The sequence below is a fragment of the Glutamicibacter nicotianae genome (assembly GCF_002797775.1).
GTDB classification, from domain to species: domain Bacteria; phylum Actinomycetota; class Actinomycetes; order Actinomycetales; family Micrococcaceae; genus Glutamicibacter; species Glutamicibacter nicotianae.
Genome location: NZ_PGEY01000001.1, coordinates 518,874 through 575,665, shown reverse-complemented (window position 1 = coordinate 575,665; position 56,792 = coordinate 518,874). Strand labels below are relative to the sequence as shown.

General features: G+C 62.1%; 53 protein-coding genes (2 of these 53 cut by a window edge). 13 read left to right on the top strand and 40 right to left on the bottom strand.

All coding sequences use genetic code 11. The annotated features are described in order from the left end of the window. Both ATK23_RS02610 and ATK23_RS02605 read right to left on the bottom strand, forming a co-directional pair. Positions 1-1,040 carry the 5' portion of a histidinol-phosphate transaminase gene (locus ATK23_RS02610; protein WP_038992594.1) on the bottom strand. 67 nt of this gene lie to the left of the window's left edge, so only the first 1,040 of its 1,107 coding nucleotides appear in the window; its start codon is at positions 1,038-1,040; its stop codon lies beyond the left edge, outside the window. Between the two features lie 80 nt (positions 1,041-1,120). After that, entirely contained in the window at positions 1,121-1,474 is a 354-nt protein-coding gene (locus tag ATK23_RS02605; protein ID WP_052253918.1) for a LysM peptidoglycan-binding domain-containing protein, read from the bottom strand. 258 nt (positions 1,475-1,732) lie between these two features. On the opposite strand from ATK23_RS02605, the gene lexA reads away from it, so the two are divergent. Further along, on the top strand, positions 1,733-2,452 hold the full coding sequence (gene lexA, locus ATK23_RS02600; RefSeq protein ID WP_038992596.1) for a transcriptional repressor LexA: 720 nt from the start codon (positions 1,733-1,735) through the stop codon (positions 2,450-2,452). Positions 2,453-2,508: 56 nt separating this feature from the next. On the opposite strand, the gene ATK23_RS02595 is transcribed toward lexA, so the two are convergent. The 3 genes from ATK23_RS02595 to hflX form a co-directional block, all read right to left on the bottom strand. Continuing rightward, the gene (locus ATK23_RS02595) at positions 2,509-3,588 is read right to left on the bottom strand and encodes a glycoside hydrolase family 76 protein (protein ID WP_066139128.1); all 1,080 of its coding nucleotides are present in this window, start codon (positions 3,586-3,588) and stop codon (positions 2,509-2,511) included. Between the two features lie 110 nt (positions 3,589-3,698). Beyond that, positions 3,699-5,696, bottom strand: a complete 1,998-nt coding sequence (locus ATK23_RS02590) for an ATP-dependent DNA helicase (protein WP_066139131.1) — start codon at positions 5,694-5,696, stop codon at positions 3,699-3,701. Continuing rightward, positions 5,689-7,257 (bottom strand): GTPase HflX, encoded by a 1,569-nt coding sequence (gene hflX / locus ATK23_RS02585; RefSeq protein WP_066139134.1) that lies wholly within the window; start codon positions 7,255-7,257, stop codon positions 5,689-5,691. The genes ATK23_RS02590 and hflX overlap by 8 nt, the downstream gene beginning before the upstream one ends. A 420-nt stretch (positions 7,258-7,677) precedes the next feature. On the opposite strand from hflX, the gene ATK23_RS02580 reads away from it, so the two are divergent. Beyond that, positions 7,678-8,283 (top strand): class I SAM-dependent methyltransferase, encoded by a 606-nt coding sequence (locus tag ATK23_RS02580; RefSeq protein ID WP_038992599.1) that lies wholly within the window; start codon positions 7,678-7,680, stop codon positions 8,281-8,283. Positions 8,284-8,353: 70 nt separating this feature from the next. On the opposite strand, the gene dapF is transcribed toward ATK23_RS02580, so the two are convergent. The 3 genes from dapF to miaB are packed head-to-tail and all read right to left on the bottom strand — an operon-like array spanning position 8,354 to position 11,758. Further along, entirely contained in the window at positions 8,354-9,289 is a 936-nt protein-coding gene (gene dapF / locus ATK23_RS02575; RefSeq protein ID WP_066139136.1) for a diaminopimelate epimerase, read from the bottom strand. 32 nt (positions 9,290-9,321) lie between these two features. After that, positions 9,322-10,224, bottom strand: coding sequence for a tRNA (adenosine(37)-N6)-dimethylallyltransferase MiaA (miaA, locus tag ATK23_RS02570; RefSeq protein WP_038992604.1), 903 nt, complete (start codon positions 10,222-10,224; stop codon positions 9,322-9,324). Positions 10,225-10,228: 4 nt separating this feature from the next. Continuing rightward, entirely contained in the window at positions 10,229-11,758 is a 1,530-nt protein-coding gene (gene miaB / locus ATK23_RS02565; protein ID WP_083515471.1) for a tRNA (N6-isopentenyl adenosine(37)-C2)-methylthiotransferase MiaB, read from the bottom strand. A 172-nt stretch (positions 11,759-11,930) separates the two neighbouring features. On the opposite strand from miaB, the gene ATK23_RS02560 reads away from it, so the two are divergent. Beyond that, the gene (locus ATK23_RS02560; protein WP_157066337.1) at positions 11,931-12,239 is read left to right on the top strand and encodes a hypothetical protein; all 309 of its coding nucleotides are present in this window, start codon (positions 11,931-11,933) and stop codon (positions 12,237-12,239) included. Here the strand turns inward: ATK23_RS02560 and ATK23_RS02555 are convergent. The 20 genes from ATK23_RS02555 to ATK23_RS02460 form a co-directional block, all read right to left on the bottom strand. Further along, complete coding sequence (locus ATK23_RS02555; RefSeq protein WP_223308913.1) at positions 12,233-13,033, bottom strand: regulatory protein RecX; 801 nt, start codon at positions 13,031-13,033, stop codon at positions 12,233-12,235. The genes ATK23_RS02560 and ATK23_RS02555 overlap by 7 nt on opposite strands. 98 nt (positions 13,034-13,131) lie before the next feature. Further along, on the bottom strand, positions 13,132-14,184 hold the full coding sequence (gene recA, locus ATK23_RS02550; RefSeq protein ID WP_066139145.1) for a recombinase RecA: 1,053 nt from the start codon (positions 14,182-14,184) through the stop codon (positions 13,132-13,134). Between the two features lie 244 nt (positions 14,185-14,428). Next, positions 14,429-14,650 carry a DUF3046 domain-containing protein gene (locus ATK23_RS02545; protein ID WP_066140263.1) on the bottom strand — a complete coding sequence of 74 codons (222 nt, stop codon included), beginning with the start codon at positions 14,648-14,650 and terminating at the stop codon, positions 14,429-14,431. A gap of 110 nt (positions 14,651-14,760) precedes the next feature. Beyond that, complete coding sequence (locus ATK23_RS02540; protein WP_038992609.1) at positions 14,761-15,174, bottom strand: helix-turn-helix domain-containing protein; 414 nt, start codon at positions 15,172-15,174, stop codon at positions 14,761-14,763. 196 nt (positions 15,175-15,370) lie between these two features. Next, positions 15,371-15,853 carry a CinA family protein gene (locus tag ATK23_RS02535; RefSeq protein ID WP_066139148.1) on the bottom strand — a complete coding sequence of 161 codons (483 nt, stop codon included), beginning with the start codon at positions 15,851-15,853 and terminating at the stop codon, positions 15,371-15,373. 4 nt (positions 15,854-15,857) lie between these two features. Continuing rightward, positions 15,858-16,463, bottom strand: a complete 606-nt coding sequence (gene pgsA, locus ATK23_RS02530) for a CDP-diacylglycerol--glycerol-3-phosphate 3-phosphatidyltransferase (RefSeq protein ID WP_038992611.1) — start codon at positions 16,461-16,463, stop codon at positions 15,858-15,860. 5 nt (positions 16,464-16,468) lie between these two features. Next, entirely contained in the window at positions 16,469-19,465 is a 2,997-nt protein-coding gene (locus ATK23_RS02525) for an FtsK/SpoIIIE family DNA translocase (protein WP_083515472.1), read from the bottom strand. A 96-nt stretch (positions 19,466-19,561) separates the two neighbouring features. Further along, positions 19,562-19,813, bottom strand: a complete 252-nt coding sequence (locus ATK23_RS02520; RefSeq protein ID WP_066139151.1) for a hypothetical protein — start codon at positions 19,811-19,813, stop codon at positions 19,562-19,564. 143 nt (positions 19,814-19,956) lie between these two features. After that, positions 19,957-21,360, bottom strand: coding sequence for a mycothione reductase (mtr, locus tag ATK23_RS02515; protein ID WP_066139154.1), 1,404 nt, complete (start codon positions 21,358-21,360; stop codon positions 19,957-19,959). A gap of 79 nt (positions 21,361-21,439) precedes the next feature. Then, positions 21,440-22,237, bottom strand: coding sequence for an ABC transporter ATP-binding protein (locus ATK23_RS02510; RefSeq protein WP_066139158.1), 798 nt, complete (start codon positions 22,235-22,237; stop codon positions 21,440-21,442). A 30-nt stretch (positions 22,238-22,267) separates the two neighbouring features. After that, positions 22,268-23,353 (bottom strand): FecCD family ABC transporter permease, encoded by a 1,086-nt coding sequence (locus ATK23_RS02505; protein WP_245858286.1) that lies wholly within the window; start codon positions 23,351-23,353, stop codon positions 22,268-22,270. Positions 23,354-23,370: 17 nt separating this feature from the next. Beyond that, on the bottom strand, positions 23,371-24,618 hold the full coding sequence (locus tag ATK23_RS02500) for an MFS transporter (RefSeq protein WP_066139162.1): 1,248 nt from the start codon (positions 24,616-24,618) through the stop codon (positions 23,371-23,373). Further along, entirely contained in the window at positions 24,615-25,910 is a 1,296-nt protein-coding gene (locus ATK23_RS02495; protein ID WP_066139165.1) for an opine metallophore biosynthesis dehydrogenase, read from the bottom strand. The genes ATK23_RS02500 and ATK23_RS02495 overlap by 4 nt, the downstream gene beginning before the upstream one ends. Positions 25,911-25,913: 3 nt before the next feature. Beyond that, positions 25,914-26,750 (bottom strand): class I SAM-dependent methyltransferase, encoded by an 837-nt coding sequence (locus ATK23_RS02490; protein WP_066139169.1) that lies wholly within the window; start codon positions 26,748-26,750, stop codon positions 25,914-25,916. Continuing rightward, on the bottom strand, positions 26,743-27,546 hold the full coding sequence (locus ATK23_RS02485) for a histidine racemase CntK family protein (RefSeq protein WP_083515473.1): 804 nt from the start codon (positions 27,544-27,546) through the stop codon (positions 26,743-26,745). Before ATK23_RS02485 ends, ATK23_RS02490 begins: the two co-directional genes overlap by 8 nt. Before the next feature lie 107 nt (positions 27,547-27,653). After that, positions 27,654-28,673, bottom strand: coding sequence for an ABC transporter substrate-binding protein (locus ATK23_RS02480; RefSeq protein ID WP_066139171.1), 1,020 nt, complete (start codon positions 28,671-28,673; stop codon positions 27,654-27,656). Positions 28,674-28,901: 228 nt separating this feature from the next. Then, positions 28,902-29,804, bottom strand: coding sequence for an ABC transporter substrate-binding protein (locus ATK23_RS02475; RefSeq protein ID WP_066139174.1), 903 nt, complete (start codon positions 29,802-29,804; stop codon positions 28,902-28,904). Further along, complete coding sequence (locus ATK23_RS02470; protein ID WP_066139177.1) at positions 29,801-30,529, bottom strand: ABC transporter permease; 729 nt, start codon at positions 30,527-30,529, stop codon at positions 29,801-29,803. Before ATK23_RS02470 ends, ATK23_RS02475 begins: the two co-directional genes overlap by 4 nt. Next, entirely contained in the window at positions 30,526-31,212 is a 687-nt protein-coding gene (locus ATK23_RS02465) for an ABC transporter permease (RefSeq protein ID WP_066139180.1), read from the bottom strand. The genes ATK23_RS02470 and ATK23_RS02465 overlap by 4 nt, the downstream gene beginning before the upstream one ends. Next, complete coding sequence (locus ATK23_RS02460) at positions 31,209-32,036, bottom strand: ABC transporter ATP-binding protein (protein WP_066140268.1); 828 nt, start codon at positions 32,034-32,036, stop codon at positions 31,209-31,211. The genes ATK23_RS02465 and ATK23_RS02460 overlap by 4 nt, the downstream gene beginning before the upstream one ends. 207 nt (positions 32,037-32,243) lie before the next feature. On the opposite strand from ATK23_RS02460, the gene ATK23_RS02455 reads away from it, so the two are divergent. Beyond that, complete coding sequence (locus ATK23_RS02455; RefSeq protein WP_157801625.1) at positions 32,244-32,546, top strand: hypothetical protein; 303 nt, start codon at positions 32,244-32,246, stop codon at positions 32,544-32,546. Positions 32,547-32,634: 88 nt separating this feature from the next. Here the strand turns inward: ATK23_RS02455 and ATK23_RS02450 are convergent, their stop codons facing one another. Next, complete coding sequence (locus ATK23_RS02450; RefSeq protein ID WP_066139186.1) at positions 32,635-34,341, bottom strand: ribonuclease J; 1,707 nt, start codon at positions 34,339-34,341, stop codon at positions 32,635-32,637. Between the two features lie 19 nt (positions 34,342-34,360). Continuing rightward, complete coding sequence (gene dapA / locus ATK23_RS02445; protein WP_066139191.1) at positions 34,361-35,272, bottom strand: 4-hydroxy-tetrahydrodipicolinate synthase; 912 nt, start codon at positions 35,270-35,272, stop codon at positions 34,361-34,363. A 67-nt stretch (positions 35,273-35,339) separates the two neighbouring features. Here dapA and ATK23_RS02440 point away from each other — a divergent pair, with 67 nt between their 5' ends. After that, positions 35,340-36,512, top strand: a complete 1,173-nt coding sequence (locus ATK23_RS02440) for a heparan-alpha-glucosaminide N-acetyltransferase domain-containing protein (RefSeq protein WP_157801624.1) — start codon at positions 35,340-35,342, stop codon at positions 36,510-36,512. A gap of 63 nt (positions 36,513-36,575) precedes the next feature. On the opposite strand, the gene ATK23_RS02435 is transcribed toward ATK23_RS02440, so the two are convergent. Together ATK23_RS02435 and dapB are read right to left on the bottom strand one after the other, a co-directional pair. Next, positions 36,576-37,025, bottom strand: coding sequence for a tetratricopeptide repeat protein (locus ATK23_RS02435; protein ID WP_066139198.1), 450 nt, complete (start codon positions 37,023-37,025; stop codon positions 36,576-36,578). Beyond that, complete coding sequence (gene dapB / locus ATK23_RS02430) at positions 37,022-37,780, bottom strand: 4-hydroxy-tetrahydrodipicolinate reductase (protein ID WP_066139200.1); 759 nt, start codon at positions 37,778-37,780, stop codon at positions 37,022-37,024. The genes ATK23_RS02435 and dapB overlap by 4 nt, the downstream gene beginning before the upstream one ends. Before the next feature lie 194 nt (positions 37,781-37,974). On the opposite strand from dapB, the gene ATK23_RS02425 reads away from it, so the two are divergent. Together ATK23_RS02425 and ATK23_RS02420 are read left to right on the top strand one after the other, a co-directional pair. Then, positions 37,975-38,385: a hypothetical protein gene (locus ATK23_RS02425; protein WP_038989612.1), complete on the top strand. Its 411-nt coding sequence runs from the start codon at positions 37,975-37,977 to the stop codon at positions 38,383-38,385. A gap of 92 nt (positions 38,386-38,477) precedes the next feature. After that, positions 38,478-39,212 carry an alpha/beta fold hydrolase gene (locus tag ATK23_RS02420; protein WP_066139203.1) on the top strand — a complete coding sequence of 245 codons (735 nt, stop codon included), beginning with the start codon at positions 38,478-38,480 and terminating at the stop codon, positions 39,210-39,212. 70 nt (positions 39,213-39,282) lie between these two features. Here ATK23_RS02420 and ATK23_RS02415 read toward each other — a convergent pair whose 3' ends face one another. Further along, the gene (locus tag ATK23_RS02415) at positions 39,283-40,653 is read right to left on the bottom strand and encodes a M16 family metallopeptidase (RefSeq protein ID WP_407645288.1); all 1,371 of its coding nucleotides are present in this window, start codon (positions 40,651-40,653) and stop codon (positions 39,283-39,285) included. 712 nt (positions 40,654-41,365) lie between these two features. Next, on the bottom strand, positions 41,366-41,857 hold the full coding sequence (locus ATK23_RS02410) for an S-ribosylhomocysteine lyase (RefSeq protein ID WP_038989613.1): 492 nt from the start codon (positions 41,855-41,857) through the stop codon (positions 41,366-41,368). A gap of 121 nt (positions 41,858-41,978) precedes the next feature. Here ATK23_RS02410 and ATK23_RS02405 point away from each other — a divergent pair, with 121 nt between their 5' ends. Both ATK23_RS02405 and ATK23_RS02400 read left to right on the top strand, forming a co-directional pair. Further along, on the top strand, positions 41,979-42,539 hold the full coding sequence (locus ATK23_RS02405; RefSeq protein WP_066139206.1) for a phosphorylase family protein: 561 nt from the start codon (positions 41,979-41,981) through the stop codon (positions 42,537-42,539). Between the two features lie 261 nt (positions 42,540-42,800). Next, on the top strand, positions 42,801-44,072 hold the full coding sequence (locus ATK23_RS02400; protein ID WP_066139209.1) for a DUF2254 domain-containing protein: 1,272 nt from the start codon (positions 42,801-42,803) through the stop codon (positions 44,070-44,072). Positions 44,073-44,170: 98 nt separating this feature from the next. Here the strand turns inward: ATK23_RS02400 and ATK23_RS02395 are convergent, their stop codons facing one another. Together ATK23_RS02395 and ATK23_RS02390 are read right to left on the bottom strand one after the other, a co-directional pair. Next, positions 44,171-46,402 carry a polyribonucleotide nucleotidyltransferase gene (locus tag ATK23_RS02395; RefSeq protein WP_066139212.1) on the bottom strand — a complete coding sequence of 744 codons (2,232 nt, stop codon included), beginning with the start codon at positions 46,400-46,402 and terminating at the stop codon, positions 44,171-44,173. A 293-nt stretch (positions 46,403-46,695) separates the two neighbouring features. Further along, positions 46,696-47,892 carry an exodeoxyribonuclease VII large subunit gene (locus ATK23_RS02390; RefSeq protein ID WP_245858475.1) on the bottom strand — a complete coding sequence of 399 codons (1,197 nt, stop codon included), beginning with the start codon at positions 47,890-47,892 and terminating at the stop codon, positions 46,696-46,698. A 465-nt stretch (positions 47,893-48,357) separates the two neighbouring features. Between ATK23_RS02390 and ATK23_RS02385 the strand changes: the two genes are divergently transcribed. Further along, on the top strand, positions 48,358-49,401 hold the full coding sequence (locus ATK23_RS02385; RefSeq protein ID WP_066139218.1) for an NAD(P)-dependent alcohol dehydrogenase: 1,044 nt from the start codon (positions 48,358-48,360) through the stop codon (positions 49,399-49,401). Between the two features lie 100 nt (positions 49,402-49,501). On the opposite strand, the gene ATK23_RS02380 is transcribed toward ATK23_RS02385, so the two are convergent. Next, positions 49,502-50,104, bottom strand: coding sequence for a hypothetical protein (locus ATK23_RS02380; protein WP_066139221.1), 603 nt, complete (start codon positions 50,102-50,104; stop codon positions 49,502-49,504). Positions 50,105-50,304: 200 nt separating this feature from the next. On the opposite strand from ATK23_RS02380, the gene ATK23_RS16665 reads away from it, so the two are divergent. After that, positions 50,305-50,733, top strand: a complete 429-nt coding sequence (locus ATK23_RS16665; protein ID WP_255209559.1) for a DUF1883 domain-containing protein — start codon at positions 50,305-50,307, stop codon at positions 50,731-50,733. Between the two features lie 21 nt (positions 50,734-50,754). Here ATK23_RS16665 and ATK23_RS02370 read toward each other — a convergent pair whose 3' ends face one another. The 3 genes from ATK23_RS02370 to ATK23_RS02365 all read right to left on the bottom strand — a co-directional run bounded on the left by ATK23_RS02370 (position 50,755) and on the right by ATK23_RS02365 (position 53,596). Further along, a complete protein-coding gene (locus ATK23_RS02370; protein WP_066139224.1) occupies positions 50,755-51,729 on the bottom strand; it encodes an ADP-ribosylglycohydrolase family protein in 975 nt (324 codons plus the stop codon). Between the two features lie 171 nt (positions 51,730-51,900). Next, complete coding sequence (locus ATK23_RS16190; protein WP_157066339.1) at positions 51,901-52,152, bottom strand: hypothetical protein; 252 nt, start codon at positions 52,150-52,152, stop codon at positions 51,901-51,903. Between the two features lie 124 nt (positions 52,153-52,276). After that, positions 52,277-53,596, bottom strand: coding sequence for a YjiH family protein (locus ATK23_RS02365; RefSeq protein WP_066140273.1), 1,320 nt, complete (start codon positions 53,594-53,596; stop codon positions 52,277-52,279). Positions 53,597-53,990: 394 nt separating this feature from the next. Here ATK23_RS02365 and ATK23_RS02360 point away from each other — a divergent pair, with 394 nt between their 5' ends. Together ATK23_RS02360 and ATK23_RS02355 are read left to right on the top strand one after the other, a co-directional pair. Then, the gene (locus ATK23_RS02360) at positions 53,991-55,016 is read left to right on the top strand and encodes a 3-oxoacyl-ACP synthase III (protein WP_038989634.1); all 1,026 of its coding nucleotides are present in this window, start codon (positions 53,991-53,993) and stop codon (positions 55,014-55,016) included. Next, a protein-coding gene (locus ATK23_RS02355; protein ID WP_066139227.1) for an alpha/beta fold hydrolase crosses the window boundary here: on the top strand, positions 55,010-56,792 show its 5' portion. Its footprint extends 809 nt past the window's final position; only the first 1,783 of its 2,592 coding nucleotides appear in the window; the start codon lies at positions 55,010-55,012; its stop codon lies off the right edge, out of view. Before ATK23_RS02360 ends, ATK23_RS02355 begins: the two co-directional genes overlap by 7 nt.

Here is a 56,792-nt window from a genome sequence, read left to right as displayed (position 1 = left end):
GCCGTAACACGCAAGGTCCCCGGAATTCCATTGTCGCGGATGATGATGCCGGCTTCCAACAGGCCTTCCCAAATAGCGTGGGGGTCTTCGACGCCACCGAAGAAGACGAAGTTGGAGTCGGAGACCGATGGCTTCAGGCCCAGTTCCTTCAGGCGCGCGACGATGCGGTCACGTTGGGACTTGATGTCTTCGACCTGCGCCAGCAGCAACTCGATGTTCTTCAAGGCGGCGATGGCCGTTGCCTGGGTCACGGCCGACAGGTGGTACGGCAGCCGCACCAAGCGGATGGCATCGGTGACCTCTGGCGCGGCGGCCAGGTAGCCGACGCGTGCGCCGGCCAGGCCGAATGCCTTGGACATGGTGCGCGAGACGATCAATCGCTGGCGGCCTTCAAGCAGGCTCAGTGCGGACTTGGTGCTGGCCAAGGAGAATTCGGCGTACGCCTCGTCAACGATCACCATGCCGTTGTGCTCGCTCATGGCTTCGTACACGGCCGTGATGACATCAAGGCCAAGGGCGGTGCCGGTGGGGTTGTTCGGCGAGCACAGGAAGACGATATTCGGCTTGTGCTCGCGGACCTGCGCGGCTGCAGATTCGGCGGACAAGGTGAAATCCTCGGCGCGTTCACCGGCGATATAGGTGGTGTCAGTACCACTGGCCAACAGCGGGTACATGGAGTAGGTGGGGCCGAAGCTCATCACGGTACGGCCTGGTCCACCGAAGGCTTGCAGGATCTGCTGCAGGATTTCATTCGAACCGTTAGCGGCCCAGATGTTCTCCTTGGTGAGCGAGTGGCCGAGGTAATCGGCAAGAAGTTCACGAAGCTCGGTGAACTCGCGGTCGGGATAGCGATTCAGAGTTGCCGCTGCCTTGGCCACTTCCTGGGCAATGGCGTCTACGACTACCGGTGGCAACGGATGGGTGTTCTCGTTGACGTTCAACTGGATCGGCACGTCAATTTGCGGTGCGCCATAAGGGGATAGCCCGCGGAGATTCTCACGCAAGGGCAGCTGACTCAAAAGTTCACTGCGGTCATTCACGCATCAAGTCTACGTGCGCAGGGAGCCCGCCAGTGAATCCGCTACGGCTGCAGGTAACAAACGCTAGCCAGCGGGGGAAGCTAACCGGCAAGGACCGGAATCGACAAGGTATCTCCAACCTGGATTTCGCTGCCATCCAAGGCGTTGAGCTCCGCGATGTGGCCAACTGCGGACGTCACGTCGTAACCGGTGGCATAGTCGCGAGCCAAACTCCATAGCGTATCCCCGGGGATCACGGTGACATCGATGGTTCCAACCCCAGCAGGATCTTCTGCCGCGGCATGCGCATCAGAGGCGAACATGGAGAAGAAGAAAGCAGCAGCGATCGTGAGTGCGAAAACGGGCATCCCCACCAGCACAGCCCAACCGCGGCGGTTGATGCGGATTTTCAGCGGCGCTTGGGTCTGATCTGAGTCAAGTGCGACGGTAGCCATGACGTTGTCTCCTCAAGAAATTCAAGTGATGCGAATTTTTATTCGAAAGAACGGATTCGAAAACTTGTTCGAACCTCGTATATCTGTTCTAACAGAGGTTCGCGGAACTTGTCCAGAAGTTTTCGAACAAATCTTTGAAAGAAGCTCGCTTATCTACTAAGATTTCGAAGTAGACGAGCAATGAAAACATCTCACCATCTAGCTCCGACAGTTTGGACACGCAAACTTTCGAATGATTGCTAGGGAAGGCAAAATCTCATGTCAGCATCACAACGCACTCCCCGATCGAATGCACGTTCGCTGACGATTCGCCAAAAGAAGATCCTGGAGACGATCCAGCGGTCTATCGGCAAGAACGGTTATCCGCCATCGATGCGTGAGATTGGCGACGCTGTCGGACTCAAGAGTCTGTCGAGCGTGACCCACCAGTTGAGCCAGTTGGAAAAGCTCGGCTATATCCGTCGAGACCCACGCCGTCCGCGCGCGATGGAAATCCTACTGCCGCTGCAATTGTCCGACGATGCCGAAAAGGCCGAGGCCTCGGAGCCGGTCGAGCCGGCTGCCAGCGAAGACGCCAAGATCATTGAACTGAGCACTTCTGCTGACACCACCATGGTTCCGCTGGTTGGCCGTATTGCTGCTGGCGGTCCGATCCTGGCAGAACAGTCCGTCGAGGATGTTTTCTCGTTGCCTCGTCAGCTCGTGGGCCACGGCGAACTGTTCATGCTCAAGGTGTCCGGCGATTCAATGGTTGACGCCGCGATTTGCGACGGCGACTGGGTAGTTGTCCGCCGACAGCAGACGGCAGACAACGGCGACATCGTCGCAGCCCTGCTGGACGAGGAAGCGACCGTCAAGACCTTCCGGCAGCGTGATGGGCATACCTGGCTGCTTCCACAGAACTCGCGCTACGAACCGATTTTGGGTGATGCAGCAAAGATCATGGGACGGGTCGTCTCGGTCATGCGCTCACTCTAGATTTCGTGTGGATATTGCGCTGGTGCGTGGCACCAGCGCAATTTGCGTTTAATCAGCTAGTCGCCGGCCTCAAGCTCGATCTGGGCGGCCGCGGCGAAGATCATCCAGCGCTGGACTGCCGCCGATAGCCGGCGTGGTTCCTGGTCGATCAGATGGCCTGCAGTTGCCTTGACCAGATCCTTGGCCTGCTCCCTGCTTGCTGCTTCCAAGCGGTGATCTTTCGCGGCGAGAGCCAGATACCGGCACAGGATTCCGGCAAAAAGATTCCCGTCTCCCCCGCGGTTGAACGCGAGTACTCCGGCAGCGGAAGACAGCGAGTGCGTGGTCGCATCGATCAGCACCTGGGCGTGAGCCAGATCGGCCGGCTCTCCAAGCTCAAGCAACGCGCCTAGCACCGTGCCCTGGTTATAGGTATAGACCGCTGGCTCCATCGTGTGCCCCTGGCTGGTCAACCGCAGCCCGTCCAGATACAGCCCACGCTCGGCGCTGAACAGGTTCTTCTCCAGCCATTGGAGGATCTGCCGTGCGGTGTCCTTCTGGCCGGTTCGGCCGAAGAACAGGGCCGCCGGCGCATTGGCCGGCGTATTCTTGAAATCCCGTTTTTTCGACCAGTACAGGCCGCCGCCCAGCACCTCGTCCATGCCAGCGTGAAGCTGTTCTCCCAGCACCCGCATTGCAGTCTGGGCAGCGTGGTTTCCTTCTCCCGTCACGGCCAGCGTGAACTGCGCCAGACGGCCGCTGGCCAAGGCAAGCCAGGCCATATCGTCGAAGAAGTAGTTGGGCAGCATCCCGAAGTTGCGAATTCGAATGCCACGCAACAGATGATTGGCCCGGGCCAGCTCGGCACGCGCCGATTCCGCGTCGCCTGCGGCCAGATAGGAGTGGCCGTCATCAATGATGGCATCCAGATAATGCGCCTGCCACCAATAGTTCCACTCCGACAACGGGTGCGCGCAGCCATTGAGATCGCTGAGCAAGCTTCCGTCGCGCAACCGATGCGCCCTGCTGTAGCTCTGCCCAATCCAGGTTCCTGGCAGCCGCAAGAGGCGCCGTCCGAAACGCTGGTGGGTGTCGATGGCGGCTTGGTGTGCCAATTCCTGCATGGACTCCATGGTGCCTTCCGGTTCACGCGGCATCAGTTCTTGTCACAGACCTTAGTGCATCTCCAACCATCCTGCTGATAGTGCTTAAAGAACTTGAGCTGCCCCAAGTCCAAGGACAGCTCAAGTTCATGCTATGGCTGCGGCTATCTCCCGTCCGGGTTCAAGCGCTGGAGAACTCCGGTGATGACCTTCTTGTCGACAGTCGGCCACATCGGCGGCAGCGTCGCTTTCAAGAAGCTGCCGTACCGTGCAGTGGCCATGCGCGAATCGAGGATCGCCACAACACCCTTGTCCCCGACCGAACGAATCAGGCGTCCAGCGCCCTGGGCCAGGCGAATCGCCGCATGGGTGGCGGCCACCTGCATGAAGCCGTTGCCGCCATGCTTGGCCACGTCCTCGGAACGGGCTTTGGAGATCGGATCGTCCGGGCGCGGGAAGGGGATCTTGTCGATGATGACCAGCCGGCAGGAATCTCCTGGCACGTCCACGCCCTGCCACAGGGTCATGGTTCCGAACAGGCAGGTGTCGCGTTCGCTGCTGAACTGCTCGACCAGCGACTTCATGCTGCCCTCGCCCTGACACAGGATCTCCACGTCCAGGCGTTCGCGCAAGATGCTTGCCGCTTCTTCGGCGGAGCGTTTCGAAGTGAACAGAGCCAGTGCACCGCCGCCCGAGGCCTTGATGAGATCCTCGATCTCATCCAGCGTCTCGGCAGCCAGTTGGCGGCCCGGCTTGGGCAGATGCTTAGCTACGTACAGGATGCCCTGCTTCGGGTAATCGAAGGGACTGCCGACGTCCACGCCGGTCCAGGACGGAGCCCCTGCGCCCATCAGACCCAGGGAGCCTGCGACCGAGTCGAACTGCGCGCCGATAGCCAAGGTAGCGCTGGTCAAGACGACCGTGCGCCCGTCGAACAGCCCTTCACGCAGCTTGCCGGCAACGGACAACGGGGCAACGTTCAACGTGGCTGGCTGGGTCTCGTCAGCTTCGACGTAGCCCCGGCCTTCGACAAACTCCCGCGGACGGGTGGTGTACAGCACCTCGCGGCGCTCTTCGGATTCGAGCATGCGAATCGCATCGTCCATCACCGCCTGCAGCTGGGAGCGGGCAGTCTGTCGTCCGCCGTCAGCCGGTGCATTGGCTTCGGGCTTGGACAGCGCCAACGCCAGCCTGGCCTGCTCCACGATGTCGTTCAGGGCGATGCCCATGTCTTCGCGCAGGCCATGTTCCAGCAGCCCCGTGGGCACACCGGTCAACGACTTCTCCAGGCGGTTCGCCGCCTTGACCATCTCGTCCACGTTCACTCCGCAATGGCGTTTGGCGCCGCCAGCCGCGGTGAGCACCATGCGTGCGGAGAGCGCCCCGGACACCGAGCTGGTCACGCGGTCTTGCAGTTCGTGGGCCTCATCGATGATTGCGACTTCGAAGTCCGGGAGGACCGAAAGCCCCTCGAAGGCCGATACCGCCAGCAGGGCGTGGTTGGTAATGACCACGTCCGCCTCCGCGGCACGGGCACGAGCCATCTCCGAGAAGCATTCATCAGCCATCGGGCACTTCTGCGACCCCAAGCACTCCATGGCCGAAACCGAGACCTGCTTCCACGCCTTGTCGCTGACCCCGGGCACCAGCTCATCGCGGTCACCGGTCTCAGTCTCTTCAGCCCATTCGCGCAGCTTCATGACCTCGCTGGCCAACGGCGAATAGGTGGTGCCGGCAGGAGCTGCCGGCTCATCCATCGAGAAAAGCGTGCCTTCGTCATCCGGGTACCCGCCGCCGAGCTTGTACTGGCACAGGTAGTTCGAGCGTCCCTTGAGCAGGGCCACATCCATCGGGCGCGAGAGCTTGCCCTTGAGCGATTCGAGCAACCGCGGCACGTCACGGCCGACAATCTGCGATTGCAGCGCCAAGGTCGCGGTGGAGACGATCACCGGCTTGGCGCTGGTCTGCGCGTGGGCCAATGCCGGAATCAGGTAGCCCATCGACTTGCCAGTGCCGGTGCCTGCCTGCACCAGCAAGTGCTTTTCATCTTCCAGCGCGCTGACCACATGCTTGACCATTTCCTGCTGGCCGGTGCGCATGGCACCGCCCATGGAAGTGACCGCGGCCTCCAGGAGCCCCAGGGCCTGCTCTTGCTTATCCATGAAGGTTGAAGGTCTCCAACTCTGCAGCTAGGGAATCGCGCACCTTGACGATCATCCGGGTGCCCTCCTCCAGGTGTTCGCTTTCCAAGATCTCTGATTCGCTCTGGTGCAGCTTGGCGATCAAATCCCCGCGGTTGTAGGGAATGAGCACCTCAAGCTGGATGCCGGGGCGTGGAATCGATGAGCTGATCTTTTCGAGCAGCTCCTGGATGCCTTCACCGGTGTGCGCGGAGACGACCACGGTGTTGGATTCCCGGTTGCGGATGCGTTCGATAACGAACGGGTCAGCCACATCGGCCTTGTTGACCACGATGATCTCTGGAATGTTCAACGCGTCGACTTCGCCGAGCACGGTGCGCACGGCCTGGATCTGCCCTTCGGGATCAGGGTGGGACCCGTCAACGACGTGCAGGATGAGATCCGAATCGGCGATTTCCTCCAGCGTGGATCGGAAGGCTTCCACCAGCTGGGTCGGGAGGTTGGATACGAAGCCGACGGTATCGGCCAGCGTGTAGGTCAACCCGTCCTCCGTCGCCGACTGGCGGACGGTTGGATCCAGGGTGGCGAACAGCGCGTTCTCCACCAGCACCCCGGCGTTGGTCAAGCGGTTGAGCAGCGAGGATTTGCCGGCGTTGGTGTAGCCGGCAATGGCCACGGCTGGAACCGCATTGCGCTTGCGGTTGGCACGCTTGGCTTCACGCGCAGGCTTCATGGCCTTGATCTCGCGGCGCAGCTTCGCCATGCGGTCGCGAATGCGGCGGCGGTCCATCTCGATCTTGGTTTCACCCGGTCCACGCGAACCGATGCCACCACCGGCGGCACCTACGCGGCCACCGGCCTGGCGGGACATCGATTCGCCCCAGCCGCGAAGACGTGGCAGCAGGTATTCGAGCTGGGCCAGTTCAACCTGGGCCTTGCCCTCGCGCGATTGGGCATGCTGCGCAAAGATGTCCAGGATCAGGCTGGTGCGGTCGATGACCTTGACCTTGACGATGTCTTCCAGGGCGCGGCGCTGCGATGGCGCCAGCTCTGCATCGACAATCACGGTATCGGCACCCGTTGACGCAACGATTCCGCGCAGCTCTTCGGCCTTCCCCGAGCCGAGGAAGGTCGAAGGGTCCGGCTTGCTGCGGCGCTGCACCAGGCCATCGAGGACTTCGGAACCTGCGGTCTCCGCCAAGGCGGCGAGCTCGCGCAGGGAGTTCTCGGCGTCGGCGACGGTACCATCGCTCCAGATGCCCGCCAGCACGACGCGTTCCAAGCGCAGCTGGCGGTATTCAACCTCGGTGACGTCTTCCAGTTCCGTGGACAGGCCTGCGACGCGACGCAGCGCGCGGCGATCCTCCAGATCTTCCTGGTCCCCGTCGAAATTGCTGAGGCCTGAGGAAAAACGGTTCAGTGCAGTAGCCTGGCCAGCGAAAATGGAATTCTCTTCTTCGCCGAAGTGCTGAACCTGCGGGCTCTGCGCATCATCGGCTGCGAGAATTCGATCGATGGCGGCCTGGATCTGGGCATCATCCATCGATGCCGAATCGTGCTCGTGTGACTCGGAGTTAGTCATGGTCTCCTTAGAAGTACTTCGCTTTCCAGAATAGTGCGGGTGGACCCCACTTTGCGACGTGGCGCGTTCAGTTTCGGTTGGTTCATCAAACATTCGTGGTCCTTTGCAAGGAGTAAAGGTCTATGGGCAGACAGGTGAATGCATGGTTACCGGTAAGCAAAGGCGTGTGCGGGGTTCTGGAAAGAAGAACTGCCAGGTAATGGGAAATGACTTTGCCGTCTGCTGATTCAGCCCGGTGGGCGCGCAAGAACTGCGCGGCCAGCTCGTGGAACCGCGGGTAACCAAGAGGGCTACGTATTAGACGAAAATGAAAGTCATAGGGAAAACTCTATCAGTGATATCTGCTCACGCCCATATCGCCTTGCTCACGTTGCCGACGCTGATCTTTGGGGTATCCGTACTGGGCGATAAGCTTTGCCTATGACCTCGGATCACTACTTCACCGCCAGCCCGGCCTCGGCAGATGAACGGCGCACCATCGAAGTCGAGCTCAACGGCTCGTTGCGCAAAGTGCAGACGGCCTCGGGAATCTTCTCCCCCGCCGGTCTGGACAAGGGAACGGCGGTGCTGCTGCAGTACGTGCCAACCCCTCGCGGACGCATTCTGGATATCGGGTGCGGCTGGGGACCCATCACCCTGGCCGCCGCCGAGCAGTCCCCCCAGTCCGAGGTCTACGGCGTGGATGTCAATGAGCGTTCCATCGACCTGGCCCGCTTGAACGCCGCGGCGCTCGGCTTGTCCAACGTAGTTGTCGGCACCCCTGAGTCCGTGGATCCGAGCCTGCAATTCGACACCATCTGGTCGAACCCGCCCATTCGCATCGGCAAGGATGCCCTGCATGAATTGCTGATGCTGTGGTTGCCGCGGTTGGCCCCGGGTGGCGAGGCATGGATGGTGGTGCAGAAGAACCTGGGTAGCGATTCGCTGCAGAAGTGGCTGGTTGAGCAGCTTCCCTCGGATTGGAAGATCACCCGTGAAGCGACCGCCAAGGCCTTCCGAGTGCTGAAGGTAGCGCGTCCGGCCTGATTGCCAAAAGCAAAATCGCAGAATCGCTCGCGAGGCTATTCTGCGATTTTTGCTATAGAGCCGATCAGGTCTACTCTGAACCGATGATCCCGCGTGCAACCAGGTCTGCCGGGCCGCTGAGGATCGTATCTTCGCCGCCCTCTGCATTGCCACGGAATTCAACGCCGACGACACCGCCGGGCACCTTGACAGCCCACTGGTTGATCAGCGCGGTGCTGCGTGCCCAGTAGCGTACGGCTGCCGCGGCCGCACACGCACCGGTACCGCATGAGAGCGTCTCGCCGACCCCCCGTTCATGGACGCGCATCTGGACCTGGGCAACCCCGTCCTCTTCGATCAGCGGCTCGGAAGGAACCACGAATTCCACGTTGGTGCCGTTGGCAGGGACCGGAGATACCTCTGGGGCTTGGAACAGGTCCAGTTCTTCAAGCATCTGGACGTCTGGCAAGGCAACTACGGTGTGCGGGTTGCCCATGGTGATGCTCAAGGCCGGCAGCGCCTGCTCCCAGCCTCTGGGCTTGACCATGGAGTCCACCGATTTTTCGGCGGCTTCCTGCTCGAAGATCAATCCCCAGGGGCCGAGGTTCACCGCGTAGCCATCAGCGAGTCGGGTAATTTCCTTGACGCCGGCACGGCTGCCGATCTGGAAACTTTGCCCGACCTGGAGGCTCACGAGCCCTTCGGCAATCAGGTAGTGAGCGAAGGCGCGTACGCCGTTGCCGCACATCTCGGCGATGGAGCCGTCATTGTTCCGGTAATCCATGAACCAGTAGGCCCTGGGGTGCTCCAGGAACTGCCCTTCGTATCCGGGAACCTTGGCGGTGGGCACGGCACGGATCAGCCCGTCACCGCCAATGCCGAAGCGGCGGTGGCACAGGGCCGCCACCTGTTCGGCGTTGAGATCCAGCTGCGCTTCCGGGTCGGCAATCAGCACGAAGTCGTTGCCGGTGGCATGGCCCTTGGCGAAACGTTGTCCGGCCAGCTGACCTAATTCGGTGCGGTACATCAATGCTCCTAGAGTTTTCGTTCGTACGTTGGCTAGCCGATGATCTGCAGTGTTTTTTCCAGCAGCCCAGGTTCCAGCGGGTTCAGCCAGTTGACCCGCTCATCTGCGTTGAACCAGGTGATTTGGCGTCGCGCGAACTTGCGGGTGGCAATGACCGTCTGGTCAATGGCTTCGTCCCGGGTGATCTGCCCGTCGAGGAAGTCGATGTACTGCTGGTAGCCGATGGCGCGCGAGGCAGTCTTGCCGTCGCGCAATCCCTGGCCGAGCAGTCCCTCGACTTCCGCGGCCAATCCCATGGCATCCATCTTGTGCACTCGAGTTTCCAAGGCCTCATGCAATGCCTGGCGGTCGTAGTTCAAGCCGATCTGGATTGCCGGAGCGGCATACTCGCGTTGCGGCATGAAGGAGCTGAAGGCCCGACCGGAAATCTCGTGGACTTCAAGGGCGCGGATCGCGCGGCGCAAGTCAAGATTGCGTGCTGCGGATACCGGGTCAACCTCAGCCAGCCGGCGGCGCAGCGGTCCGTCTCCTTGAGCCTCGACCTCGGCCTCCAGCCGTTTCCTGACGTCTGGATCTGTCGGCGGGAAATCGATGACATCAAGGGCCGCCCGCACATACAGTCCCGAGCCTCCGACCATCACCGGAACCTTGCCGCGGGCACGGATTTGGGCGAAGTGGTCGCGGGCTTCGGCTTGGAAGGCGGCAACGGATGCTTCCTCGGTGATGCCCATGGTGTCGAGCAGGTGATGCTCGATGCCGCCACGCTCATTCACCGGCAGCTTCGCGGTGCCGATGTCCATGCCGCGGTAGAACTGCAGGGCATCGGAATTGACGATTTCCCCGCCCAGTTCCTGCGCCACGGCGATGGCCAAGTCCGACTTGCCGGTACCTGTGGGGCCGACGATGGCAATCACCGGCAGGTTCGAAGTGGCCATATGGCTAGCTGCGCACTTTCAACGTCGGCATGCCCAAGCTCGTGCGGCCTTTCGATCCGTTGGCCGCGGGCGCTGGAACCCCGCAGCTTTCGGCCTGCGCCCGGTCCCACGCATCCCCGGCGCGCGAACGGCGCAGGGAGTACTGGTCCACGGTGGGATCGGAGATCAGGTGGAATGCCGCTACTTCGGTGATCGGCAGGGTTACCAGGTCGCCAGGGCGCGGGGCCTGGGCACCTTCAGGTACCGAGAAGTGCACCAGGCGCTGGTCCTGCGAGCGTCCGGAGAGACGGTGGGTCTCTTCGGCCTTGCGTCCGGACTGTTCGGTGGCCATGACTTCCACGGTACGGCCCAGCTGCTTCGCGTTCTCCTCCTTGGAAATGCGGTCCTGCAACGCCGTCAAGCGCTCATAGCGTTCCTGCACCACTGCCTTGGGAAGCTGTTCGTCCAGATCGGCTGCCGGGGTGCCCGGACGCTTGGAGTACTGGAAGGTGAAGGCCGAGGAGAACCGCGACGCTTCAACCACGTCGAGGGTCGCCTGGAAGTCTTCTTCCGTTTCACCGGGGAAGCCGACAATGATGTCGGTGGTGATTGCCGCATGCGGGATGCGTTCGCGGACCTTGTCCAGGATCCCGAGGAATTTCTTGGACCGATAGGAGCGGCGCATGTCCTTGAGCACCTTGTCCGAGCCGGACTGCAGCGGCATGTGCAGCTGCGGCATCACGTTAGGTGTTTCCGCCATGGCATCGATGACGTCATCGGTGAAGGCCGCCGGGTGCGGGCTGGTGAAGCGCACGCGTTCCAGTCCTTCGATTTCACCGCAAGCGCGCAGCAGCTTGCCGAAGGCCAGGCGGTCTCCGAATTCCACGCCGTAGGAGTTCACATTTTGGCCCAGCAGGGTCACTTCGATGGCGCCGTCTTCTACGAGGGCCTGGATTTCGGCGAGGATCTCGCCCGGGCGGCGGTCCCGCTCCTTGCCGCGCAGGGAAGGGACGATGCAGAAGGTGCAGGTGTTATTGCACCCTACGGAGATGGAGACCCAGCCGGCGTACACGGATTCGCGTCGGGTAGGCAACGTGGAGGGGAAGACATCCAGGGATTCAAGGATCTCCAGTTGCGCCTTCTGGTTGTGGCGCGAGCGGGCCAGCAGCGTGGGCAGCGAGCCGATGTTGTGCGTGCCGAAAACCACGTCGACCCATGGGGCCTTCTTGATGATGGTGTCGCGGTCCTTCTGAGCAAGGCAGCCGCCGACGGCAATTTGCATATTGGGGCGTTCAGCCTTCAGGTTCTTGAGCATGCCCAGGTGCCCGTACAGCTTGTTGTCTGCGTTCTCACGCACTGCGCAGGTGTTGAAGACAACAACGTCGGCGACTTCTTCGGCCAGCTCTTCCGGCTTGCGGCTCAGCCCTGCATCTTCCAGCAGGCCAGAGAGGCGCTCGGAGTCGTGGACGTTCATTTGGCAGCCGAAGGTACGTACCTCATAGGTACGGGGTAGTTCTTCGCTGCCGATGTTGCTCAAGGTATGTTGCTCAGTCACCCTTAAAGATTACCGAAGATCGGGTGCCGCTGAAATGTAGGCGAGCCTCCGCTGGACTCCTGGTTGCCTTCACGGTTACGGCCTAGTGGCCGTCGGTGCGCGCCTTCGGGTGGAAGGCCAGGAAAAGGAATAGGCTTTTCGATAGCTGATTCGGCGTATGAAAGGGCAATCCGTGGAAAACCATTCGCCAGGCAAGCACCAGAAAACCGTTAAGTACCGACCGTTGCGGTTGTCGCGCGGCATGAAGATCTTCGACTGGTGGATGGCAGGATTATCCGCGCTTTTCCTTCTCGCCATCCCGATCGCTATTGGCATCATCCCGCCCATTGATGGACAAACCGACAGCCTGCTGTTCAATATCGGTGTCGGCTCGATGCTTGCCGGGGTCCTGGTCTTGAGCCTCTGGGCCTACCAGGGCATTGACGATTGGCTTGAGCGCCGGAGAAACGCACCAGGGCGGCATCCGAAACGACATCAGTAGCGATTGCCGAAGCGCTCTTCCCATTCCTCGCGGGCGACCTTGAACGCCATGCCGCCGTTGTAGCCTTTGCGGCCCAGCATCCCCACGAGCCGGCGCAGGGCTTTGTCCCGATCGGCGCCCATGGATTCGGGACGCAGCTTCGCGCGCACCAGTTCGCGGGCTCGCTGCTCCTCCGCTTCGTCATCGATTTGCTCCAGCGCTTCAGCGGCCAGCTCGTCGTCCACGCCCTTGGTGCGCAGCTCGCGCTTGATCGCACCGCGGGCTAATCCACGCGAGCGAGCGCGGGCAACGACCCAGGACTTCGCAAAGCGTTCATCATCCACGAGGTTGATCTCGGCATAGCGGTCGATGACCTCATCGGCAATGTCTTCCGGGCATTCATTCTCAAGGAGCTTGTCCTTGAGCTGCTTGGCGGTCTTGTCGCTGGCCGTGAGCTGGCGCAGCAAAATTCCGCGCGCCTTTTCCCGCCACTGGTCGTCGCTGAGCTCTTCAGGCTCCCCCGCTTGGCGGGCAGCTTTTCGCGCTTCGCGCGCTTCGCGGCGTTCCTGCTTCGACGGTTTGGCCGGCGCGGGCGCAGCCACAATCTGCTCCATGGCCGCGCGCAGCTCTTCGATGCTGCCCGGTTTCGCCGGCTGCTCGGAGAAGCTGGCAATGGTTCGCGAGGTGCTGCCGGCCGGCATTGCAGGCGCCGCAGCGCGCTGGGATGCCCGCTGAGCCGCCCGGTCCCGCTTGGCTGATTCCCCAGCCGCTTGGGCTTCCAATTCTTCCGGGCTGGGCCTGGCCCAGTCCGGCATGTCTTCGAGGTCGCCCTGGAACTCTTTGGAAACGGACGTAGCGTCCGACCCGGAATTCTTTCCGGGTCGGACGCTACGTCGTTGGAAGCCTGAGGCCACTACTGATCGCCCTCGACGACTCGCAGTTCTGTCTCGTCTTCTTCAACTTCTTCCATTGGCAGGACGCCGAGCTTCTGCAGGATCTGGCGTTCGAGCTCGTTGGCCAGATCCGGGTTGTCGCGCAGGAAGCGGCGGGCGTTTTCCTTGCCCTGGCCCAGCTGGTCTCCGTCATAGGTGAACCAGGCACCGGACTTCTTGACCAGGTTGTGCTCGACGCCCATGTCGATGAGCGAGCCTTCCTTGGAGATGCCGTGGCCGTACAGGATGTCGAACTCGGCCTGCTTGAAAGGAGGAGCCATCTTGTTCTTGACGATCTTGCAGCGGGTACGGTTGCCGACCGGGTTGGTGCCCTCTTTCAGGGTCTCAATGCGGCGGATATCGATGCGCACCGAAGCGTAGAACTTCAGCGCCTTGCCACCTGTGGTGGTTTCCGGGCTGCCGAAGAAGACACCGATCTTCTCACGCAGCTGGTTGATGAAGATTGCGGTGGTCTTCGAGGCCGAGAGGCGGCCGGTGATCTTGCGCAATGCCTGGGACATCAGTCGAGCCTGCAGGCCGACGTGGCTGTCGCCCATCTCGCCTTCGATTTCGGCGCGGGGAACCAGTGCCGCCACGGAGTCGATGACGATGATATCCAGTGCACCGGAGCCCACGAGCATATCCATGATTTCCAGTGCCTGCTCGCCGGTATCCGGCTGGGAGACCAGCAGCGCATCGGTGTCGACGCCCAGCTTCTTGGCGTATTCCGGATCCAGCGCGTGCTCGGCATCGATGAATGCCGCGACGCCGCCGGCCTTCTGTGCGCTGGCGACTGCGTGCAGGGCAACCGTGGTCTTGCCCGAAGATTCCGGACCATAGATCTCCACCACGCGGCCGCGTGGCAATCCGCCAATGCCAAGGGCGGCATCCAGGGCAACCGAGCCGGTAGGGATTACTTCAATGGGTGCGCGGGTTTCGTCGCCCAGGCGCATGACCGAGCCTTTGCCATAGGCCTTGTCAATTTGGCCCAGGACAGCCTCTAGCGCCTTTTCCCGATCATTTTTTGCTGCCATGGTTCACCTTTGCTCTTGCAAGCCTGCTACGTACTTGCTCATGATTTTTGTCCTGCAATAGACAGTATGCTTGCCCACCGACACTTTGGACTCCGATAGCCCAGAAGTGTGGACAATCCCAGTGCTTAAGTTCTTGGCGCAGTTTCCTGCGTTGTCTCCAGCATAACCCTATCCGAACAGGTGTTCGAAATTCAACACGGCGTGTTCGAAGAATTACTGCATGGGTATTCGAATGGAATCCCTACTATTGCTTCGGCTCGATATCCACGCCAAGCCAGCGTTCAGCCGGAACATCTTGCGCCCGGCACAGGGCTTCCCAGATCTGCTTGGGCTTGATGCCCCTATCGAGCGCCTGTGCCGCAGTCAGGCTGCCGAGTTCGGTCAGGGCCATGGAATCGGCCAGCACGCGGGAGTACCGCGGACCGAACTCGTTTTCCATATTTCGCCAGAAATCGCTGATTTTCACCTGATAATTCTCCCACGCAAAGGCAAGGAGCCCGCGCATTTCGCGCAGGCTCCTTGCATGGCTGCCGGCAGTCTCGATTACTGAGTAGCGGCGGCCTGGAAAAGATGATGCTAGACCGAGGCCAGTGGCTTGCTGTTGCCCTTGGCGGCAAACTCGTCGGCCATATCCGTCGGGACGGTATCCGGGATCGCAATGCCCTCTGCCAAGGCAACGCGCTCGGATACTTCACGGAGCATCAATGACAATGGGATTTCCAGCGCAACGCAGATTGAGGAGAGCAGCTCCGAAGAGGCTTCCTTCTGGCCACGCTCAACCTCGGACAGGTATCCGAGGGAAACTCGTGCGCTGTGCGAAACCTCGCGCAGGGTACGACCCTGGCGCTGGCGGACGTCGCGCAGGACATCGCCGATTTCATGACGGAGTACTACCATTTTGTGCTCCTCCTTCTCGGGCTGGACCATATGGGCTTCTCCCATATCGCGCCAACGGACGACACCATTGACAGTTACGGGTTGCTTGACCATGAATTTAGCCTCTGCTCCTAGGTCCATCTCGAAGATCTAATCAAATACGGGGGCCATCCTTGCGGCCCTTCAATTCGTACAACGACAGGTCATACGATTTTGTTCCCGTACGTTCACCCTAATCACATAAATGCGAGCTACGCCACATCCGGGATGGTTTTTGCGTAATATCCCAGGAAGAAAAGTATTTCGTGTCTTACTGTGAAGAAGCTTTATCCAAGATGGCAGCGAACTGGTGAAGTGCCGCTTGGGTGCTCTGCTCGCGGATCTGCGCCCGGTCCCCCACAAAGTGGTGGGCGTCGGACCCGGAGTCGGCTCCCATGGCCCATCCAATATACACGGTGCCCACGGCCTTGCCATCGTGCGGCTCAGGGCCGGCGACTCCGGTTGCCGAAATCGCCGCGTCGGCGCCGCAGGCTCGCTGCGCGCCGACGGCCATCTGCCGGGCCACCTCGGGATCCACCGAGCCGTTGGCCGCCAGCAGTGCTTCGTCGACGCCCAGCAGCGAGGCCTTGACCTCGGAGGAATAGCTGACGACTCCCCCGCGCAATACGGCCGAGGCGCCGGGAACTTCGGCCAGGCGCGCGGCGATCATTCCGGCGGTCAGCGATTCCGCGGTCGCCAGCTGCACGGCGCCGTCGATGGCCTTGGCAATCACCTCGGGGGCGGTGGGCCTCATGGCGTCACTGCTCCCGCTTCTTGGCGGCCGCCACCAGCTGGCCGGCCTTGATGAGGTATTCGATGCCGGTGACCACGGTGACCGCCAGGGTCAGCAGCATCAGGTACCAGGCCGCGGTGCCCAACCAGTCGATGGTGTGGGTGTAGGGCAGCAGGTAGACCCCGATCACGATGGCCTGCAGCACGGTCTTGATCTTCCCGCCCATGTTCGCGGCGATCACGCCGTAGCGGATGACCACCACGCGCAGCAGGGTGATGCCCCATTCGCGGACCAGGATCACGATGGTGACCCACCAGGGCAGCTCGGCCAGGATCGAGAAGCACACCAGCGCCGAGCCGGTGAGCAGCTTGTCCGCGATCGGGTCGGCGATCTTGCCGAAGTTGGTGATCAGCCCGCGGCTGCGCGCCAGGTCCCCGTCGAGCTTGTCGGTGTACATGGCCACTACGAACAGTGCCAGTGCGACCCAGCGCCACAGGCCCTGCTCGTGGTTGTCCGCCATCAGCGCCCAGATGAAGAACGGCACCATGATGATGCGGATGGTGGTGAGCACGTTGGCGATGTTCAGCGTCGGTACCGGTGGCTGGGCACTGCGGCCAGCTTGCTCGCTCATGGGTATCAGTTTCTTCCTGTCAGGTTCCAGGCGTCCTCGCCCGAATCGTCGTCATCGGAGCCGTCGAAGTAGTCCACGGCCTGCGGGCGATCCTCCAGATCCCTGGCGACCAGGTCCTCGGCATAGTCGGTGACCGGCTCGGCATGGTTCACATTGGCCTCGGCGACCAGCGCCGCCTCGGTGGCCGACGGGGTGCTGGTGGCCGGATCGTCCCCGCGCATCGCGGCCAGCACCATCGGCAGGTCGTCCGGCTGGATCAGCACGTCGCGGGCCTTGGAGCCTTCGGAAGGGCCGACCACGCCGCGCGATTCCATCAGGTCCATCAGGCGACCTGCCTTGGCGAAGCCCACGCGCAGCTTGCGCTGCAGCATCGAGGTGGAACCGAACTGGCTGGTGACCACGAGCTCGGTGGCCTGCAGCAGCAGCTCCAGGTCGTCTCCGATGTCCTCGTCGATCTGCTTCTTCTTCTCGGCGGCCGGGATCACGTCGTCCCGGTATTCGGGCTGCAGCTGGCTCTTGACGTGCTCGACGACGCGGTGGATCTCCGATTCGGTGACCCAGGCGCCCTGGACGCGCATCGGCTTGGAGGTGCCCATCGGCAGGAACAGCGCGTCGCCCTGGCCCAGCAGCTTCTCCGCGCCGGGCTGGTCCAGGACCACGCGGGAGTCGGTGACCGAAGAGGTGGCGAAGGCCATGCGCGAAGGCACGTTGGCCTTGATCAGGCCGGTGACCACGTCCACCGACGGGCGCTGGGTGGCCAGCACCAGGTGGATGCCGGCGGCACGCGCCAGCTGGGTGATGCGCACGATGGACTCTTCCACATCGCGCGGGGCGACCATCATCAAATCGGCGAGCTCGTCGACGATCACCAGCAGGTACGGGTAGGGCTTGAGCACGCGCTTGGAACCCTCGGGAGGGTGCACCTTGCCGGCCTTGACCGCCTTGTTGAAGTCGTCGATGTGCTTGAAGCCGAAGTTGGCCAGGTCGTCGTAGCGGGTGTCCATTTCGCGGACCACCCACTGCAGGGCCTCGGCGGCCTTCTTCGGGTTGGTGATGATCGGGGTGATCAGGTGCGGCACGCCCTCGTAGGCGGTGAGCTCCACGCGCTTGGGGTCGACCATGACCATGCGCACCTCGTCGGGGGTGGCGCGCATCAGGATCGAGGTGATCATCGAGTTCACGAACGAGGACTTGCCCGCGCCGGTGGCGCCGGCCACCAGCAGGTGCGGCATCTTGGCCAAGTTGGCCACGACGAAGCCGCCCTCGACGTCCTTGCCCACGCCCATCACCATCGGGTGCTCGGACTTGCGGGCGTTGGAGCTGCGCAGCACGTCGCCCAGGGCGACGACTTCCTTGTCGGTGTTCGGGATCTCGATGCCGATGGCGGACTTGCCCGGGATCGGCGAGAGGATGCGCACATCCGAGGAGGCCACGGCGTAGGAGATGTTCTTGGACAGCGCGGTGACCTTCTCCACCTTGGTGCCCGGGGCCAGCTCGATCTCGTAGCGGGTCACCGTCGGGCCGCGCGAGAAGCCGGTGACCTGCGCATCGACCTTGAACTGCTGCAGCGTGTTGGTCAGCGCGTCGACCACCACCTGATTGGCTTCGGAGGCTTCCTTGGCCGGCGGGCCGGCAGGCAGGTAGTGCTCCTCGGGCAGGGTGTAGGTGACATCCCCGGAGAGCTGCAGCTGCTCGCTGCGCGCCGGGATCGGCGCCTGCGGGGAAGTTCCGAGCCCGGCGGCGCGCGAGGAGACCTGGTCCATCGCTGAGGTGGTGGCTTCGGGTTCGGCCTTCAGCCCGATGTTGGCCATGATCTCGGCCATTTCGGCCTCGGCCTTGGTGGGGCGTTTGACCCCCGGCGGCGGGCCGGCCGGTTTCGGGATCGCCACTGTGGCGGCGTCTTCGCTGGCATCGGCGGGGCCTGAGCCATCCAGCTGCGGGCGGGCGATGGCCTGGGTGGCCGCCTCGTCGGCGTCGAAGATCTTGCCGGAGTTGCGGTTGACCGCAGGCATCGCGTCGGTGGCAGGATCATCCTCGCCGATGACCGCCTGGTCGTAGGCGATATCGCCGGAGCGGTCGGAGTGCTCCGTCCCATCCACGTCGTAGACTTCGGTGACCTTGCGGGCGGCGGCTGCACGGCGCTCGAAGAAGCCCGGCTTCTTCTTTTTCGGTGCCGGGGCCTCGGCCTCGGCCTCGGCCTCGGGATAGAGGTAGGACTGGTCGTGGTCCTCGCGGGTGGCATCCAGTTCCATCGCGGCGGTGGCCCGGGTGGCGCGCGGCGTATCCGGGTCCTGGCCGAGCAGGCGGTTGTAGCCGGCGCGCACGCGCGCAGGGATCTGCATCACCGGGGTGGCGGTGACGATCAGGATCGACATGAACACCAGGAAAATGAACACCGCCATGGCGCCCGGAACCGAGATCAGCAGGCCCAGCGGGGTGCCCAGGATGGACCCGGCCATGCCGCCGGCATTCCACAGCGCTTCGAAGTCGTCGGTGACCGCCGGCGAGCCGTTGGCCAGCGAGGCGATCGATGAGCCGGAGAGCGTCATGATCAGCAGCCCGATGCCGATGCGGTTGTTCGCGGTGACAGCTTCGGGGTAGCGGAAGAGCCGGAAGGCGCCGATGAACAGGATGACCGGCAGCAGCACCGCCATGAAGCCCAGGGTGCCGCCGGCGACAGCGTGCACGCCGGTGCCGAACCAGCCGGCATCGCGCAGGCCCCACCATTCGATGACCGCGACGATGATCGCGATCAGCGCGAGGAACAAGCCGGTGCCGTCGCGGCGCAGCTCGTAGTCAGGCTTGACGGTTCCGCCGATGCGGCGGAACGCGCCGCCGAAGATCCGGGCAATGCCCATCCACACGCTGCGGATTGCGCGCAGCGGCAGGGCGAGTTCCGCATCCGGGTTCTCGGGCGTTTTCTTGGAGGACGGGGAGCTGGACGCCTTGGGTTTGCGCGTCGCAGTCTTCTTCGTCCCCTGAGACTGGGTACGTGGGGCCATACTCCAAGGGTATCGCCATACGCTGGATGCACCCCGAATTTACACGTCTGCACGGGTGCTGCAGCGGCTAGATAATCATCACGCCGCAGGACCGGGCTATAGCGTGTACTCGATCACCAGGGTGTAGCCGCCGGGGCTTGGCATGCAGGCATGGCTGTCCACCTGGTAGCCGGAGGCCTCGAAGGCATCCACCGTGGCAGTTTCCATCATGGCGCAGGTGCCGGCGCTGGAGACTTCCTGGGTGTAGGCCATGGTGCTGGCGTGGGCGACCGGGATGGCCGACAGCACCCATGCCCCGGCCAGCATCGTTGCGGCGGCGCAGGCGGCGGGGCGGCTTGCGGACTTCATGCGCTCTCCTTCTCTGCGTTGGAACCGGCGCCTGGACCTGGCGCCCGCCTCCCAACCTGCCACAGCGAGCGGTGCTCGGCCAGCGGCGCCCAGCTGGCAACCAGCTGGCGCTTGGCCTGCTGTCTCCCCGCCGGCTTCGGCAGCTAGGAGAAATCCAGGCCGAGCAACGCGTTCTCGGTGACTTCCGGCAGGGCCGGGTGGATCCAGTACTGCTTGGTTGCCACCTCGCGCACGTCCAGACCGAAGGCCATGACTGTGATCATCTGCTGGATCAGCGTCGAGGCCTGCGGGCCCATGTAGTGCGCACCGAGCAGCTTGCCGGTGTCCCGGTCGGCGATGAGCTTTGCGATGCCGGTGCCATCTTCCATCGCCCAGCCGTAGGCCACGTCCCCGTACTTCTGCACCTTGACCGTGACATCATGCCCGGCCTCGCGGGCTTGATCTTCGGTCATCCCGACGTAGGCGATCTGCGGGTGGGTGAAGACCGCGGCCGGCACGTGCTCGTGCGGCATCTTCACCATGTCCTGCGGGTTCAGCAGATTGTGGCGCACCGCGCGCATCTCGGCGTTGGCCACATGCTTGAGCTGGAAGGGCGAGGAAATATCGCCCAGCGCCCAGACACCTTCAGCGGAAGTCGAGCGGCCGTATTCGTCCACGCTGACCTGCCCGTCGTCCGAGGCGATGCCTGCATTCTGCAGGTCCAACTGGTCGCCGTTGGGCACCCGCCCGGTCGCTACCAGCAGCACCTCGGCGCTGGCGGTGGAGCCGTCATCCAGGGTCAGCAACACCCCGTCGCTTTCCTGCACGGCGCTGGCCACCGTCCGTCCCATGCGCACGTCATAGCGTTCGGCGGCCAGCTGGTTGAAGGGCTCGCGCAGGTCGGCATCCAGGTGGCGCATCAGCTCGGAGCGGGCCAGGATGGTGACCTTGGTGCCCAGCGCCTCGAAGACGTGGGCGAACTCCATGGCAATGTAGCCGCCGCCGATGATCACAATGGACTTCGGCTGGCTCGCCAGGCGCATGATGTCCTCGTTCGTGTGGTAATGCACCCCCGAATCAATGATTTCCTGCGGAATGAAGGGGCGCGAACCGGCGGCCAGGACAATCTGGTCCGCGCTGATGGTCTTGGCTTCTGCTCCCTGCCCGGTGCGCAGCGTGCGCTCGCCGACGAAACGCGCGTGCTGGTCATAGACGTCGATATTCGGCGTCTGCTCGCCGCGGCGGTACTCCTCGCCGCCCTGGGCGATCGGATCGATGCGCTTGCCGAAGACCCGGCTGACGATGCCGGGCCAGTCCACGGAATTGACCTGGGCGTCGATTCCCAGCCGTGCCGATTCCCTGGTTTCCAAGGCGACGTCTGCGGCATAGACATACATCTTGGTCGGGATGCAGCCGACGTTCAGGCAGGTGCCGCCGAAGGCGCCCTTCTCGATGATGGCAATGGACTGCCCGTCGAATTCGGGACCGGGAATGGAGTTGCCCGATCCGGTGCCGAGGATGATCAGATCGTAGTGCTTGTCTGCTTCGATAGCGGCGGAAGACGTCATGGCAGGTGTACCTTTCACGGTCAATGCTTGGGGCCCGGCAGGCAGGCGCGCTGACAGCGCTTGCCTACCGGGCAGGCTATCATCCGGGCACCGGACTTCCGCTATGTTGCAGTTCTGGCTCATCGGCCAGGCTGAACACCAGCTGCAAGATCCCGTCCACGAGCACCGGCTGCGCATGGATCCCGTAGACCTGCAGCAGGAGTTCGGGCGCCAGCACCTGGTGGGGCGTCCCCGCGGCGATGATTCCGCCGTTGGCCAGCAGCACCAGCTTGCTGCAGTAGCGGGCCGCCAGATTCAGGTCGTGCAGCACCACCACCGTCGTGGTTCCCAGTTCTCCGACCATGCGCAGCAGCTCATGCTGGTAGCGGATATCGAGGTGGTTGGTGGGCTCGTCCAGCAGCAGGTGCTCGGCCTGCTGGGCCAAGGTCCGGGCCACCAGCACGCGCTGCTTCTCGCCCCCGGAGAGGGTCGAGTAGCGGCGGTCGGCCAGGTGCCGGGCGCCGACCCGGGCCAGCGCCGAGGCAACTGCCCGGTGGTCCTCGCGGGACATGGCGGCCAGCGCCTTGCGGTGCGGTGCCCTGCCCAGGAGCACCATTTCGGCGACGCTGACCGGCAATTCGGTGGGGGTTTCCTGGGCCACGACCGCAATTCTGCGGGCCAGTTCGTTGCCGCGCAGTTCGGTGACCGGGCGCTCGTCGACAAGCACCAGCCCGGCGGTGGGCTTCAGCGCCGCATAGAGCGTGCGCAGCAGGGTGGACTTGCCGCTGCCGTTGGGGCCGATCAGCCCGACCACTTCCCCGGGGCCGGCTTGCAGCCCTGCCGACTCGATGACCAGCTTTCCGCCATAGCCCACGGATATATCGGTAGCAGTAATCATTCTTCTTGCCTTCTTCCAGGTTCGTTTTTCCTACTGGACCGCATTGAGCTTGCGAACCAGCGCGAACAGCAATGGGGCACCGAGCAGCGCCGTCACGATGCCCAGGGGCAACTCCTGCGGCGCCATGGCCGTCCGGGCCAGCACATCGGCCCAGACCAGGAACACCGCACCGAGCAGCGCGGCGACCGGTATCAGGATCCGGTGCGTCGATCCAACGCACAGCCGGGCCACGTGCGGAATCACCAGCCCGACAAACCCGATGCCGCCTGAGGAGGCGACCAGCGCGCCCACGCACACCGCGGTCACGACCATCACGGACGCGCGCAGCTTGGCCGGAGCTATGCCCAGTGCCTGCGCGGTGCCATCGCCAATGGCCAGCGCATCCAGCGGCCGCGACCAATAGGCCAGCAGCGTAGCTGTCCCGAGCACCACGACCCAGGTGATCATGACCGACTGCCCGGTAGCCTGCGCCAAGGAACCCAGGGTCCAGAACAGCACCGAACGCCCGGCGTTGGGATCATCCGAAGCGAAAATCAGCAGCGAGGTGAGCGCGTGCAGCACATAGCCCACTGACACCCCTGCCAGGACCAGACGGGTGGATGTCATCTCGGAGCCGACCCGTGCCAGCAGGTAGACGAAGATCCCCGCGGCCAACGCCCCGGCAAAGGCGCTGGCCGCCAGCGAGGCCGTTCCGATGCCGGCGGCCGCTCCGAAGAGGATCGAGGCCGCCGAGAGCGTCGACGCCCCGGAGGTCACGCCCAGCAGGTACGGTTCAGCCAGGATGTTGCGGGTCAGCGCCTGCAGCGCCACCCCGGCCAGGGCCAGCCCGGCGCCGACGGCGGCGCCCAGAAGGACCCGCGGAACGCGCAGCAGCAGGACAATGGACTCATCCGATGCGCTGAAGGCACCGGAGTCGGCTGCCCCGGACAGGTGCGCCTTGAGGATCTGCAGGACGGTGCCCGGCTCAATGGCCACCGGGCCGAGCCCTACGGCCACCGGCACAGAGACCAGCAACACGCTCAGCAGCGCGCAAATCCACAGCCATGCGTGCCGGGCGCGCCGGTCATGATCCAGATCATCGCCTGAACCGGCCAGCGGCTCCCGGTGTGCTCGCACTGCAGAATCCAACGGGGTCATGGTTGCCTTTCCAGGGTTTTGGCAGGGGAAGGGGTGCGCAGGGTCAGCGCGGAAGCCAGCGCCACCAGTGTCAATGCGCACAGCACGGCAGCGGCGGCCAGGTAGCCGGAGCCGGCCAGCGCCGCGCCGGAAGCCGCCGTGCCCAGGAACAAGCCCAGGGACATTCCGGCCGCGTTCAGGCTCAGCGCGGTGCCGCGCACCTGCGTGCAGCGGCTCACCAACAGGCTCATCACGGCGGCCGAGACCACCGCGTGGCTGGCCGAAAGCACCGCTGTGCCGGCCACCGCCAGCGGCAGCACCGGAGCGAGGTAGACCCCGGACAGCGCCACGAGCGAAATACCCAGGCTGATAACCATCACGGCACGGGTGCGGGCCGGCGAGTCTTCGGTATTGAGCATTCGACCGGCCAGCAGGTGGCCGAGGAAGAAGGCCCCGCCACTAACCGACCAGACGAAGGCGAACCAATTGGCATCCAGGGAGAATTTCTGGGCATACAGCGGAGCGAGGAAGGCCAGATGCCCCATGAAGGCTCCGGCGCGCCCGAAGGAAACCAGCAGCAGAACCCGGGCGCCGGGCACCCCAGCCAGGGTGCGGAAGGCCGCAAGGTAGCCCAGCCGGGCAGGGGCCGGGGTGTCCCCGGCGTGCCCAGCGCCACGGCGGCCGTAGCGCAGCACCGCCGGGATCAGCGCGATGCTGAGCACGGCGATGGCGACCAGATTGCCCTGCCACCCCCAGAACAGCGCCGGCAGCACCAGCAGCGGCGCGCCCACCGTGGAAGCCAAAGTCTGGGCCGTCATCACCAAGGTGGCCGCCCGGCCGGCGGCCGGCGTGGTGCCGAACCGGTCCGCGGCCGCGGTGGACAGCGCGGGGTACAGCAAGGCGTTGGATACGCCGGTGGCCAGGCAGAATACCGCCAGCGCGGCCAGTCCCGAAAAGGTTCCCACGATGGCTGCCAGGCCCATCAATCCCAACGCCGCGGCGGCCACGGTGCCCGGGGCGATGCGCCCGATCAGCGGGGCCAGCGCAACTCCGGCGAGCACCGCGCCAATGCCGGCCAGCCCGCGCAGGGTTCCGGTTTCGGCGTAGCCGGCCCCGGCCCAGTCCGCGATGGGCACCAGGAAGGTGCTCAGCACCGTGAAGGGCAGCAAGCCCAGTGCCGAGGCCAGCAGCGCAGGCCAGATCTCCGCGATAATGCGCCGTTCGCTGGGCAATTGGTGCGTGGTGTGCAGGTCGGGCTGGCTCATGCTGCACAACCGATTCCGGCACTGATCATGTCCAGATCCGCAGCAAAGTCCTGCACTGCGAAGGCCGGCGAGCAGTTTTCGCCTTTCCGGGCCTCGGCGGCCTGTGCCAGTGCTTTCTCGTAGGCGCCGAGCAACGAGTCGAGCATCGGGCACGGCACTGCCAGCTTCCTGGCCATTCCGGCGATGATCTTGGTGCGGTAATAGTCTTCCTTGGGCATCCGCGGCACATCCCACTCGTCCTGGTCATTGCGGAAGACCGGGCGGAAGGCGATCGCCGAAAAGTCGAAGTATCGCCCCAGTTCGTCGGGTTGCGAGAAGGGGTCGATAAGCAGCGAAGCATAGCGCACGTAGAGCAGGTATTCCTGCTCCACCGCCGGCAGCTGCTCGAAGCTGGCCGCCTTCCCCGGGGCGATGCTCTGGGGGTGCACCGGATAGCCGTCATCGAGCATGAAGGCCAGCAGATTGACCGGCTGCCCGCCGAGTGCGGTGGTAATCGCCGACAGCTCACGCCAGGCCTCGGCCATGGAGTGGATCAGCGCCGGGGTGACAGGGCCTTCGGGATAGAGCTTGTACACGTATTGGGTGGACGGAGCCGGGGTGAAGACCGCGCGCAGCGCCACCTCGTTGAAGAACAAGGCCGGATGCACGTATAGCGACATGTTCCGGGCTTCAGCTTCCACCGGCAGACCCATCAGTTTCACCTGTGTGCCAGCTGCGGCATGCACTGCGCGCACCCGCTGCAGCGCTGGCGTGTCCCCGCCAGTGGAGCCGGCGTAGATTCGGTTCTTTGCGCCGGCGGTCAGCACCAGCGCTCCGCCGGCCCCCTCCACCTGCCTGGTGTCCGCCAGATAGCTGGAGAGGCTGATGATTTCCGGGTCGGCGCCACTGCTGCGAGCGAATTCGCGCACCAGCGCCGCCGAACCCAGCGTGGGCGAGAGCAGCACGATCCTCGCAATCGTGTCCAGCACTGCCTGCGGCAGGTCGCGCAGCACTGGCAGGTAGGCGTCGGCGGTGACCGCCAACACCAGGGTGCCCCAGACCCCGCGCACCTGCTGGTAGCTGCGGTAGCGGTGATCGATACACGCCCTCCCCGCCAATGCGGCATGGCCAGTGTTCTGCACCTGGACCTGGGCGATGCCGGCATTGGCATCCAGCGCGGCGAAGAAGGCGTCCGAGCGCCGCGAGGCGCGCCCCGCAATGCCCAGTTCTCCGGGCAGCGCCCGCAGCAGCACGGCGCATTGCACCGCAGCCGGCCCAGTTCCGGCGATAAGGATATTCCCTAGTTCATTCATCGGCTAATTGCTTTCAGTTTTCGTGTGCGCCTTGGTGTACAGCGCGATGTCAAAGACCTGCCCGGGCTGGCTGATGGTGCCGGTCAACTGCCACAACAGGGGGTCCACCGGTTGCATCGGGTAGTTGAACAGCGATTTCAGCCCGTCACCGAAGCGCATTGCCACCACCACGTCATCACGGGTGCACGCGTGCAGCTGGTGCAGCAACTCGTATTTCAGGGAAACCGTGGAGCTGAAGACGATGTGCGTGACATCGTGCAGGAAGCCCAGCTGGTCGATTTCCTCACCCAGCAGGCGGATATCCAGGCCCTCCCCCAACTGCTCTACGACTCGTCGACCCAGGTCCAGCGCCTCAGGATCGATGTCGATCCCCACAGCGCTTGCTCCGGTGAGCGAAGCCAAGTTCAGCAGAGTCATCGGGAAGGAACCCGAGCCGACCAGCAGCACCTTGGAGCCGGCATCCGGGGCGACGGCCCCAAATTCCTCCGCGATGCAGGATTCGATATTGGCGAAGTACCCATCCGCTGCGGTTCGCCCTTCAAGCAAGCGCAGTGCCCTGTACTTCTCGATGACCGCGACGCAGCGCGCCGATTCGGTACGCAGCGCCGCCACCAGTGCCGTGCCGGCTTCGGTGGCGGCCAGTTGGCCATAGCCCGGTTCATTGGCAGGGTCCGTGACCAGCCGGGCATAGCTGGCCAGCAGTTCTTCGAGTGCGGCAGCGTGGCGCGTCGAGCCGTCATAACCTTGGGCAGCTTCAGCGAACCGGTCGAGGTAGCCGCGCAACACGACAGCCAGGCCAGCCTCGGCGGCGGACGGGGTGCCCGGTGGTATTTCAATCATGGATATATGCAGTCCCTTCGGCCACCATGCTGACTTCCGTGCAGATCTGCAGCGCGGTGGCCCCGGTGCCGCAATCTGCGTGCACCTTCACGGTGCCTCCGGGCTGTTTCACGCTGGCTTTGACCGGAGCTCCAGTTTTCGCAGCGAGGTAGGCGCCTAGAGCGGCGCTTCCTGATCCGCAGCTGCCTTCCCAGACGAGGCTCCCAAGCGCCGGAACGCTGACCAGCGGGGCCAGCTGGCCACGTGCCGGATCGTAGAGCATGATGCCCACCACGGACACCGCTTCGCGAGCGCCCAGCTCCAGGGCCTGCTGCTGCGCCCGCTTGCGCAGCTGAGGATCCGAACCGTCGCATTCGGCGACCAGATGCACCGCATCGGCGAAGCGCACGAGTCCGGCGTCGGCAACGCCCGGGAATGGATAGGGATCGATGCGCAGCGGCCATGGAATCTCCAGCTGGCAGCGGTAGGCAGTGCCGGCCGGTTCTACCCGGCAGCTCAACGGCTCAATGGCCCCGGAAACCTCGATCAGCAGCTCCAATGGGCCGAGGCCGGCCCGGCGCGCGGCATGCAGCGCGGCGAGCGACAACGCGGCATTTGCGCAGAACTCCCCACCGGCCATGTGCAGCCGGGCATCGGCTTTCGGCGAGCTGGGCGGCAGGATGAACCCGACTTGCTCGGCATGCACATGCTCGGCACGCAACAACCGGTCAGCAATGCTGTGGTAGTGCGCCTCCGGATGTCGGCTGGTCACCAGCACGGTGGTATTCGATGCCGGGCTGAGCTTGGCAAATTCCACTTCCGTAGCCCACCAGGCCAGAGCACTGCGGGGACTGTAACCGTGTGCCGAGCGAGCTTGCCTGATCTGAGAGTGCATTGGACGGCGCACTGCCGCTGGCCGGCTCATCAACGGGCCAGCCGGTCGGCGATCAGCTCGACCCCGTCCACGGCCAGCGGACCGGGCGAGGAATAGTAGTAGTTCAGCGGCACAATGGCGCTGTCCTGGTCAATGGCGGGCAAACCCGCCAATTCGGGGCGGTTGCGCAGCTCGTCGATGACCTGCTGGTCCGTTTCCAAGTTCGAGGACCCGGTCGGCAGGTACATGGCGAAGACCTTGTCGGCTGAGCTGTTCACGAGTTCTTCGGTGGAGGGCTCGAAGTAGCGCTTGGGAACGTCGCTGAAGACGTTCTCCATGCCCAGTAATTCCATCTGCTCGGCAATCAGGGATTCATGGCCATAGGATCCCAAGGTGCCGGAGACGGGCACGTACAACGGCATGCCCCGCTGCCCACTGGCCTGCTTGGCATTGCGCGCTGCCTGCTCGACGCGGGAGCGCATGTCCTTCACCGAGCCGGCGGCTACCTGTTCGGTGCCGAAGAGCTGTCCGTAGGATTCCACATCCTTGTAGATCTGGTCGAAACCGCTCAGTCCTCCGGTGGATCGATCCTCGAATCCAGCGCAGTACCCGCTGACGGTCAGCATCTTCACTCCGGCGCTTTCCAAACGCTCTGCCAACGAATCCAGATCGATTCCGGCTGCGATATCGGTTCCGATCACCACGTCCGCACCCGAGGCCAGGATCATTTCGTAGGAGACGTCATGGGAGTCTTCGGTGATCCGATCGGCCTTGCGCACCACCGCCATGGTTTCTTCGTCGAAAGGCACCTGCATGCTGCCTGCGTAGTGCGTGAGCTTGTCTCCCGCTCCAGCGGCAGTCAATAGGGCTGGCGCTTCCGAGCCCACAGCGAGAACGCTTTCCGGGGCCTTGTCGAAGACTACTTGCCTTCCGCAGCTGTCTAGGACAAGGTTTGTCGTCTCGGCACCCTGCGGCGCGCCGCTGGCGGATCCGGCCGGCGTGCTGCACCCGGTTACCAAAGCCAAGACTGCAACTGGCACGGCCAGCTTCCAGGGGTTGAGTTTTTTCATCTATCAGTGCTCCATTCATGGCAGGCGGGCGTCGACCGCCGAATTCCAGCGAGTCCTCAGCCAACAACGCTAAACACTAATGAGAATCATTATCAATTGTCAAAATATGTCAGCACCGCGCTCTTCCCAGCCCAAGCCGTTTTCGGGCAATGAAAAGCAGCCGCACTGCCCGATATTGAACGGGCGGCACGGCTGCCGTGATGCTGCTTTTCTGTGCTGGATTGCGGGCTAGAGTCCCTCGGAAGCCAGCCAGGCCGAAGCGATGTCGGCTGCCGATTTCTTGTCCACGGTGCTGTGGACATTCAGGTTCACCAGAACCTGCGCCGTCAGTTTCTCACTGACCGGATTGAGGACTTCCGCCAATTCCTCGGATTGATCAGCAGCCACCAATGGCACCACGTTTGATGCCAGGAACAGCGACTTCGGATCTTCCAGAACCACGAGGTCCTCGGTCTGGATGCGCGGATCGGCGGTAAAGACGTTGGCAATGTTCACCGTGCCGGCGACCAGGTCTTCAACGGTCGTATCGCCCGTTGCAGAGAACTCCGCCTTCACGCCGTAGGTGCTTTCCAAGCCCTTGGGGCCGTAGGGGCGCTCAGCAAGTTCGGGCGGGCCGCCCACGGTCAATGGTTCGGTGATGCCGGCAAGGTCCTCGATGCTGGTGAGCTTGTTGGCATCGGCGAATTTTTTCGTCACCGTATAGGAGTCCTGGTCCGAAGCCTCGGCGGCTTCGAGCACCGCGAGTGATTCTGGCAAGGACTTCTTCAGCTCGTCATAGACTTCCTCGGAGGAACGTGCTTCGGTGTCTTCCTTGTAGAACTGCAGCAGGTTGCCCGTGTATTCAGGGAAGACGTCGATGCTTCCGTCTTCCAGCTGAGGCATGTAGGCATCGCGCTGCCCGATGCTGAATTGCCGTTCTACTTCCATGCCGGCTCCTTCAAGTGCCTGGGCATAGATCTCGGCGACAATTTCATTTGAGTAGTAGGCCTGCGAACCTACCACGACTGTTGTTCCGCCATCCTGGGCGGCATCGCTTTCCGTGGCCAGCGGGTCCGCACTGGAACATCCGGCCAGTACCAGGCTTCCGGCCAGCACGAGAGCGCTTGTGGAGAAAAACTGCTTCCTGTTCATGACATTTCCCTTTCGAGGGTGATTTGGTCATCGGTATAGTGGAACTTCTTCTTCGTGCGCGCACCCAGACCGCGCGGTACGGCAGCTTTCTGGGCCGTGGCAAATGCCAAGTCCAGCACAAGGGCCAGCGCCGCAACCATCAAGGCTCCACCAAGGACCATGTCGAAGCGCCGCAGGTTCAGTCCGGTGATGATGGGCAAGCCCAGGCCGCCGAGGTTCACGTAGGCGGCGACAGTTACCGTGGCCACCACTTGAAGCACTGCGGAGCGGATCCCGCCCACGAGCAGGGCAAGGCCTAGTGGAATCTCGACTTTGAAGAGTATCTGCCATTCGGTCATCCCCACGGCCCTGGCAGCGTCAATGGTTTTGCGGTCAATGGCTTCGAAGCCGGTGTATGCTCCCGCAAGCAGTGATGGAATCGCCAGCACAACGAAAGTCAGCAGGGCCGCTTCTGGCTTGTGCAGTACACCGAGCAGCAGCACCAGCAGGATCAGCAAGCCGAAGGATGGCACCGCCCGGGCAATGCCGGCGATGCCGACCGCAATTTCGCGCCCTTTGCCAGTGTGCCCGATTGCCCATCCGGCGGGGATGGCAATCACGCCAGCGATCAGCACTGCCAGCACGGTGAACAGCAGGTGCTGCCCCAGCAGGGCAGCCAATCCCCCATCGCCCTGCCACTGTTCAGCTGCGAAGATCCATGACAGCGCATCGGAAATCAGATTCATGATGCAGCCCGTTCAGTGGACTTCGGCGCCGGCGTTCGCCGCTTCAAGGTGCTCGCCGTGGTCCACGGCATCAGCCAACGACCCGCCAAAAGCAACAGCAGGTCGACCAGCAGGGCGATCGCTGCCACTGCGATAATGCCGGCCAGGACTTCCTCGATAATGCGGCGCTGCAAGCCGTTGGTGAACAAGTAGCCCAAGTTGGTGACGCCTACCAGGATGCCAACCGTCGCCAGCGAGATCGTGCTGACCGCGGTCACGCGCAATCCGGCCAGAACCACGGGACCGGCCAACGGGAGGTCAACAGCAAAGAAACGACGTGCCGTTCCGTAGCCCATGGCCGTTGCCGCCGACCTGGTTGCCGGGTCGACCGAGTTCAGCCCGTCGACCACGCTGCGCACCATGATGGCGACCGCGTAGATCGCCAGAGCGAGAATCAAGTTGGCTTCGCTGATCGCGCTCATCCCGGTGAGCACGGGCAGAATCATCAGCAAAGCCAATGAAGGGATCGTGTAGAGCAATCCAGTGAGGCTCACGACTGGTCCGCGCACGAGCTTGTATTTCCAAGCCACCCAACCCAGCGGGATCGACGCAGCGAATCCGAGAACAATTGCTATCACGGACTGGCGCAGGTGCTCCAGCGAAAGCGACCCAATGAGTCCGAGGTTTTCCAGGATCCAGTTCACTGGACTGTTCCGTCCTCGACAAGCTTGCCCTGCGTCCGACCTTGCGCATCTATAAGGACGGTTCCATGTTCCGTCTGCTTCAGGCTCAATGCCCGGGACCCGCGCTGCGCACCGATGAAGGAGGCGACGAAATCATTGGCTGGATGCTCAATAATTTCACTGGGGCTGCCTACTTGGAGCTTCTGTGCGCCGGCCGCCAGAATCACTACCTGGTCTCCCAGCAGGAAGGCCTCGTCAATATCGTGGGTAACAAAGACAATGGCCTTGTCGAGTTCTCTTTGGAGTCGAAGCAATTCTTCTTGCAGCTCGGCGCGAACGATAGGGTCAACCGCGCCGAAGGGCTCATCCATGAGCAGGATGTTCGGGTCCGAGGCAAGTGCCCTGGCGACACCGACTCGCTGCTGCTGGCCTCCCGAGAGTTGGTGCGGATAGCGGTCGGCCTGCCCAGGAATTAAACCTACGGTTTCCATGAGTTCGAGGGCTCGTTTGCGTGACGCGGCTTTGGACATGCCTTGAAGCCGCGGCACGGTAGCGATGTTCTCCGCGACGGTGAAATGCGGCATGAGTCCCGAGTTCTGCATGACGTAGCCAATGCTTCGACGCAGTTCCACCGCTGGCTTGTTGGTGATGTCCTCCCCATCGATCCGAAGCACTCCATGGCTCGGATCAACCATGCGGTTTACCATCCGCAGCAAGGTCGTCTTGCCGCAGCCTGAGGATCCCACGAAGACTGTGGTGCGGTGTGCCGGAATTTGCAGGCTGAAATCCTTGACGGCAACCGTGCCATCCGGATAGTGCTTCGAGACGTTCTCGAACTCAATCATGCGCATTCCTCCTCGGCGGTTTCATTCCGAACCTTGTGCGATGCCTGAGCATGTTTCGTCTCCTTGAGCTGGCGTTGAGCCCAATTCTGCCTCAAATGCGCTGTGACAGCACCCAATGCCGGGAATCATTCAGCTTCAAACAGTTTGGCGCTTACCGTATTCCTACCAGAATGTCGGTAGAGTGAGCCAAAAGCATTTTTACGGCATTTGGAGAATACGTTGCACAAACGCTCGAAATTCATGGCTACTGCCGCTTTGGCAATTGGTGCCTTGGCTCTCTCGTCACCAGCAATCGCTGACACGCAAGGTTTTACCCCAACCGGTGATTGGGACAGCGCAGTTATCATGGACACTCGCACCGGGGAGGTGCTGGAGCGGATCGATGCGGACCAGTGGGATTCGGTCATTGTCATGGACGCGCAAACGGGGCACGTCGTGCCGCAAAGTCCTGCTCCGGCAATCGAACGGCCTGATTGGCCGAAGCCTGCATTCTTGAGTTTCGTTGGATGACACTGAATTTCTACACAGGCACTGTTGGAGCTGTCCAAAAAATTATTGCCTCGAACCATAATTGGTTCGAGGCAATAATTCCGGAAGTCTAGGCTTCGAGCACTACCGGGACGATCATTGGGCGGCGGCGCAGCTTGCGCGATACCCACGAGCCGATCACGCGGCGGGTGATCTGCTGCAGCTGGTGCGTGGTGTGGTTCGGGTTGTTGCCCACTGCTTCCACAATCGCGGCTGCAATCTTCGGCTTGATCTCGTTGAAGACCGAGCCCTCTTCCGCCACACCGCGTGCGTGGATGTCCGGGCCGGAGATGATCGTGCCGTTCTGGCGGTTGATCACGGTGATGACCGAAATGAAGCCTTCCTCGCCCAGGGTGACACGGTCCTTCAAGTCCTCATCGGTGATGGTGCCGACCTTGGAGCCGTCAACGTAGACATATCCGCATTCGACCTGGCCCACCAGCTTCGCAACGCCGTCCTTCATGTCGATGACCGAACCGTCGTCTGCCAGCAGCACGTTGTCTTCCGGGACGCCGGCTTGCGCCGCCAGGCGGCCGTTGGCGATCAGGTGGCGGGTTTCGCCGTGCACCGGGAGCACGTTCTTCGGGCGCAGGATGTTGTAGCAGTACAGCAATTCGCCAGCCGATGCGTGGCCGGAAACGTGGACCTTGGCCATGCCCTTGTGGATGACCTCTGCTCCCAAGCGCATCAAGCCATTTATCACGCGGAAGACCGAGTTCTCATTGCCCGGGATCAGGCTGGAGGCCAGGATGACGGTATCGCCCGGGTTGATCTGGACCTTGTGCTCGCCGTTGGCCATGCGGGACAGGGCGGCCATCGGCTCGCCCTGCGAACCGGTGGACATCAGCACGACCTTGTGGTCCGGCAGCGAGTCGATCTGCTTCAGGTCGACAAGCACGCCCTGCGGAACGTCGAGGTAGCCCAGGCGTTCGGCGATGCCCATGTTGCGCACCATCGAGCGGCCGATGAAGGCAACCTTGCGCCCGTGCATCGCGGCCGCATCCAGCACCTGCTGCACACGGTGCACGTGCGAGGAGAAGGACGCGACAATGATGCGGCGGCGGGCGCGCGCGAACTTGGCTTCGAGGACAGGGCCGATCTCGCGTTCGGCCACGGTGAAGCCCGGGACTTCGGCGTTGGTGGAGTCCGGCAGGAACAGGTCCACGCCTTCCTCGCCCAGACGCGCGAAGTGGCGCAGGTCGGTGATGCGGCCATCCAGCGGCAGCTGGTCCATCTTGAAGTCGCCGGTGTGCAGCACGGTGCCGGCCTCGGTGCGCAGGAATACTGCCAGGGCGTCGGGGATCGAGTGGTTCACGGCAACGAATTCGCATTCGAAGTTGCCAACCTGCGCGATCTCGCCCTCCACCACGATGTTGGTGTTGGCCTTGATGCGGTGTTCTGCCAGCTTTGCTTCAACGAAGGCCAGGGTCAGCTTGGACCCGTACAAGGGGATGTCTTCGCGCAGGCGCAGCAGGTACGGAACAGCACCGATATGGTCCTCGTGGCCGTGGGTCAGCACGAGGCCCACCACGTCGTCCAGGCGGTCCTTGATGTAGGAGAAGTCCGGCAGGATCAGATCCACGCCAGGCTGGTGCTCTTCGGGGAAGAGCACGCCGCAGTCGACGATCAACAGTTTCCCGTTGAGTTCGAATACGGTCATGTTTCGGCCGACCTCGCCCAAGCCGCCGAGGGGAACAATGCGCATTGTCCCCTTCTTCAGCTTCGCCGGAGTCTGCATACGCGCAGCGTCAGCCTTGCCTACTGAACTCTCAGTCATATGTGGTTAGTCCCTTTCGTTACAGATCCCATCCACCTTCACGTAGGTCCGCGCGGATGGCATCTAGCTCTGCGTCCGACGGTGCCAACAGCGGCAGCCGGACGACGGTGTTCGGCAGGACACCCTGCCAGTGAAGTCCATATTTTGCGGCAACGGCGCCCTGAATGTGGCCCATGATGCCGCGCTGGATCGCGTCCAGCTCAAAGTGTGTGGTGCGTGCAGTTGCCAGATCTCCTGCATGCATTGCATTAACTAGCGTACGGTACTTGGCGGCTGCAACGTGAGCGGTGACCGAAACCACGCCAACTGCACCGGCCGCCATCAGCGGCAGGGTCAGGCCGTCATCGCCCGAGTACACGTGCAGATCGGTGTTGGCCAGCACGGTGGTGGTGGACTGGTAATCCGCTTTGGCATCCTTCAGCGCAATGACCTGAGGAATCTTGGCCAGCTCGATAATGGTTTCCGGTGCCAGCGCAATGCCGGTGCGTCCAGGGATGTCATAGAGCATGATGGGCAGCTCAACAGCTTCGGCGATGGCCTTCACGTGGGCGATAACGCCTGCCTGGCTTGGCTTGTTGTAGTAAGGGGTGGTCAACAGCACACCATCGACGCCCGCTTCCTTGGCTGCCAGCGAAAGCTTGATGGAGTGGCGGGTGTCGTTCGTGGTGGAACCGGCCAGCACCGCGGCCCGGCCGTCCACCGCTTTGGCGACGGTACGGAACATCTCGATGTTCTCTTCATCGGTCAAGGTCGAGGTCTCGCCGGTGGTGCCGGTGACAACTAGTCCGTCGCAGCCATCATCAACCAGCTTCGTTGCCAGTTTTGCGGCCAACGCGTAATCGACTTCACCCGCTTCGTCGAAGGGCGTGACCATAGCGGTCAGCACGGTTCCGAACGGGTATGCCTGCTTATCAATTGAACTTGTAGCCATGGGATTAAATCTACACTCGCGCATGTTGCATTGGCATCCCCGGAACTATTCGTGGTGCGATGATTCCATGAACGATTCGGGTAGTTCCCAGCGCCTGCTGGGCGTGGATGCGGCGCGGCTTGCCGCCATCCTCGGCATGTTCGCCGCGCACGTCTTCGCACTGTATGAAATCGGCGGCGCACCCGCCTACTCCCCAACGTTTACCGGGGCTTTCACCTCCGGCAGGGCATCGGTCCTGTTCATGGTGCTGGCCGGATTGTCCCTGTGTTTGCTCTCGAAATCCTTGGCCCGGAAGGGCTTCTCCCACCCTAAGGTTTACTCAGTCCTTGTGCTGAGAGCATTAATTATTGCCGTGCTCGGAATGGCAATTGGGTCAATAAATGAAGCCATCGCAGTCATCCTTGTCCACTATGGGCTACTATTTCTATTGCTTCCGCTGGCTCTGAAGCTCTCAAGAATAACCATTTGGGTAGTCTCAGCTTTGTGGCTGCTGCTGATGCCGGTTCTTTGGCGACCGCTGGCCAACAGCTGGATGGGGAATTTTCTGGGCCATAATCCAAGCTTCGGCGATGTTCTGACCCCGCAACTGCTGTTCAAGGATCTGGCCGTCACCGGATACTACCCGTTGCTAATCTGGTTCGGATTCGGCCTGCTGGGAATAGCCATCGGACGATGCGATCTTCGCAGCGCTAAAACTGCAGGCCTGCTGACTGCGGGCGGGACTCTCATCGCCGCAGCGACCTATGCAGCGGGACATCTGGTGAGCATGAAGAATGCCGGGATCATAGCCCAAGAACTGGGTCTGGACTTATCCCTCGTTCCAACGATGATCACCACCGGGCGTTTGCCAGGCACTAATCTCGATCCACTCCTGGATCATCCCGCCTATCTCTGGCTGCCGACGGGCCACAGCAATTCCTTGCTGTCCACCTTGCACAACGCCGCCTGCGCAGCCGCAATCATCGGACTGCTATCGCTGGTCATTGGCCGTCTTGGCGTGCTGGGCCGGATGCTGGCGGGCGCCGGCCGCGCACCACTGACCTTGTATGCAGGACACATCGTCTTGCTGCCAGCGATGAAAGAGAACATGGGTCCGATGGCCATCTGGTGGATTCTTTGTGCAGCGACTGCCATCTTCGGGCTTTGGCTTGGCTTCAGCAGGGCATCGGGCCCCTTGGAATACGGGGTCAGGGTACTTAGCGGAGCAGACTCCGACCCTGCAACGAAGTTGAAATTCTAGAACGACGGCCCGGGCTCATGCGAGCCCGGGCCTTCCGCAAGATGCTGGTATTCGTGATTTCTACTAGCTGACCTTCTGATCTGCTTGCCAAAAGGTGATCGCCCTACGCATGGATTTGCGAGCCCGCGGCTTATCGCCACAGGCTTCATATGCCAGCGCCAGGCGGTACCAGGATTTCCATGACTCCGGGTTCTCTTCCACGTCCCGCTGGTGGTTGGGGAAATCCGCGTCGGCCGCCGAACGGATGAAGCGCCCCGATGGCATGCGGGGAAGATCTTCTGGCAGCTCACCCGAAGCGGCTAAGGCCTTGCCCATCTTCTCGGTGCGTAAACCGAAGAGCACTTCGCGAATCAGTATCCAGACGCACAAGGCAGGAATCACCAAGATCGCAATGCCCATGATCTGGGCGACCAGCTCCCCAGTATTCAGCAGTCGGATGGCCTGGGTGAATGTCATGCCAATATACAGCGCGAACAGCAGCAGAATGCCGCCTACCCAGAGTTTGGTTTTCACTGGTCCAGCTCCAGGTAGCCGTCGAGCCCATAGGTCAACCCCGGACGGGAACCAACGGTGCGCAGGCCCAGAAGGACGCCCGGCATGAACGAGGCACGGTCAAAGGAATCATGGCGCAACGTGAACTGCTCGCCGGGTCCGCCAAAGAGCACTTCCTGGTGGGCTACCAAGCCACGCAAGCGGACCGAATGGACGTTGATTCCATCGACAACTGCACCGCGGGCACCGTCGAGCTGGGTCTCGGTAGCATCAGGGCTGGCTGGTACCCCAGCGGCTTCACGCGACTTGGCGATCAGTTCAGCGGTACGCACCGCGGTGCCGCTGGGAGCGTCCACCTTATTGGGGTGATGCAGTTCGATGATCTCGACGGATTCGAAGTACTTCGCTGCAGTGGCAGCGAACGCGCTGGCCAGCACGGAGCCGAGGGCGAAGTTGGGCGCAATCAGCACACCGGCTTCGGGATGCTCGCTCAGCAACGCTTCCAGATTTGCCCGGCGGGCATCATCCCAGCCGGTGGTGCCGACGACCGCATGCAGTCCATGCTCAACGGCGAAACGCACGTTGTCTTCGGTGGATGCTGGCACGGAAAGGTCAACAATGTGGGTTGCTCCGGCTTGGAGGATCTGCGACAGGTCGTCGCCTCGCCCCAAGCTTGCAACCAGTTCCATGTCTGCGGCCTCAGTCACGGCCTTGACCGCTTCCGAGCCCATTCGTCCTGCCGCGCCGAGCACGGCCACCTTGATCTGTGCACTCATGGGCTTAAGCCTATCCTCCTGAACGCACCAGTCCTGCCAACGATGACGTGATCTCTCTCGAGTTTTGCAACGACTTCTCAGCAGGGAGCTGTCGGCAAATCATTGCGGAGGCACCCTACGGCCAGTCCAACTTGTTTTGCCCAGCAAATAGGGGAAAAATATGTGTCAGGAGTTCCCAAATAGTGAGCAGGGCCATGGGTCAGAAAATTAAGCGTATTGGTTTCGGCATCGGTGCAATCCTCGCCGCGACCTTCGCATGCACTTCCTGCGGTTCTGGCAGCGAACCGATCACCCTGTCGGATGACGAACGAGCATCAATCATCGATATCGTCCAAGAGCAGGGAACGGTTATCGAATCACCGACATGCCAGGTAGAAGTTTTCCGAATCGAGGATTCCACGACCTACGGCTGGGCTACCTGCGCACCCGATAGCCAGGAATCCGCGGATGCCGCGGCTCAAGCCGACGCCTTCCCATTCCGCATCGACGGGCAAGAACTGCGTCGTCCAAGTGACGGTTCCGACTACGAAAAAGACGTGAAGGAACTCTTCCCGGAAGATCTCCGTTCCGCCATTAATCAGCATTCGACCGGGGTGGGCGGCTAGCTCCCTTGGCGCTCGTCTCGCCATTTCTGGCGAGCGTGCCGATTTTCCCTACTGATAGTATGTGCGCACTTTTCGCACGATGAAAGGCTGGCGTGCGCCACGAGTACTTTGGGCATTTGCCCGAATCCTTGAAAACCAGGCTCTCGGTTCGCGTCGCGGGCCAGGGGCCTGACGTGGTGCTCCTGCATGGGCTCGGAGCTTCCAGCCGCTATTTCACTCCGCTGGCAAACATCTTGGCGCAGAAGCATCGGGTGATCGTTCCCGAGCTGCCCGGCCATGGCAAGAATCTCGATGATGGCCGCCCGGTGACCGTACCGCGTTTTGCACACGAAGTGGCACTGGCGTTGCGCGAGCTGAAGGTGGAGAACGCAATTGTCCTCGGGCATTCCATGGGTGCGCAGGTTTCCATTGAGCTGGCTCGCGCGTGGCCGGACCTGGTCAAGCACCTGATCATTGCAGCTCCCGCGGTCAACGACCGCGAGGCGACGCTCTTCAGGCAGGCACGCCGGCTCATCGAGGATTTTCCGCACGAGTTGAACTCGGTGAAGGCGATCTTGCTTGTCGACTACCTGCGTTGCGGCATCCCATGGTGGGCCAAGAGCTGCGCCGAGATGCTGGATTACTCCACCATCGATTTGCTCCGCACGGTGCACTGCCCGGTTGATGTCGTATGCGGCACCCGGGATCCGCTCTCTCCCCCGGAGTTCGGTCTTCGCTTGGTCGCCAAAACTCCGCAGGCCAAGCTTACTGTCATGCGCCACGGTGCGCATGGGTTCAATTTCTCCCATGCGCCCGAGCTTGCGGCGCTAGTCGAAGCCGTTGCTTGAACAAATAACACGGCAATGCCCCGTGAATCGACTTCGGCAGATTCGGTCCAAGGGGCACTGCCAGTGGATTCTAGAGGCCTAACGCGGCTTCATTCTCAAACGGTCCTACCACGGTGATCACACGATCCTTGGCCGCCAGTTCCTGAGCCAGTTGCTGCACGTCCTGGGCAGAGACTGCATTGACGCGGGACAGGGCTTCGTCGATATCTTGGAATTCGCCGGTAATCATTTCTGCCCGGCCCAAACGGGACATGCGGCTTCCGGGATCCTCCAAGGCCAGCACCGTTCCGCCGGATAGCTGGCCCTTGGCCTGCGCCAATTCAGACTCGCTGATGCCGTCCTTGGCCAAGCGATCCAACTCGTCGCCGAGCAACCCGATAACTTGAGCCGCCTTGGCCGGGGCGCAACCTGCGTACATGCCAAAGTATCCGGCATCCGTATAGGCGGCGGAGAAGGAGTAGGTCGAGTACACCAGTCCGCGCTTCTCCCGGATTTCCTGGAACAAGCGGGAGCTCATGCCGCCGCCGAGCACAGCGTTCAGCACCGCTAGCACCTGGCGCCGGTCGTCGTGGCCGGTGATGCCCGAGCAGCCCATGATGATATTGGCTTGCTCGCCCGGGCGGTTGATGACTTCCAGCCCGGCCTTCGAGGTGATCTGTGCCGGCTCGCCCATGCGGCGTGGCTCCGGTACGGCCATCGGGTCCAGTTCCCAGCCAGCTTCAGCCAGCGCCTTGAGAACCAGCTCGCACAGCTTGTCGTGCTCCAGGGAACCTGCGGCAGTAACAATCAGCTCGCTTGGGCGGTAGTGCGCACGGTAGTGCTCCATGACTGCCTCGCGGGAGATCTCCATGATCTCTTCTGGAGTTCCGCCAATAGGCCGTCCCAGCGGGTGATCGCCCAGGACGTTGGCAACGAAGCGCTCGTGGGCGACGTCCATCGCGTCATCTGCATCCATGGCAAGCTCTTCGATGATCACCCCGCGCTCCTGCTCCAGTTCCTGCGGATCGATCACCGCCGAGGTGACCATGTCAGCGATGACCTCCAGCGCCATCGGCAGATCCGTGTCAAGCACCCGGGCGTAATAGCAGGTCGATTCCTTGGCGGTGGCTGCGTTCGATTCGCCGCCCACTGCGTCGAAGGACTGGGCAATTTCCAAGGCAGTTCGCTTTGCAGTGCCCTTGAAGAGCAAGTGCTCCAGGAAGTGTGTGGAGCCGTAGTGTCCTGCTTCCTCGTCGCGGGAACCGACCGGAACCCAGAATCCCACAGTAGTGGACCGCTGTCCGGGCATCGCTTCCGTCAGGACTCGTACGCCACCAGGCAGGATGCTGCGCCGGACTTCAGAGCCGCCTTCGCCACGGTGGACCAACGTCGGGTCCGCCGGGTCAATCGGAGAAAACTGCGTGGTCTCCACCGAATGCAACGGCAATGGAATCATGGCCACGAATATACGTCCTTAATTCGTCGAGAATAGCGATTTCAAGCTAAGTACACTGTCTTTTATTCTCCCATAGAAACGCCATTTGAAGGCAATAGCCCATTGGTGATGGAGCCATCACATTCTGGGAGATTACGAGATCGAACCGCTGCTATCGAAATACCGTCATGCAGATTTGCAGGTCATGTCGCATCGAGATATCCGCGTTTCGCGGCATCAGCGCACACCGGGGTCCGCCGCGCTGGGTCGCTGGAGGCACAGGCAAGGTAAACGGTGTTCGCGGTATCTTCTGTACTCAATTCCGGATATCCCATTGATCCGGGATTATAGGAGACAGCAGTGCTCCACTCATCGAGGTCCTTGCAAGCACTAAGCGACTTTTTCTCGGCTTCGCCGATCATCTCTTGGGATGATTCAGGATCGGACCAGGCTTGGGTCCTGCCGCTGGATTGCCGATTGGCATTCCTTGCCGATGCTAGATGTCCTTGCCGCATCGAAATTCATGCATCCACTAACAGCCAACGACATGGCTCCCAGTACTGATGCCAAGGAAAGAACTCTGCGCATGGTCTTCATGCTAGCGCCTGCTCGCAGTGGTTCTGCGGCTTATTTACGGCTTGGCGTCTACCTTTCTGCCAGGCCAGGAAACAGCCAAGCAAGAAAAAATCCCGCGCGTCCCCAACAGAACACACGGGATTTCCAGTTCACAAGCTACTGCTTAGGCAATCTTGGAACGATCGAACGCGTCAAGGCTAATGCCTTGTTCCAAGACGACCTTCGCCCATTCGCGAGCCGAGTGCAGTGAATGGTCACGGTAATTGCCGCAGCTCACGGCTTCGGTTCCCGGAACATCCTCCCAGGTAACCTTCTCGGCAATGTCTTCCAGCGAGCTCTTAATAGCAGCGGCGACAACCGCCGGGGTCGGTTCGCCCCACAGGATCATATGGAAGCCGGTGCGGCAGCCAAATGGGGAGAAATCGATCAGGCCATCAATGCGGGTACGCAGCAAACCAGCCATGGTGTGCTCGATGGTGTGCAGGCCAGCCGTTGGAATCTCGCCGTGGTTTGGCTGGACTAGACGGATGTCGTAGTTGGTGATGGCATCGCCCTTGGGACCGTGTTCCACCCCGATTTTGCGCACATACGGCGCCTTCACCTTGGTGTGGTCCAGTGCAAAGCTTTCAACTTCAGCAAGTTCAATATCACTCATATGCAAAGTCTATCTGCTCACCGTCTGGCGAATCGAGACCTCAGTGAAGGAGGTAACCGATAGACTTCTTAGGACGTTCGGGGCAGCACTCCCCGAGCCGATTTCTTTAGAGGGGAAGTTCATGTCGGACCAGAAGTCCTTGCTCGTCTTTGCGCACGCAGACGAAGCCGTAGCCTTTGCAGATGTCGAGCACCTCGTTTCCGGTGTTGGCAAGATCAACGCATCGGTAGCCTTGGCTGGAGTGCTCGCTGAGGGCAACATCAAGAACGTCGTAGTACTGGGCACCGCCGGCGTTGTAGGTCATGCCGGTGAAGATCGCCCGAGCCTGGACACCATTTACCAGGTCACCAAGCTGATCCAGCACGATTTCCCGCTGCCTTCGGCGGATGTGGATCCCGCAGGTGAAGTCCTGCTTCCTGATTACCAAGTGACCATGGCTACCGGTGACGTTTTTGTTTCCAATGACGAACAGCGCATCCACATCAAGTCATTGGGTGCTTCGCTGGTCGATATGGAAGGCTACGCCTACGCCAGCATCTGCCAGCGCTTCAACGTGCCGTTGCAGATCTTCAAGATCCCCTCCGATTACGCGGATGATTCGGCGTCGATCGACGAATGGGATGACATCGCGAAGCAGAAGAGCGTACAGCTGCGCGAGTTCTTCGACAAGCACCTGAGCTGAAATTCAGGCACTGGTCCCAGAGCCAGATTCAACCTGCACTGGACACTCGGCTGGTCTCCAGCCGGGTGTCCTGCTTAACAGGGTCGCCTCGCGGAATTCTGCCGCTCCGTGCATGAGCAGGTCGGCCCGGGCTCTCGGAGCCCGGGAATTCCTGGCGTAAATTCACCTCAAGAAAATGTCTAGCTCAGCCGTCACCGCTTTGAGCGGCCGACTAGGAAAGTAATGCCTTCATACTGCGAACAGGGGGCACAAGGAGGATTCATGGTAAGAGCACTGAGCTACGCAAAGCAGTCGCTGCGCGGAATCTGGTTCCGGGCCACAGTATTTACCGTGGCAGGAATCTTCTTGGCCATCGCCGCACCATCACTGGGCAACCTCATCCCTGCGAACCTGCTCGAAGCACTCGGCAACGATGCTGCCGCGACACTGCTGCAGATCCTGGCCACGTCGATGCTGGCTGTCACGACGTTTTCCCTGACCACGATGGTCTCGGCATACTCCACTGCCACGCAAATCGGTACTCCCCGCTCCATCCAGCTGCTGATTGCCGACCGGACCTCGCATACTGCCCTGTCTACCTTCGTGGGGGCTTTCGCATTCTCCATCGTCGGTATCATCGCGTTGTCCTTGGATGTCTATTCCAGCTCGGAAAAAGCGCTGCTGCTGTTGGGAACCATCCTGGTCATTGCCGTGGTGCTGGTGACCTTGCTGCGCTGGATCTCGTTCCTCACCACTTTCGGCCGCATGGCCGACATCATCGACCGGGTCGGCGATGCCGCCTCGCAGGCGATGTCGGACTACGCCGAGCAGCCGCTGCTCGGCGGACGGCTGTGGGTTGATCCGCCTACGACTGCCATCCCGCTGGAATGCGACCATCCAGGATTCGTGGTCAAGGTCGACGTGGCAGCTCTGCAGCGCATTGCCGAGCAGGAAAACTGCCAGCTCTGGGTCGAACGCCGCCCAGGCTCAAGGATCTTTGCCGGGCACCCCATTGCGTACCTGAGCGGCAAGGTGTCGGAAGAGAGCCAGGAAGCGATCCAGCGGGCCTTCGTGATCGCCAACCACCGGACTTTCGAACAGGACCCGCGGCTCGGGCTGCTCGCGCTGTCGGAAATCTCCAGCAAGTCGCTCTCCCCCGGAATCAATGATCCGGGAACCGCCATCGAGGTCCTGGAAGCAACGCACCGCGTACTGGACATCGCCATGCAGGCAAGGATTCCGGATTCCCCGGACGCCGGGCGGGTCCACCTTCGACTGCTTGAGCCGCAGGACATGCTCCAGGATGCCTTCCGGGCGACCTCGCGCGATGGCGCTTCGGACGTCGAAGTCATGATGCGGATCCAAAAGGAACTCGGTGCCCTGATTGCGCGCTCCGATGCCCCTTGGACGGCAGCCTTGAAGGCTCAGGCAAAGGATTCCTTCGCCCGGGCCGAGCGAGCACTGGAGCTGGAGGAGGATCGCCACGAGGTCGAAGTCCTGCACTTCGAGGCGCTGAACGCCACCGGCATCAGCAAGGATGCGGCACCCGCGTAGGCGCTGACCTGCCAGCCATGCCAATCAAGCTGGTCTGAAGAGAAGGAAAACCCCGATTCACCAAAGTGAATCGGGGTTTTCCTGCAGGAATCTAAAGACTACTCAGCAGCTACTGCTTCTTCAGCTTCTTCCTCGACGACTGGAGCCAGCGACAGCTTGCCACGGTCATCGATCTTGGTGATCTCCACCTGCAGCTTCTGGCCAACGCCGACGACGTCTTCGACGTCCTCGACACGCTTGCCGTCGTTGATCTTGCGCAGCTCGGAGATGTGCAGCAGGCCGTCCTTGCCCGGGGTCAGCGAAACGAACGCACCGAAGGTGGTCAGCTTCACGACGGTGCCCAGGTAACGCTCGCCGACCTCAGGAACCTGAGGGTTGGCGATGGCGTTGATGGCCGAACGGGCAGCCTCGGCGGATTCGCCGTTGGTTGCGCCGATCAGCACGGTGCCGTCATCCTCGATCGAGATGTCAGCGCCGGTGTCTTCCTGGATCTGGTTGATCATCTTGCCCTTAGGGCCGATGACCTCGCCGATCTTGTCCACTGGAATCTTCACCGAGATGATGCGCGGGGCGTTCACATTCAGCTCATCCGGAGCGTCGATGGCCTGGTTCAGCACGTTCAGGATGTGCAGGCGTGCTTCGCGAGCCTGGGTCAGCGCGGCGGCCAGCACCGAAGCCGGAATGCCATCCAGCTTGGTGTCCAGCTGGATCGCGGTCACGAACTCGGAGGTACCTGCAACCTTGAAGTCCATGTCGCCCATGGCGTCTTCGGCGCCGAGGATATCGGTCAGGGCAGCGTAACGGGTTTCGCCGTCAACGGTGTCCGAAACCAGGCCCATGGCGATGCCTGCAACCGGCGCCTTCAGCGGCACGCCGGCGTTCAGCAGCGACAGGGTCGAGGCGCAGACCGAGCCCATAGAGGTCGAGCCGTTGGAGCCCAGTGCCTCGGAGACCTGGCGGATGGCGTATGGGAATTCCTCGCGGCTTGGCAGCACTGGAACCAGCGCGCGCTCTGCCAGTGCACCGTGGCCGATTTCGCGGCGCTTCGGCGAGCCAACACGACCGGTCTCGCCGGTCGAGTATGGAGGGAAGTTGTAGTTGTGCATGTAGCGCTTGGACTTCACTGGGGACAGCGAGTCGATCTGCTGTTCCATCTTCAGCATGTTCAAGGTGGTGACGCCCATGATCTGGGTTTCGCCACGCTCGAAGATAGCCGAACCGTGCACGCGAGGCAGCACCTCGACCTCGGCGGAGAGCTGGCGGATGTCAGCCAGGCCGCGGCCGTCGATGCGGATCTGGTCGGTCAGGATGCGCTGGCGCACGATGTGCTTGGTCACCGCACCGAAGGCCTTGGAGATCTCGGACTCGCGGCCTTCGAAAGCGTTGCCTTCGCCAGCCAGCGATGCCAGGATCTCGTCCTTGTAGTCGCTTGCGGCGTTGTCGCGCTCCTGCTTGTCAGCGATGGTGTAGATCTCTGCCAAGCGGGTCGAAGCGGCAGCCTCGACAGCGGTGAAGGCATCGTCTTCGTAGTCGCGGAAGACCGGGAACTCAACGGTTTCCTTGGCAGCGCGGGCAGCCAGGTCGGCCTGGGCCTCGCACAGGACCTTGATGAATGGCTTGGCAGCCTCAAGGCCTTCGGCGACAACCTCTTCGGTTGGAGCCTGGGCGCCGCGTTCCTTGATCAGTTCCCAAGCGTTATCGGTAGCTTCGGCTTCCACCATCATGATGGCAACGTCATCGCCAGCGATGCGGCCGGCAACAACCATGTTGAAGACAGCGTTCTTCAGCTCGGAGTGCTTAGGGAAGGCAACCCACTGGGCGCCGTTTCCGTCATCAACCAGTGCAACGCGAACGCCGCCGATTGGGCCGGAGAATGGCAGGCCCGAAAGCTGGGTGGACATCGACGAAGCGTTGATTGCCACGACGTCGTACAGCTCATCCGGCTCGATGGACAGGACGGTGACGACAACCTGGACCTCGTTGCGCAGGCCCTTGACGAAGGCTGGGCGCAGCGGGCGGTCCATCAGGCGGCAAGCCAGGATGGCTTCGGTCGATGGGCGGCCTTCGCGGCGGAAGAAGCTGCCCGGGATGCGGCCGGCAGCGTACATGCGCTCCTCGACGTCCACGGTCAGCGGGAAGAAGTCGAAGCCTTCGCGCGGGTGCTTGCCGGCGGTAGTTGCCGAGAGCAGCGCGGTCTCTTCGTCGATGTAGACCATTGCCGAGCCAGCAGCCTGCTTGGCGAGGCGGCCGGTTTCGAAGCGAATGGTGCGGGTACCGTAGCGGCCGTTGTCGATCAGCGCTTCGGCGAATTGGATTTCTGGACCCTCCATTAAGGGGGTGCTCCTTTCGATCGCTCCCACATGGTGGATGAGCGAACCGTATAGCCCTACCCAGATCTGGTCTTCGATCGAGACCCGCGCTGGGGCAGCTATTTGCCCTAGCGAAAGTCACTACCGAGGACCGGGAAACTGGCGGTCGGGACCAACGGTCAGTCAGTCCTGGGAGTTATTTTCATTCGGGGCCCGCACAGAATATGCAGACCCATGTACTAGCCTACCGGGAATTGGCAAAAGACGCAGTTCTTGAGCGATGGGCGCATGCCAGCAACTTGTGGGTTCGCCATTCACTGTTGCAGCGATGCGTTGCGATGCCTGAGCAACCAGCAGAGATCACGCGGCACCGTTGCGCCTGCGATCCGCGGGCGCAGCCAGCATAGATCTACGTCCATCACGGCTCCTCGCCAATCGGATGAGTCAATGATCCTTTGAGCCCGATAGCCTCCGGTGAAAGTCCAGATCGCCCAAAGGGCAGGCAACATGGAAAGCGCTACCGTTTGGCCAGTGCCGAGGCCCGTATCGACATGGGCTGCCAGTGCCGTGAGCGCCGTCCATAGGCTCCACCACAGTCCGCGGGAAAGCGAATTGAGGCGGATTTTCTGCAGGGCCAACTCCAGCAGATCCGAATGCATTTCCCGGTTTTGCAAGCTGGCGTGCTGCTGCAGGTCATCACCCCGTTCGCGTAGTTGGACGGCGTGATTCCGGGTGTCGGCAAGTTCCTGCCTGAGCCGTGCGTTCGCCTGCTCCAGCGACGAGGTCCGGGAACCCTGTACCGACAGTTCCCGGGCCAGCTGTTCCATCTTCGTCTTGAGCTGTTTGGAGGTCGGCTGGCCGGCGAACCAGCGCCGGTTGTTTTCCGTTCTGATCGCGATCCCGGCCGTTTGCGACACATCGAAGCTGGCCGTTGCCGCACGCGCAGCAAAGGGCACATGCTCACTGTGTCCAAGTGCGGTGATGACCGGAAGTGCGCATTGGCGAATAGCTTGGATCAGTTCGCGGTCGTCGAAGGCGACGAAGTCCGCATACGATCCCCCGCCGCGCAATATGATTACGGCATCGGCCTGGCCCGGTTTGAGGCTCGAAAGCTTACGCGAGATTTCGCGCACGGCACTGGGCCCTTGGACCCTGAGCTCGGCAACTTCGACAGCAACCCGTTTCTTCACTCCTTTCGGGTGCAGTCCACGAACAAAGTCCAGGAGCACTTGGTTGTCCCGGCCACACAGCACTAGCACCTTGGAGATCTTCCCGACCGGCTCTATAGTCTCCAAGTTCTGGCTTGACTCTAGCGGGAGGCCGAATTCCCGGGATGTTTCTTGCCTGAGCAGCGCCCAAGGGCCTTTGTCTCTCGTTGCTTGAACTGCGAGGTGACCGTGATTCTCATAGTTCCCAACGGCAACCCACACTGGATTTCGTCGCCAGGAGTCGATATTTGGCCTCGCTGTCACCGTCAGTTGGTGGCCATCTCCCAGCCATGATGGGCACATGGCCGCAGGGAATTCGACTTCCACTGCACAGTCGCCGTCAAACAGCGTCGCCCATCTTTTCGATCCCATTTTTCTGACTCGTCCCACGATTTCACCTCGAAAATGCGCCGGAGGCATTCTCAAAACACTGTCTGCCAGGCTCTTTCGCAGCTGCGTTAGGGATTGAACTTCCTGGATTGCCAAATCGCTTGGATTTCTCGCCATGGCACCGACTCTAAAGGCGACCTCCGACACTATGGAAGCGCTGGATGAAGAGCTTGTGCAGGGTTGAACACCAGTTTGGCAGTAACTGATCAGCATTATTCCTATGAAGGCAGCGGAACGGCGTGGGAAATTTACTCAGACCGGGATTATTCATAGCCTGCCGATTGTTGTTCTCCATGGGCCACGCCCTGATGGGCTGCGGCGATCGCCGCAGCCCAGAACATTGCCAGTCGCAACCCGCAAGACAAAGGAAATACCCTGATGGCAACTATGGTCAACGCATACGCAGCGCACTCTGCGGCTGAAGGACTCATCCCGACACAGATTGAGCGCCGTGCTGTAGGTCCGCACGACGTCTTGATTGATATCAAGTTCTCCGGCATCTGCCACTCCGATATCCACACGGTCCGCGGTGAATGGGGAAACCAGAACTATCCGCTGGTCCCGGGCCACGAAATAGCTGGCATCGTCACCGAAGTCGGCTCAGCAGTCACCAAGCACAAGCTGGGCGATCGCGTTGGCGTGGGCTGCCTAGTCAATTCCTGCATGGAATGCGAAAACTGCCTGGCTGGCGACCAGCAGTTCTGCGAGCAGAGCGTGGGAACCTACGGTGCGCTCGACCGTGATGGCAGCATGACCCAGGGCGGCTATGCAACGCACGTCGTGGTTGACGAGAACTTCGCCTTGAACATCCCCGAAGGCATCTCCTTGGATGTCGCCGCACCCCTGCTCTGCGCCGGCATCACCACCTTCTCCCCGCTGAAGCACTGGGGCGCAGGACCGGGCAAGAAGGTTGCCGTGGTGGGACTCGGCGGCTTGGGCCATATGGCAGTCAAGCTCGCCAGTGCCATGGGCGCTGAGGTCACCGTGCTGTCGCAATCGCTGAAGAAGAGGGAGGACGGCCTGAAGCTGGGCGCCAGCGATTACCGGGCCACCAGCGACGAGAACACCTTCAAGGATCTGCGCAAGAGCTTCGATCTGATCATCAACACCGTCAGCGCCTCGATCGACATCAGCTCCTACCTCGGACTGCTGCGCGTGAACGGCACCTTGGTCAACGTTGGCGCGCCGGCTGAACCATTGCCGGTCAACGCCTTTGCTTTGATCGGCGGACGCCGTTCCTTCGCCGGTTCGCAGATCGGCGGCATCGAAGAAACCCAGGAAATGCTGGACTTCTGTGCCGAACATGGAATTGGCGCAGAAATCGAGGTCATCGATGCCACGCAGATCAACGAGGCCTACGAGCGCGTGCTGGCGTCCGACGTCCGATACCGCTTCGTGATCGATACCGCGACGCTGGCCTAGCCTAGCGATCCCAACGCACGCGCATCACGGGAACGGCGCCGGTGCTGCCTCTGCATTGCAGGGCAGAACCGGCGCCGTTCCCTTTCTGCCAGATTAGCGGCTATTCGCGGCGGCGCGAGCGTCGCGTGCGGGGACTGCCCGTTTGGTTCCCGAGCTCCGTGACACCTGCTGTTGTGGCGGGCGCAGGCAAGATCGCCTTTATCTCGGCGAGCTCGGCCTGCAGTTGCACCACCATACCGCGGAGATTCAGCATCTCCTTCCGGCGCCGGCGGGCAGCCCGGAAAGTCCGGATCATAATGGCAATGATCAATGGAATGGCCACGAGCAGCGCCCATCCGCTGCACGTAAAGAAGTCGAGAGCCACCGGCAGGGCCTGCCTGAATTCCCAGAAGGAGTTCACTCCCCCGGCGATTGCTTCCAAAGCCGATTCCAGGGGAACCAGTTGCTGGCCCACGATCGGGGTTCCGGATAGTTCCGGTGCGCTCACCGGGGGCTCGCCTGCGGTCCACCGCGGATCACCCAGCCGTTTCAGGATATAGATCCCGGCGCCGGCGTTGAGAGTAGCGAACAGGAGCACCGAGGCAAGCGAGACAGCCACCAGTTGGCGCCGGCGCCATAAACCCACAGCGACGGCAAAGGCCAGCACCAGAATCCAAATCCACAGTCGAAGTTGTTCAAGGCCAATGCCGGTCAAAATATCCATGAATCTTGCCTTATTGCTCTTGGCCGTCACGGCCCCCAATTGCGTGGGAATTTATCCCATGCAAGTAGCGTATCCCCCGGTAGCGGACAATCCGCCGCTTGGCTGGTTGACGGAACTTGAAATCGAGATGGCCGGAAGGTTCTGTGGCATCTCTGGCATCAGATGAGGTGGCATAGCCTCCCATTCCTAATCCCCGAGTCGTGTTGGCCACCAGCTCTTGCCCAGAAGCTGGTTCCCGTTGCCGCGACGGTCCATCTTCTGGGTTAATAGGCTTGGGTCTGCTAATCGGTGGATCATCCGAACCCCGGAGGCAGGCATTGACGGAACCCAATTTCGCTGAGTACTACTGGGAGTTCCTTGAACGGGGAACTATCTTGGCAGTGACGCTCAGCGGTCCGGCCAATCTCCGATTGATGGATCCAGAGAATTTCGCGGCATTCCAAGACGGAGAAAAATTCGAATCGTATGGTGGGCTGGCACGCCGGGCACCCTACCGGATCAAGGTGCCCAAATCCGGGCCCTGGTTTCTCGCGATCGATTTGGCAGGTCTTGGCGTGCGCGGGGTACGCCACGAAGTCAGCGTCGTACCTCCACAGAAGCTGGAGGCGAGGCGCACTTCCCGTGACTAGCCGGACGGCAGGTCCGGGAACTTAGCCTGCAAGATCGTTTGAAATATCAATGAGCTCCTGCATCCGCATTCCTGGCCAGCCGTGGACCATCTCCACCCACTGCTCCGGGATGCTTTCCAAGCCAGTGGCCGCGCCGATAAGCGATCCGGCGATGGCTGCCACGGTGTCGGTATCCACGCCTCCGCGAACGGCAGCTTCCACCACCGGAACCAAGCGGGCTTTCCCGTCCACCGCATCGGCGGTGGCGATGGCGCTCCAGGCCGCCTGGAATGCTTCAACAACCCAGCCATTGTTGCCGAAGTCCCGAGGCAGTTGGGTTTCGGCCTGCCCCATGCGCTGTTCCCACACGTGGGCGCGATCTGGCTTGAGAAGCTCAAGCCCGATGCGAATATCGAGTTCTCCGGTGAGCACCGCGTGCTGAATGGCGACGGTCCACAGACCGCACGCTTCAGCGGCTTCGTCATCGAAATGGGTCAGCTTGCTGATGGCCGCCGCTGCGTCGAATGCGGCGGCAGGCGTTCCGGACAGATAAGCCAGGGCAACCGGTGCTGTGCGCATCAGGCTGCCGTTGCCTCCCGAGCGGCCGGTTCGCCTGTGGATCTGCTCGGAACCGGCGAGCGCGTCTTCGGCGTTGGGTTCAGTTCTCCCGTCAGCAGACGCGGTGCTCTGGGCGAAGGCGAGGACGGCACGGGTCTGGTTGCCGACGTCCGGTGCGTTCACCGCCCATCTGGCCCATTCGCGCACCATGTAATCGCTTGCGGCGCCATCAAGCTTGCCGTGGGAACCCAGCAGGCCCTGGGCAACGACTATCGCCATCGAGGTATCGTCGGTCCACTCCCCGGGTGCAAAGTTGCCCAGCCCTCCGCCGATCATGTCCACTTGCGCGGAATCGGGCAACGGCGCATTGAATTCATAGCCCGCGCCTAGGGCGTCGCCGGCAGCCATGCCGGTCATGACCCCGAGAATCCGATCTAGCACTTCTACTGGATATGCCATGCGTGCCTTTCTATGGGTGGTCGCCAAGGCAGCGAAGAACTGCCCAGGATCACTGTACCGATGCGCACCGACACCATGGCAGGCCGCGCGGTTTCGGATTACCGCAGCCACAAATGGCCAATGCCCTGCAGGAACCGGGTTCCTGCAGGGCATTGGCTGTCTTGGTTTGGGTCACGGTGTCCGGGTGAATCCAGGTGATGGCGGGGTCGTCGGGTCTGACGGGTGCCCCGGTGGCGGTTGCGTGGGATCCAGCGGGCCTGGAGGCGCCATCGGGCCATCCGGGTGCGAAGGGCTCGGCGGCGCATCCGGGTGGGATGGGCTTGGCGGTGCGTCGGGAGCCGGCGGCTGCGCAGGAGGCTCAGGCTGGTCGGGAATACTCGGATCGCCCTGCACCGGAACACCTGATTCGTTTAAATGATTCATGGGAACCTGCCTTCCTTCATATCGATCCGACCATTCAACGACGGATCACCGGTGCGATGCAACGGCATTCAGGCTTCGCAAAGCTGGGACAGCAACAGGCCTGGGCGGAAGCTGCCCAGCCCACCTACAAGAGCAGGCGCACGATCGGTGTCGCGATGAGGATGGTCAGGACAACGCGCACGAACCAGATGGCAACCATTTGCGGGATGTTCAGCGGAATCTGCGTTGCCAGGACGCATGGCACCAGTGCCGAGAAGAAGATGATCGCCGAGACGCAAACAATGGCGATCACCATGCGCAGCTCGATCGATTCATGTCCCGCAACCAGGGTCGCTGGCAGGAACATTTCGGCGATGCCGGTCGCCGACGCCTTGCCGGCCAGTAGCGGATCTTCCAACCCGACGATCCAGGCGAAGGGCACGAACAGGTAGCCCAGCCAGTCGAAGACCGGAGTGAAGCGTGCCACCACCAGCCCGAGCAGTCCGACGGAAAGAATGGATGGCAAGATCGCCATCGCCATTTTCAGTCCGTCCCACACATTGGCGCCGATGTTCTTGGCCAGCGACGGTGCCCGCCGAGAGGCTCCCAGAGCTTCGTTCCAGGCCACGCGTGCGCGGTTGCCAGTGACCACCTGTTCCTTGTCGTGCTCCATGCCCAGGTACGTGGTGTCCGGAACCCGGCTCAACGGCGGAATGCGCACCGAAATGACAGTCACCGCAAAGGTGACGACCAGCGACAGCCAGAAGTACAGGCTCCAGTGGTCCATCAGATCCAGCGCCTTGGCAACGATCACCATGAAGCTGGCTGACACCGTGGAAAAGCCGGTAGCGATAATGGCCGCTTCGCGTCCGGTATAGCGCCCACCGCGGTACATGCGGTCGGTGATCAGCAATCCCAGCGAGTAGCTGCCAACGAAGGACGCCACGGCATCCACGGCCGAACGGCCTGGTGTACGCCAAATCGGGCGCATGATCGGCTGGCAGAAGACGCCGAGGAATTCCATCAGGCCGTAGCCCACCAGCAAGGCCAGGAAGATGGCCCCCACGGGAACGATCAGGCCTACGGGAATCACCAATTTTTCCAGCAGGAACGGCCCCATGTCCGGATCGTTGAGCCATGCTGGGGCGAAGTCGAACAGCAGGGAGCAGCCGACAACCAGGCCGAGGATGTTCAAGAACGCGAAGACGCCCCGGACCTTTGATGCCTTCCAGCCACCGGTGGCGAAGGGAAGAACCGTTCCGCAGACGAGCATCAGCAAGATGATGTACGGAACCACCGGTGCCGCGGCCGTTTGGATCCAGGTAATCAGGTGATCCAGCGGGATGGTGCTCTTGCCGTTGATGGTGATGGGCAGGAAGAAGAACACGATGCCGACGAGGCTGTAGACCACGAATCGCAGAACGACTGGGAACGTGCCTTGGGTTTCAACGCTTGAAGTTGTCATTGGATACCGCTTTTCGATGAGGACAGGGCCGTCGAAATGAATCGATGCGATATCCAATACAACGCGATCTTCAACCGTGAATGTGAGCTGGATCGCTTTTCTTGTCCGGGGTTTCAGACTTGCTTTCGATCAGCTGTGCGGATGGAAGAAAGGCCACAGGATGAACGGCCCACTTTTCATGATTCTCATAGGACTAGTCTGTAGGATCGATATAGTCTGCATAGATCCTGCATCTAGCTTTCGGCTGAAAACTCGCGCTCAAGTACGTCTTGGCGCGATGCAGGGAATAACCTAGGGAGTATACATACGCAGCCCTGGGCACTTTCCCGTCGGCACAGACGTTTCAACGCAGTACGCAGCATATAGATAGTCCAGCAGAAACGAAGGCACCATTTTGAACGGCAATGCCACCTTTAAGCACCACAACGTTGCGCTTTTATCAGTGAACAGCGTTCTCGCACCAGAGGTGGTGAGCTCGGCAGAATTCGATGAGCGGCTGGCTCCTAGCCTGAAACGCCTGCGCCTGTCCAAGAAGCTTCTGGAACGTGTCTCCGGTGTCAAGGAACGCCGTTGGTGGTCCGACGGTGTCGGCTTTGACGATGCCGCGATCATGGCCGGCAAAAAGGCCCTGGATGCCGCTGGTGTCGACGCCAGCAGCATCGGACTGCTCATCAACACGTCGGTGACCCGCCGCAACCTGGAACCATCGGTGGCCTCCAAGGTGCACAACGGCTTGGGCCTGCCCTCCTCTGCCATGAACTTCGACGTGGCCAACGCGTGCCTCGGTTTCGTCAATGGCATGAGCCTGGCGGCGAACATGATCGACTCGGGCCAGATCAAGTACGCCCTGATTGTTGCCGGCGAAGATTCCAAGCCGACCCAGGAAACCACCTTCCAGCGCCTGAACGCCGAGAATTCCACGCGCGATGACTACATGCGTGAATTCGCCACCCTGACCCTGGGCTCCGGTGCCGCGGCTGCGGTCATCGGCCCGGCCGATGCGCACCCGGATGCGCACCGCATCCTCGGCGGCGTCTCGCGAGCCGGCACCGAGCACCACGAACTGTGCGTCGGAGGCCCCTCGGGCATGTACACGGACACCAAGGGCCTGCTGGACAACGGCCTGGAACTGGTGGTGAACGCTTGGAACGAAGCCCATCAGTCGGGTTGGAACTGGAAATCCATGGACCGCTACGTCACCCACCAGGTGTCCAAGTCCTACACCAACGCCATCATCAAGGCCGTCGGACTGGTCAAGGACCGCGTGCCGATCACGTTCTCCAAGTGGGGCAACGTCGGTCCGGCTTCCCTGCCGATGACCCTGTCCCAGGAAGCTGATTCGCTGAAGAAGGGCGACCGGGTGCTCTGCATGGGCGTCGGTTCCGGCCTGAACACCGCGATGATGGAGATTGCCTGGTGACCGAGCTGTTCCCCGGTGTAGATGCAATTTACTCGACGTATCTTCAAGTGCCGTCCACCTCGCAGGTTGACACCCCGGGCAGCACGCACCGGTGGCACATCCTGGACAACCATGAAGAACTCCAGCAACGTGGCATCGATCCGGTCGGCACCCTGCTGTGCGTGCATGGCAACCCCACCTGGTCCTACCTCTGGCGCAGCCTGCTGAACCACGTCAGCGAGCACTCATTGCCGTGGCGCGTGGTGGCAGTCGACCAGCTGGACATGGGCTTCTCCGAGCGGACCGGCACCTTCCGCCGCCTGGCCGACCGGGTCAACGACCTGGGCGACCTGACCGGCGCGCTGGGGCTGACCGGCAAGGTCACCACCGTGGGCCACGACTGGGGCGGCATCATTTCCCTGGGCTGGGCCGTCTCCCATCAGGAGCAGCTGGAAAACGTGGTGCTGACGAACACCGCAATCCACCCGGCAGGCTTCGAGCTTCCCGCCGCGCTGAAACTCGCCTCCCACCCTGCGGTGCATTCCTGGGGCACCAAGACCTCCCCTGCTTTCTTGCAGGTCACCCACTCGTTGGCGCAACCGGCCTTGGCCCCTGAGGTCCGCAAGGCCTTCATGGCCCCGTACACCAGCGCCGCGAAGCGCGATGGAGTTGCCAACTTTGTCGCCGATATCCCTTTCTCCCCCGAGCACCCGAGCCGCCCTGCCCTGGACGAGATCTCGCAGGCCGTGCGCTCGCTGAAGGTGCCGGCCCTGATGCTCTGGGGCCCGAAGGACCCGGTCTTCTCCGACCGGTACCTGCGCGATCTGCTCTCCCGCCTGCCGCACGCCCAGGTGCACCGCTTCGAGGGCTCCAGCCATCTGGTGGGCGAGGACAACGACATCGCCGCCCCGATCTTCCAGTGGCTTGCCGGCGAGAAAGAATCCAGGAACACCTCGCGGGCCGAATCCCTGGGCGATTACCGTCCGATGCTTGCCGAACTCGATTCGCGCACCAATGACCATTCGGCAGCTGTGGTGGACATCAACCCTGCGCGCTCGCTGTCCTGGGCCGAGCTGGGTGAGCGGGTGAACGCCCTGGCCACCGGCTTGCGCCAGATCGGGGTGAAGGCCGGAGACCGGGTGAACCTGCTGGTGCCCCCGGGCATCGAGCTGACCTCGCTGATCTATGCTTGCCTGCGCTTGGGCGCGGTCATCGTGGTGGCTGATGCAGGCCTGGGCGCCAAGGGCATGGGACGCGCCATCAAGGGTTCCGGCCCCCGCTTCCTGATCGGCATCGAGCGTGCCCTGACCGGCGCACGGCTCTTCGGCTGGCCAGGCACCAGGATTTCTGCAGACAACCTGCCAGCTGCCAAGCGCAAGCTGCTGGGCGTTGCCCACACCCTGCCCGAGCTCTATGCAGCCGGCGGCAAGGCAGCCACCGGATCCTCGGCCTTCGAGCCGGCCGACCCGGATGCCGACGCGGCAGTGCTGTTCACCTCCGGCTCCACCGGCCCGGCCAAGGGCGTGGTGTACACGCACCGCCAGCTGGCAGCCATGCGCGATACCCTGCGCGAAACCTACAACCTGAAGGCCGGTTCCGCGCTGGTGGCAGGCTTCGCGCCGTTCGCGCTGCTGGGTCCTGCGCTGGGCGCCACCTCGGTCACCCCCGACATGGACGTGACCGCCCCGCGGACCCTGACCGCCACCGCATTGGCCGATGCGGCCGCCGCCGTGCACGCCACCACGGTCTTCGCCTCACCCGCGGCGCTGGCCAACGTGCTGGAAACCAAGGATGCGC

Coding starts and splice junctions, on each gene's coding strand:
- ATK23_RS02605 (WP_052253918.1), bottom strand. CDS start 1,474: ATGGCTACCGTCGCACTTGACTCAGATCAGACCCAAGCGCCGCTGAAA.
- lexA (WP_038992596.1), top strand. CDS start 1,733: ATGTCAGCATCACAACGCACTCCCCGATCGAATGCACGTTCGCTGACG.
- ATK23_RS02595 (WP_066139128.1), bottom strand. CDS start 3,588: ATGCCGCGTGAACCGGAAGGCACCATGGAGTCCATGCAGGAATTGGCA.
- ATK23_RS02590 (WP_066139131.1), bottom strand. CDS start 5,696: ATGGATAAGCAAGAGCAGGCCCTGGGGCTCCTGGAGGCCGCGGTCACT.
- hflX (WP_066139134.1), bottom strand. CDS start 7,257: ATGACTAACTCCGAGTCACACGAGCACGATTCGGCATCGATGGATGAT.
- ATK23_RS02580 (WP_038992599.1), top strand. CDS start 7,678: ATGACCTCGGATCACTACTTCACCGCCAGCCCGGCCTCGGCAGATGAA.
- dapF (WP_066139136.1), bottom strand. CDS start 9,289: ATGTACCGCACCGAATTAGGTCAGCTGGCCGGACAACGTTTCGCCAAG.
- miaA (WP_038992604.1), bottom strand. CDS start 10,224: ATGGCCACTTCGAACCTGCCGGTGATTGCCATCGTCGGCCCCACAGGT.
- ATK23_RS02555 (WP_223308913.1), bottom strand. CDS start 13,033: ATGCCGGACTGGGCCAGGCCCAGCCCGGAAGAATTGGAAGCCCAAGCG.
- recA (WP_066139145.1), bottom strand. CDS start 14,184: ATGGCAGCAAAAAATGATCGGGAAAAGGCGCTAGAGGCTGTCCTGGGC.
- ATK23_RS02540 (WP_038992609.1), bottom strand. CDS start 15,174: ATGGTCAAGCAACCCGTAACTGTCAATGGTGTCGTCCGTTGGCGCGAT.
- ATK23_RS02535 (WP_066139148.1), bottom strand. CDS start 15,853: ATGAGGCCCACCGCCCCCGAGGTGATTGCCAAGGCCATCGACGGCGCC.
- pgsA (WP_038992611.1), bottom strand. CDS start 16,463: ATGAGCGAGCAAGCTGGCCGCAGTGCCCAGCCACCGGTACCGACGCTG.
- ATK23_RS02525 (WP_083515472.1), bottom strand. CDS start 19,465: ATGGCCCCACGTACCCAGTCTCAGGGGACGAAGAAGACTGCGACGCGC.
- ATK23_RS02520 (WP_066139151.1), bottom strand. CDS start 19,813: ATGAAGTCCGCAAGCCGCCCCGCCGCCTGCGCCGCCGCAACGATGCTG.
- mtr (WP_066139154.1), bottom strand. CDS start 21,360: ATGACGTCTTCCGCCGCTATCGAAGCAGACAAGCACTACGATCTGATC.
- ATK23_RS02510 (WP_066139158.1), bottom strand. CDS start 22,237: ATGATTACTGCTACCGATATATCCGTGGGCTATGGCGGAAAGCTGGTC.
- ATK23_RS02500 (WP_066139162.1), bottom strand. CDS start 24,618: ATGAGCCAGCCCGACCTGCACACCACGCACCAATTGCCCAGCGAACGG.
- ATK23_RS02495 (WP_066139165.1), bottom strand. CDS start 25,910: ATGAATGAACTAGGGAATATCCTTATCGCCGGAACTGGGCCGGCTGCG.
- ATK23_RS02490 (WP_066139169.1), bottom strand. CDS start 26,750: ATGATTGAAATACCACCGGGCACCCCGTCCGCCGCCGAGGCTGGCCTG.
- ATK23_RS02480 (WP_066139171.1), bottom strand. CDS start 28,673: ATGAAAAAACTCAACCCCTGGAAGCTGGCCGTGCCAGTTGCAGTCTTG.
- ATK23_RS02475 (WP_066139174.1), bottom strand. CDS start 29,804: ATGAACAGGAAGCAGTTTTTCTCCACAAGCGCTCTCGTGCTGGCCGGA.
- ATK23_RS02470 (WP_066139177.1), bottom strand. CDS start 30,529: ATGAATCTGATTTCCGATGCGCTGTCATGGATCTTCGCAGCTGAACAG.
- ATK23_RS02460 (WP_066140268.1), bottom strand. CDS start 32,036: ATGATTGAGTTCGAGAACGTCTCGAAGCACTATCCGGATGGCACGGTT.
- ATK23_RS02450 (WP_066139186.1), bottom strand. CDS start 34,341: ATGACTGAGAGTTCAGTAGGCAAGGCTGACGCTGCGCGTATGCAGACT.
- dapA (WP_066139191.1), bottom strand. CDS start 35,272: ATGGCTACAAGTTCAATTGATAAGCAGGCATACCCGTTCGGAACCGTG.
- ATK23_RS02440 (WP_157801624.1), top strand. CDS start 35,340: ATGAACGATTCGGGTAGTTCCCAGCGCCTGCTGGGCGTGGATGCGGCG.
- dapB (WP_066139200.1), bottom strand. CDS start 37,780: ATGAGTGCACAGATCAAGGTGGCCGTGCTCGGCGCGGCAGGACGAATG.
- ATK23_RS02425 (WP_038989612.1), top strand. CDS start 37,975: ATGGGTCAGAAAATTAAGCGTATTGGTTTCGGCATCGGTGCAATCCTC.
- ATK23_RS02410 (WP_038989613.1), bottom strand. CDS start 41,857: ATGAGTGATATTGAACTTGCTGAAGTTGAAAGCTTTGCACTGGACCAC.
- ATK23_RS02405 (WP_066139206.1), top strand. CDS start 41,979: ATGTCGGACCAGAAGTCCTTGCTCGTCTTTGCGCACGCAGACGAAGCC.
- ATK23_RS02400 (WP_066139209.1), top strand. CDS start 42,801: ATGGTAAGAGCACTGAGCTACGCAAAGCAGTCGCTGCGCGGAATCTGG.
- ATK23_RS02395 (WP_066139212.1), bottom strand. CDS start 46,402: ATGGAGGGTCCAGAAATCCAATTCGCCGAAGCGCTGATCGACAACGGC.
- ATK23_RS02390 (WP_245858475.1), bottom strand. CDS start 47,892: ATGTGCCCATCATGGCTGGGAGATGGCCACCAACTGACGGTGACAGCG.
- ATK23_RS02385 (WP_066139218.1), top strand. CDS start 48,358: ATGGCAACTATGGTCAACGCATACGCAGCGCACTCTGCGGCTGAAGGA.
- ATK23_RS02380 (WP_066139221.1), bottom strand. CDS start 50,104: ATGGATATTTTGACCGGCATTGGCCTTGAACAACTTCGACTGTGGATT.
- ATK23_RS02370 (WP_066139224.1), bottom strand. CDS start 51,729: ATGGCATATCCAGTAGAAGTGCTAGATCGGATTCTCGGGGTCATGACC.
- ATK23_RS16190 (WP_157066339.1), bottom strand. CDS start 52,152: ATGAATCATTTAAACGAATCAGGTGTTCCGGTGCAGGGCGATCCGAGT.
- ATK23_RS02365 (WP_066140273.1), bottom strand. CDS start 53,596: ATGACAACTTCAAGCGTTGAAACCCAAGGCACGTTCCCAGTCGTTCTG.